Source organism: Halobacillus karajensis, assembly GCF_900108515.1.
Taxonomy (GTDB): domain Bacteria; phylum Bacillota; class Bacilli; order Bacillales; family Halobacillaceae; genus Halobacillus; species Halobacillus karajensis.
Genome location: NZ_FNWW01000003.1, coordinates 287,349 through 345,019, shown reverse-complemented (window position 1 = coordinate 345,019; position 57,671 = coordinate 287,349). Strand labels below are relative to the sequence as shown.

The window sequence follows — 57,671 nt, the reverse complement described above, 5'->3', positions numbered from 1 at the left end:
TACTCTTTGTCACTGAGAGGATGACGTTAAGATGTTATTCATCCCCGTAAAATAAAAAAAGAGACTGGCAAGCCAGTATCTCTTCTTTAAATTACCTGATTAAGTTTGTTCCACATTTTCCTGTTTCTTCTTTTCTTCAAGAAGAATGGCTTTTCTTGAAAGGTTAATTCTACCCTGATTATCAATTTCTTTGACCTTAACTTTAATCGTATCCCCAATAGAAACAATGTCTTCCACTTTTCCGATACGTTCTTCCGCCATTTCAGAAATGTGGACAAGACCTTCTTTTCCTTTGAACAGTTCTACAAAGGCTCCAAATTTCTCAATACGCTTCACTTTACCATCGTAAACTTCGCCAACTTCCACTTCACGGACGATGTCTTCGATAATTTTCTGTGCGGTTGCGTTCATGCTTGCATCCGTAGAGGAAATGAAGACTGTACCATCTTGTTCAATATCAATTTTGACGCCAGTGTCATCAATGATTTGATTGATTTGTTTCCCGCTTGGTCCAATGACATCACGAATCTTGTCAGGATTAATCTTCATCGTCATAATTTTTGGAGCGTGTTGAGAAAGCTCATTACGCGTTTCTGGCATGGTTTCAAGCATATGACCAAGAATTTCCATACGGCCTTTTTTCGCTTGAGCTAGTGCTTCTTCAAGGATTTCTCGGGATAGTCCTTCAATCTTAATATCCATTTGTAAGGCCGTAACCCCTTTTTCTGTACCGGCAACTTTAAAGTCCATGTCGCCAAGGGCATCCTCCATACCTTGGATATCAGTCAGAATAGTATAATCATCACCTGATTTAACAAGGCCCATCGCAATCCCTGCTACGGGGGCTTTAATAGGTACACCCGCATCCATCATCGCAAGTGTACTTGCGCAAATACTTGCCTGTGAGGTGGAACCGTTCGACTCCAACACTTCAGAAACAAGTCGGATAGTGTAAGGGAAGTCTTTTTCGGAAGGAATAACAACTTCCAGAGCACGTTCGCCCAAAGCTCCATGACCAATTTCACGCCGACCTGGCCCACGGATTGGACCTGTTTCTCCAACAGAGAATTTCGGGAAATTATAATGGTGCATGAAACGCTTCGATTCCTCAAGATCCAGTCCATCAAGGATTTGAACATCTCCAAGTGCTCCAAGAGTACATACACTTAAGGCTTGAGTTTGTCCACGCGTGAACAAGCCAGAACCATGGGTACGCGGAAGCAACCCGACTCTTGAGCTTAAGGAACGGATTTCATCAACTCCACGACCATCAGGACGGATTTTGTCTTTCGTGATCAAACGACGCACTTCCGTTTTCACGATGTCTTCTAAAATCGAGCCCACTTGTTTCAATGTCTCTTCATCAGCTTCCTGTTCCTCATAAGAAGCAACAATATCTGATTTCACCTGGGCAATTGCTTCTTCGCGCGCCTTTTTCTCTTCGGTTTTAATAGCTTGGACTACGGCTTCCCTAGCTTCAGACTCTACTTTGTCTTTAAGCTCAGCATCCAAATCGAACAGTTGAACCTCCATTTTTTCACGGCCAACGGCTGCGATAATTTCCTCCTGGAAGGCAACGAGACGCTTGATTTCCTCATGTCCAAACATGATGGCTTCTAGCATGTCTTCTTCTGGTACTTCATTGGCACCAGCTTCAACCATATTGATGGCATCTTTTGTACCTGCAACAGTAAGGTCAATATCGCTTTTCTCTTGTTGCTCTACTGTAGGGTTAATGATGAATTCGCCATCGACACGTCCAACAATTACCCCTGCAATAGGTCCTTCAAAAGGAATGTTCGATATCCCTAAAGATATGGATGACCCGAGCATGGCTGCCATTTCAGATGAACAATCTTGATCCACACTCATAACGGAACTGATCACTTGTACATCATTTCGGAATCCCTCAGGAAACAACGGACGAATCGGACGGTCAATCAAACGTGAAGCAAGGACAGCTTTGTCACTAGGACGGCCTTCCCGTTTAATGAAGCCGCCAGGGATTTTACCTACCGCGTAAAGACGCTCCTCGTAGTTTACAGTCAATGGGAAAAACGGCAGGTCCTTCGGCTCTTTACTACCGGTAGCCGTAGAAAGGACAGTCGTATCTCCGTAATGGATGAGTGCTGCACCATTCGCTTGTTTCGCCAACTCTCCGATTTCAACGGAAAACGTACGACCAGCGACATCAATGGAAAACACTTGTTTTTCTTCTGCCATATAAAACTTAACTCCTCTCGATAACTCTTCATATTTCATTATAAGGGTTTATTGTCAGTTTACACCCTTCTGTATGTAAACATACAGAAAAAGCGGGAATAACTCCCGCTTTTTCCCATACATTAGCGACGCAAGCCTAGGCTCTTGATAAGCTCACGATAACGTGTAATGTCCTTATTACGAAGGTAGTTCAATAGGTTACGACGCTTACCTACCATTTTAAGCAATCCACGACGAGAGTGGTGGTCCTGCTTATGTGCACGCAGGTGCTCGTTTAAAGTAGTGATCTGCTCTGTAAGTACTGCAATTTGCACTTCAGGAGATCCTGTGTCATTTTCATGAGTCTTGTACTCATTGATTAGTTCTTGCTTACGTTCTTGTGTGATAGCCATTATAGCTACACCTCCTATAAAATTAAGAATTCCCTTTCCCCGAGCGGACGTCGGAGTTACGTGCCGCCAAGCGAAGGTTCCATATTAAAGGGTACATTTTTTTATAATAAAATGCAAGGGAAACCAACAAAATCTGCTGAAAAACTATGGGTTCCTTTTAAGATGACCACCAGTTGATTAGGAATAAGAGAAAATTTGTTAAAATACACGGACTGGCTTTACAAGTCCAGGCTTGTCAGGATGCTGCTGATAAATAGCCAGTACCTCTTCGGCATGTGTAACGGTAAATCGTGCAGCATCCAGCTCCGAAGGCTTTGGCCATACTTGCCCATGTTTAATCTTCTCTTTCATTTCCTCATTCACTTCCCAGGAATCCATATGGCCGAGTCCGCGGGAAAGGGGCAGTAATAATTCTTCGCCGCGCCCTTCATCTACAGCCCTTTGTAATTCCTCAAAGGAATAGCAATCATCTGTTGAAATATCGGCTGTTTTCGTCCGGATTAAGGCAGACATGTGAGAGGGATACCCGAGCGCTTTCCCAATATCTACACAAAGTGTCCTGATGTATGTTCCTTTAGAGCAAACCACGCGGAATGAAAACGAGAAGGTATCCTCATGTGGGTGTTCGTTTGAAGATATCCATTCAATCTGTTTAATGAGTACTTCTCTTGAAGGTCTATCCACTTCAATTCCTTCGCGGGCATACTCATAAAGTTTCTTTCCTTTTACCTTTACTGCCGAATACATAGGCGGTGTCTGTGTGATGTATCCTTTAAAAGAACTAAGCACACCCTGAAGCGTTTCATCTGAAAAGGCACCCTTTACAGCAGTCTTTTCAATAACCACACCTGTCGCGTCTTCCGTATCCGTCGCCGCCCCAAGGGTTATTTCAGCTTCATACACTTTATCTGTATCTGTTAAAAACGGAACAATCTTTGTTGCTTTCCCCACACAAAGCGGCAGCACCCCCTCTACTGCTGGGTCGAGCGTTCCTGTATGTCCTATTTTTTTAGTCTTCAACATACCACGTGCTTTACTTACACAATCATGTGACGTAAACCCTTTAGGTTTCCATAGCGGAAGAATACCATCCATATTACCCATCACCTCAAACCATTTATTCCTATATAAAATCCGTGCTGGATCAGCACGGATTTTAATCAGTCTTCTGTATCATTTAGGTCTCGAAGGATTGTTTCAATACGATTTCCTCTTTCAACAGCCTCATCAAACTCAAACATGATTTCCGGAGTTTTACGAAGGCGGATTCTCTGACCGATTTCGGATCGGATAAATCCTTTAGCCTTTGCTAGACCGACAAGGGTATCGTGTTTCTGTTTATCATCACCCAAGACAGAAATGTAAACTTTTGCTTGTTGCAAGTCTCCTGTCACTTTAACTTCCGTAACAGTGACGAACCCTACGCGTGGATCTTTGATTTTTTTACTGATGATATCGCTCATCTCTTTTTTCATTTGTTCTCCAACGCGGTTCGCTCTTAAATCGTTCATGTTTTATTCACCTCTTCTAAACAAACATCATAGCCATTCCAGGTGGGTTTCCGTACGTTCGATTTCAGGGAACGAATCGATGAAAGTCAAAGCTTGCTGCATAGTTTGTTCTGCTATGACTTTATTACTGGCGATCGTCACGAGACCCATGCGCGTCCGCTGCCATAAATCTTGAAATTCTAGTTCACTGACAGCAATATTGAACTCATTTTGCAGCCGAGTCATGACACGCTTCAATACAGCTCGCTTGTTTTTCAACGATTGCGCATCATAGATGATACAATCCACTTCTGCGCTTACAATCATGAACGCTCAATTTCCTGCATTTCGAATGGTTCGATAATGTCACCCACTTTAATATCATTGAAGTTCTTAATCGTGATTCCACATTCGTACCCTTGTTGAACTTCTTTAGCGTCATCTTTAAAACGTTTCAATGCGTCTACTTCGCCCTCATAAATGACAACTCCATCGCGAATGACACGAACACCCGAATGACGTCCGATCTTACCTTCCGTTACATAAGAACCGGCGATAGTACCGATCTTGGATACCTTGAAGATCTCACGCACTTCCACTTGACCGATAATTTTCTCTTCATATTCTGGATCGAGCATCCCTTTCATGGCTGCTTCAATTTCTTCCATCACTTTATAAATGATGTTATGAAGACGAATTTCTACATCTTCAGCCTCGGCTGCTTTTCTAGCATTCCCATCTGGACGGACATTGAAACCGATAACGATGGCATTAGATGCAGAAGCAAGTGTGATATCCGATTCAGTGATTGCACCGACACCTGTGTGAATGATTTTCACTTTCACACCTTCCACTTCAATTTTCTCAAGAGATCCAGCGAGAGCTTCAACAGAACCTTGAACATCTCCTTTAACAATCAAGTTAATGTCCTTAACCTCACCTTGTTTGATTTGATCAAACAAATCATCGAGGCTAACTTTCGCTGTGGAGCTTCGGTTTTCTTCCAGTTGTTTTTGCGCACGTGCTTCACCAACAGAGCGCGCTTTCTTCTCATCCTTAAAGACTAGGAAACGATCTCCTGCTTGCGGCACATTATTCAGACCGGTAATTTCCACTGGTGTGGATGGCCCTGCTACTTTAACACGACGTCCGATATCATTAACCATCGCACGTACACGTCCCCATGTATGACCAACTACGATCGAATCACTAACATTAAGCGTACCATTCTGGACAAGTAATGTCGCCACTGGTCCACGACCTTTATCAAGTTCTGCTTCAATAACTGTCCCATATGCCGCACGGTCTGGGTTGGCTTTTAATTCTTCCATTTCAGATACGAGACCGATCATTTCAACCAGCTCATCGATTCCTTCGCCCTTAACCGCAGACATTTTCACAAAAATGGTCTCTCCACCGTACTCTTCTGCTATTAACTCATATTCCATAAGTTCTTGCATGACACGGTCTGGATTGGCACCTTCTTTATCCATCTTATTAACAGCGACGATAATTGGTACTTCCGCAGCTTTAGCGTGGCTGATCGCTTCTTTTGTTTGAGGCATGACACCGTCATCTGCTGCAACAACTAGAATAGCAATATCCGTTACTTGTGCTCCTCTTGAACGCATGCTTGTAAAAGCAGCGTGACCAGGGGTATCTAAGAATGTAATTTTTTTATTATCATTCTCAATCTGATAAGCCCCGATATGCTGAGTGATTCCGCCAGCTTCGCCTTCGGTCACTTTGGTATGACGGATTTGGTCAAGAAGGGTTGTTTTACCGTGGTCAACGTGCCCCATGATTGTGACGACAGCAGGGCGCTCCTGCAAATCTTCTGGATCGTCTTCAAAAATCACATTTTCTATATCTGTTTCATCAACAACCACTTCTTCTTCTACTTCTACGCCGAACTCTTCACAAATTAATTCAATAGAATCTTTATCAAGCTCCTGGTTGATCGTTGCCATCACACCAAGGAACATGAGTTTCTTGATAATTTCAGATGAATCTTTGTTTAGTTTCTCTGCAAGATCACCAACAGTTAAACTGCCAGAGTAAGTAATTTTATCGGGCATCTGTTTTTTTCCTTTTTTCTGTCCTTGCTGGGGAGCAGTCTTTTGGTTTTTCTGATTGTTGCCTCTTTGATTGTTGTTTCGTTGATTTCTGTTCCCTGGCTTTTTACTGTTTTTCGGTTTTGAAGACTTTCCTTTTTCCTGGTTTTGTGCTTTGGGTTTGTCCCCTTTTCCAAATGCTTGATCCAATTTTTTTGCTGCCTCTTCTTCTATAGTGGACATATGATTGTTCACTTCAATATTTAGATTTTGTAGCTTTTGAATGACTTGTTTACTTGATAGTTCGTTCTTTTTCGCATATTCATATACACGCATTTTAGTCATAAAATCTTCACCCCCGAGTAGATTCATCGAGTAGCGATTGCAACTTTTTCGCAAATCCTTGGTCAAGAACTGCGATCGCGACTCTCCCTGCCTTTCCAATGGCTTGTGATAATGTGACTCTATCATCCACCACATAACAGGGTACTTCATAGAAGCTGCATTTATCCGTAAGCTTCTTTTTTGTTTGCTTTCCAGTGTCATTGGCCAATAGGACTACTTTGGCCTTTCTTTTTTGAATATCACGCACAATCGATTCCTCACCGAGTGTGCATTTTCCAGCCCTTACAGCTAGTCCTAACAGGTTTAAATAGCTGCCACTCATGATGTTTCTGCCTTCACTTTCGCCTTTAATTCCTCGTAGATGCTCGTATCGATTTTCGCTTTTAAGTGGCGGTTCAGGACTTGTTGCTTTTCAGCCTGTTCAATGACATGGATGTCTTTTGTGAGATAGGCTCCTCGCCCATTTTTCTTTCCTGTGTCGTCAACAAAAACCTCTCCCTCTTTGTTGCGGACCACACGTATAAGCTGCTGCTTAGGCACCATTTCCTGGGTGACGACACACTTTCTTAACGGCTGTTTCTTGGAACGGGTCATTTCTATCCCCCTCCTTATTCTTCAAACATCTCATCTTCAACGTCCACTTCTTCTTCCACATCGCTCTGTTCAGAAGAAAGAAGACCTTGCTCACGAGCTTCACTTTCACTCTTAATGTCAATTTTCCAGCCTGTCAGTTTGGCTGCCAGGCGTGCATTTTGTCCACGCTTACCGATCGCAAGGGATAATTGGTAATCGGGAACAATCACTGTTGTCGCTTTCTCATCTTCGTCAACAAGAACTTCCACAACTTTTGAAGGGCTTAAGGCATTCGATACATATTCCACTGGATCTTCAGACCATTGAACAATATCGATCTTTTCTCCCTTCAACTCATTGACAATCGCCTGGACACGCTGTCCTCTCTGACCTACACATGAACCGACCGGATCAATTTCCTGATCTTCTGCATAAACAGAAATTTTCGACCGATCGCCTGCTTCACGGGCAACGGAAATAACTTCTACAGTCCCGTCATAAATTTCCGGAACTTCCATTTCAAATAAACGTTTCAAAAGACCAGGATGTGTACGGGACACATAAATATGAGGGCCCTTATTACTGTTCTCGACTTTAGTAACAAACACTTTCAGCCGGTCATGGACTTCATAAGTCTCTGTGGGCATTTGTTCCCCTTCAGGAAGCCGTGCTTCAATTTTACCCAGATTCACGTAAACAAAACGCGGATCTTTCCTTTGGATAATTCCCGTCATGACATCTTCTTCTCGATCAACATATTCACCGTAGATGATGCCACGCTCTGCCTCACGAACACGCTGTGTGACGACCTGTTTAGCAGCCTGCGCTGCGATCCTACCGAAGTCCATTGGTGTAACTTCCACTTCAATTACATCTTCAAGCTCATAATTCGGATCAATATCTTTTGCTTCTTCTAAGGAAATCTCTTGCTGAGAGTCCATGACCTCTTCAACAATCTCTTTTCTAGCTAGAACCTTCATCGCACTCTCTTCTTCATTAATATCCACACGAACATTCGTTGCAGAATTGAAGTTTTTCTTATAAGCAGAAATGAGTGCTGCCTCAAGGGCTTCCAATAAAAGATTTTTGTCGATGCCTTTTTCCTTTTCTAAATAATCCATGGCATCAAATAATTCACTACTCAACAGTTTTCTCCCCCTTAATTGAACGTAACAGCTAAATTCGCTTTAGCTATCTTCTGATATGGAACTTCCAATTGTTTCTTACGGGTTTTGATTCTAATTTCAACCGTAGCCGTAGAATTTTCAAAGGATTTCAAAGTACCCTCGAATTCCTTTTCGCCATCGATTGGTTCGTAAAGTTTCATATATACGTATTCACCAACGAACTTCTCAAAATCTGCCTCCGTCTTAAGTGGACGTTCAGCACCTGGAGAGGCTACTTCAAGGAAATACGGAATTTCAATTGGATCTTCTTCGTCTAATTTTTCACTTAACTGTTCAGATACTTGCCCGCATTCTTCGATATCTACGCCGCCCTCCTTGTCGATAAAAACGCGAAGGTACCAATTCTGACCTTCTTTCTTATACTCAATATCGACAAGTTCCAGGTTCATATCCTCCAGAATAGGCTGGACAAGACGCTCTGCAACGGATGTAACATGATCACTCATGCGATCCCTCCTTCGAACACAATAGTATGGTTAGGTCTTATTAGTATGGAATGTATTCGCTTGTTTCATTTAAGTATCAGGGCTTTTTTTATATTCCATTCCCACGAGAAACCGCTATGAAATACATCATAGCGGTTCGTCTAACAGGATCCTGAAGCCCCTCATGCATCGAAGTTTCTCCACAAGCAAGAGGCTAAGAATATGACGAAAGAGTGGGTTTCCCCACTCTTTCGTCGTTCGTATCGCTCTTCTCACCATAAAAAATATACCATAGTTGCTTAATCTATGCAAATCAAGAAAGATTGAGCAACCCTACTTCGTTAAATCAGAAAAGGGAAAGCTGGTTTTCGTCAGGCATTCCTTCCAAACAGCCGAAGTTATGCAGGTATTCTAGAACAGTCTTGGATATACGGCTTCGCTCTCTCAAGTCCTGCTTAGATAAAAACTCCCCATCTTCCCTGGCATTTACAATATTGATCGCAGCATTCGTACCAAGACCGTCGACCGCATTGAAAGGCGGAATCAGTACATTTCCATCTACAAGAAAGTCTGTGGCACTTGAGCGATAAAGGTCTACGTTCTTAAACCCATATCCTCTCTCGCACATTTCAAGGGACAGTTCAAGAACAGTCATCAAGCTTTTCTCCTTAGGTGTTGCATCCAGGCCTTTTTCCTGGATTTCTTTTAATCGTTTTCGGATCGCATCTGACCCTTTCACCATTGTTTCCAACTCAAAGTCACTGGCCCTTACCGTAAAGTAGGCGGCATAGAAATAAATCGGGTAATGGACTTTAAAATAAGCAATCCTTACAGCCATTAATACATAAGCAGCAGCGTGTGCTTTCGGGAACATATATTTGATTTTTTTACATGAATCAATATACCAGTCCGGAACCCCGTGTTTTTTCATTTCTTCAATCCATTCATCCTGCAGCCCACGACCTTTACGGACAAACTCCATTATTTTAAAGGCAAGAGAAGGCTCCAGGCCTTTGTGCATCAGGTAGACCATAATATCATCTCGGCAACCGATAACCTCTGGCAAAGTACAAATGCCATCATTAATTAACTGCTCAGCGTTTCCCAGCCAAACATCGGTACCATGGGATAAGCCAGATATGATGACAAGTTCAGCAAATGTTTTCGGTTTGGTATCCTCAAGCATTTGCCGAACAAACCTTGTACCGAATTCCGGCACCCCGAGAGTACCTGTTTTACACATAATCTGGTCTGCAGTCACTCCAAGTGCCTCAGGACCACTGAATATTTTCATAACCTCAGGGTCATCCACAGGAATTTCCTTCTGGTCAATGCCACTAAGATCCTGCAGCATGCGGATAACAGTCGGATCATCGTGTCCGAGAATATCTAATTTCAACAGATTATCATGAATGGAATGGAAATCAAAGTGGGTCGTTCGCCACTCAGACTTCGTATCATCCGCTGGGTATTGAATCGGCGAAAAGTCATAAATCTCCATATCATCAGGAACAACAATGATTCCCCCAGGGTGTTGGCCACTTGTTCGTTTCACACCTGTACACCCTTGGACTAAGCGATCGATTTCAGCATTTTTATAAATTAACTGGTGATCTCCTGCGTACCCTTTCACATAACCATAGGCAGTTTTCTCAGCAATGGTTCCAATCGTCCCCGCGCGATAGACACTGTCCTCACCGAAAAGTTCTTTCGTATAGTTATGGGCATGTGGCTGGTATTCACCAGAGAAGTTCAAATCAATATCCGGAACTTTATCTCCTTTGAAACCTAGAAAAGTTTCGAACGGGATATCTTGACCGTCCTTTGTTAGCGGGGTGCCGCATTCAGGACATTCTTTCTCTGGTAAGTCAAACCCACTACCAACAGAACCATCAGTGAAAAATTCATTATATTGGCAGTTGGGACATACATAGTGTGGAGGTAACGGGTTTACTTCTGTAATATCCGTCATAGTGGCCACAAAAGATGAACCTACAGAACCCCGTGAGCCAACTAAGTAACCATCCTCAAGGGACTTCGTTACAAGTTTTTGTGAAATCAGGTAAATAACCGCAAATCCATTTCCTATGATACTGTCCAGTTCTTTCTCCAGTCGTTTAACAATTAAATCCGGGATCGGCTCTCCATAAATACTTTTCGCTTTATTATAAGACATTTCACGAATTTCCTGATCGGCACCTTCGATATTCGGTGTATACAAATCATCTTTAACTGGGGAAACCTCTTCAATAAGAGCAGCTATTTTGTGGGTATTGGCAACGACAAGTTCCTTCGCTTTATCTTTTCCAAGGAAAGACAATTCTTCTATCATCTCATTTGTTGTCTTAAAATGAACTTCCGGAAGGGTCTGCCTATTAAGCGGATTTCCGTTCTGGGATGAGATAAGAATTTGCCTGTATTGCTTTTCGTGAGGCTCGACATAGTGTGTATTACCTGTAGCCACCACTGTTTTACCTAACCGCTCCGCCATAGCCACTAATCGTTTCAAGATATCAAGTATTTGTGCCTCTGTTTGTACTAAGTCTTTTTCAAGCAGGTGTCTATAATTTCCCGGCGGTTGTATCTCAATATAATCATAAAACTCTGCCACTTTTTCTGCTTCTTCTTCTGACTTTTGCATCATAGTCTCGAAAACTTCTCCTTTATCGCATCCGGAACCAACCAGAATCCCTTCCCTGTTCTTTGCAAGAACAGATCGTGGAACCCGAGGTACACGATAAAAGTAGTTGACATGAGCTTCGGAGACAAGTCGATAAATGTTTTTCAACCCTGTGCTGTTGGTCGCAAGCAGTGTGCAGTGGGACGGACGTGAACGTTGATAGGCCTTTCCTTCTCCCATGTAATCATTCAAGTTCTTATGATTAGTGATCCCCTTCTCCATCGCTCTTTTAATAAGTTTCCAAAGCAAATAGCCGGTAGCTTCCGCATCATAAATAGCCCTATGGTGTTGAGTTAATTCTATATCGAATTTTTTACAAAGGGTATTTAAACGGTGATTCTTTAATTCAGGCACTAGGAAACGCGCAAGTTCTAACGTGTCAATCACGGGATTTTTTGATTTACCAAGATCAATGGCCTGATATCCTGCATTTAAGAATCCCATATCAAAACTAGCGTTATGAGCGACTAGAATGCCATCCTCTGTCCATTCATGGAAATCTCTTAACACTTGTTCAATCTCTGGTGCATCTTTAACCATGTCATCCGTGATACCTGTGAGATCGATCGTCGTTTGAGATAATGGCTGATGAGGGTTTGCGAAAGACTCGAATCGATCGATGATCTCCCCTCCTTGAACTTTTACAGCTGCAAGTTCAATAATTTTATCGTAAACAGCTGAAAGGCCTGTCGTCTCCACGTCAAAAACGACATACACCGCATCCTCAAGTTCGCGGTCCTGTTCTTCATAAGCAATCGGGACCCCGTCATCAACAAGATTGGCTTCCACACCGTATATAACTTTTACTCCATTTTTTTCGCCAGCTGCATGGGCATCTGGATAGGCTTGAACAACTGCATGGTCTGTGATGGCGATCGCCTCATGCCCCCAATCAGCTGCTTTTTGAATTAAACGGGCCGGGGAGACAGGGGCATCCATCGCACTCATCGTTGTATGGGCATGCAGTTCTATTCTTTTCTCACCTTCAGGCGCTGCATCTTCTCTTAATTTAGGCTTAATTTCATTAATATCGTTGGCCATCATCGTCAATTCATTTGTGAAATTGTCTGTCTGAATTCCCCCACGCGCTTTGATCCACATGCCTTCACTGACATGTTTGAACAGCTCAGCGTGATCGTCTCCACGGGAAAACATTTTGATAGAGAAAGAATCGGTATAATCCGTAACCTTTAATAAAAGTAAATGCCTTCCAGAACGAAGTTCCTTGATTTCAACATCAAACACATATCCTTGAACAGCGAGCTTTTTCTCTTCTTCTTTAATCTCTTCCATGGGCACAATGTCATCTTGAATTTTATAGCCAATTTCTAGTGGACCTTTTGGTTTCGTTTCATCTTTATCCTTCACTCTTTCCTCTTGTTCTTTGACAGCTTGTTGAACAAGGATTTTATCTTCTTTCTGTCGCTCTTCTTGAAAACGTTTTATTTCTTCCCTTTCTTCTTTTACTCTGGTTGAAAGCATGAAGGAAGGAATCCCGCACTGGGTGCAGTACATCTTTAACGGTTCTTCCAATTTTTTTTGGATCGCATGGCTTTCAGCAAGGTTCCTGCAAGTTAACATAATCTTATTTCCGTTCACTTCGGGTTGTTGTTCTAATAGTAAATCTTTGTACCCCGGAGTAAGATTACTCATAGACTTAATAAAACTTTGCCAGTATTCCAGTACATCAGATACAGCCACTTCTTTTTCAGTTGTATCAATGGTCCAGGTCACATCTGCTATGGAACGGAATGTGGATACAAGTTTACTCGTAAAAAGTTCATAAACAGATGGAGGCAATGGTTTCGGCATTAGAAAATGAAAATGCCACAATTTCTTTTCACGATAAACCACTAGTTTTTGCATACTGCTGTCTTTAAAGTGAGGTTCGATTAGATCATGTGGAAACTGGATTTGTTCCAGTAGATAATGCATTTTCTCTTTATTGCTCACACTCAACGAAATTCCTCCTCTTTCCAAACCGACACCTGACATGGAAAATACCCTTGCTATTATGAAAAAGCAAGGGTATGTTTTTCCTTCAAGGTATTAGGCTTTGTACCAGTTCTTTATATAGTCAACGATTTCCTTTACTTCTAGTTCCGTTTGATCTCCAGTTGCACGTTCTTTAACTTCTACAACACCTTCTGAAGCGCGTTTTCCAACGGTAATTCTTACAGGAATCCCAAACAGATCACTGTCTGCAAACTTAACTCCTGCTCGTTCTTTACGATCATCATATAAGACATCGATGCCAGCTTCAAGCAGTGAATCATATAATTGATCTGCCAATTCTTTCTGTTCTTCCTTTTTAGGATTCATGGAGAGCAAATGGACTTGATATGGAGCCATATTTTTTGGCCATGTGATCCCACGATCATCATGGTGTTGTTCTACGATCGCCGCAAGCGTCCTGGAAACACCGATCCCATATGATCCCATAATCATTGTTTTTGCCTTTCCTTGATCGTTCAAGAAAGTCGCATTCATTCGCTCTGAATAAAATTCTCCTAATTTAAAGACATGTCCGACTTCAATGCCCCGGGCGAATTTAATCGTTCCTTCTCCATCCGGAGAGGGATCTCCTTCTTGAATGAATCTTAAATCTGCATATTGAGTGACCTCAAAATCCTTCCCAGGTGTAGCATTTTTAAAATGAATGCCTTCTTCATTTGCTCCACAAGACACGTTCACAAGGGCTTCTACAGCAAAGTCAGCGACAACCTCCACTTCTTCTGGAACATTTACAGGTCCTAATGAACCAAAGCCAGCCCCCAGAAGACGCTTGGTATCTTCTTCTGATGCCAATTCTACCATATCCGCATCATAGAGATTTTTCAATTTCACATCATTTACTTCGTGGTCCCCGCGTGTAAGTGCAAGGACAAATTGGTCATCCACTTGGAAAAGGATAGACTTAATTCCTTGATGTACCTCATGTCCTAAGAAATCAGCCACATCTTTCATTGTTTTTTGACCTGGTGTTTCAACTTTCTCCATAGTACCTGGAGCTTCCGTAGACTTTTCATAGGTTGTAACTACTGGAGCCATTTCAATATTTGCCGCATAACGAGATGTATCTGAGTAAGCAATGACATCTTCACCAACCTCAGAAAGAACCATAAACTCATGCGTATCTTTTCCACCCATCGCTCCTGAATCAGCAATGACTGCTCTGAAATTCAACCCGCATCGTCTGAATACATTTGAATAAGCTTCAAACATCTTCTCATACGTTTCATCAAGGCTTTCATATGATTCATTAAATGAATAGGCATCTTTCATAAGGAACTCACGGCCACGAAGAAGACCAAAACGGGGGCGCGCTTCATCACGGAATTTATTTTGTATTTGGAAAACAGTCAAAGGAAGCTGTTTATAACTTTTCACTTCATTGCGGACAAGACTTGTAATTACTTCTTCATGCGTCGCACCTAAAGCGAATTCCCTATTGTGACGATCATTTATTCGCATTAATTCTGAACCGAATGTTGTCCATCGACCTGTTTCCTTCCATAGTTCCGATGGTTCAAGAGCCGGCATCGCCATCTCATGAGCGCCGATCTTTTCCATCTCTTCACGGACAATATTCTCTACTTTACTTAGGACTCGTCGTCCGATCGGAAGAAAGCTGTAAATACCTGAAGCAACTTGACGTATGTAACCAGCACGAACGAGTAGCTGGTGGCTCTTTATTTCAGCATCGGCAGGGTTTTCTTTAAGGGTTGGAATTAACATATGACTTTGTCTCATAACATGCACCTCAGTTCTATTTTAATATAAACTTTTTTGGTTTACCTTTATTTTACTTAAATAAAGAAGCCAGAAGCCAAGGAATCACCGATCACCTCAGGGCTTCCAGCTATTAACAATCATAAGAATAAACGCTGAATATCATTCCATGTGACCACAAGCATTAATAGCATGAGTAAAGCGAATCCAATGAAATGGACAATTCCTTCTTTTTGGGGATCAATCGGTTTCCCTCGTAATCCCTCTAGTCCGACAAATAATAATCGGCCGCCATCAAGGGCAGGTAGCGGGAGTAAGTTTACAATACCCAGGTTAATACTTAAAATAGATGTCCACATGACAAAGTTTGTAAAACCAGTACGGACAACTTGATCTGTAGCATCATATATACCTACAGGTCCTGACAACATATCAAGGGAGAATTGACCAGTTACCAATTTACCTAAATTCGTTAAAATTAGGGATGACCATTCATAGGTTTGTGTAAATCCGAAGGTGATTTTCTTAGCAAACGATTCTTCGAAAGCTCGGGCAACCCCCACTTGACCGATGGTTACCTCCCGGTCTTCAATTGCATCTGGAGTTACATTCAATTGTTGACTGGTCCCATCTCTATTAACAGTTAGCGTAACCTCTTCCTCAGGGTGAGCACGGATAATCGTCGTAAACTCTTCCCACGTACTCACGGATTCCCCGTCCACTGCAGTCACTTCATCACCAGCCTGAAGACCAGCTTGTTCGGCTGGTGAGTTTTGTTGAATGTCCCCAAGTTTCGCTTCATTCGAAGGGACTCCTTGGATAAATCCTAAAATCATGAACAGGATGATAGCTAATACAAAGTTCATCATAGGTCCTGCAAAAAGCTGCATCGCTCGTTGTGGTACTGTTTTAGATGCGAATTGACGATTATATGGGGCAATTTGTGTTTCTTTTTCGTCCATAACGAACATGGCTTTTGGCTCTACTTCAAAGAAAAGCTTTTCATCTTCATCCATCTCATAACCTTCAATGACAAGTCGATGGTCGAGATCCGCTCGTTCGACTTCAATGACCCTTGCCTGGGGGTGTTTATCTTTATTGTTGACGATAATCCTGTTTACTTTACCTTCTTCATTAAACTCAAGGCCGATATGGTGGCCCGCTTTTAATTCAACTATTTCAGGATCTTCTCCTGCAACCCGGACATACCCGCCAATTGGCAAAAGACGGATGGTATAAAGAGTTTCATTCCGAGTAAATGCAAAAATTTTCGGTCCAAATCCGATCGCAAATTCCCTTGCAAGCATTCCAGCCCGCTTAGCAAAAATGAGATGCCCCCACTCATGGACGAACACTAAAAGTCCGAACATAAGTATAAATGCAATCACTGTAGTCAAATGAAGCACCTTCCTTTAGTTTCGCTCTGGTTTGGTTGTTGGATTATGAGAGCATCATCCCTTATCAATATAAATAAGAAAGCTTCTCACAAAGAAAATAGACAGAGCTTTTAATTTATTTGGAAACGGACATTTCTCCTAGTTTCCTCATCAATAGAAATTATGGTAGACAAGTCGGGGTTATGAATCTTGTCATGCTTTTCTAATGCCAGTTCGATGTATTTCTCGATATCTAGGAAGGAAATTTTCCCTTCCAAAAACTGCTGAACAGCTTCTTCGTTAGCTGCGTTTAATACCGCAGGCATCGAACCACCTTCTTTACCAGCTTCAAAGGCCATTCTCAAACATGGAAAACGTTCCATGTCCATCTTTTGAAAGTTCAATGTTGCCACCTCTTCTAGATCCAGGTGTTGAGTTATGGAGAGATCTTTACGCACCGGATAAGTTAAGGCGTATTGAATCGGCACTTTCATATCAGGTGTTCCCAATTGGGCAATGACATTCCGGTCTACAAATTCGACCATTGAATGAATAACACTTTCTCTATGAAGAATAACATGAATTTGCTCATAAGGTACATCAAAAAGCCAGTGAGCCTCAATCACTTCTAAGCCTTTGTTCATCATCGATGCAGAATCAATGGTGATCTTGGCCCCCATGCTCCAATTTGGATGGTTTAATGCATCATCTACGGTCACACCGATGAGTTCTTCTCTTGTTTTATCACGAAAACTTCCTCCCGATGCGGTAATGATAAGTTTATGAATATCCTTTCTTTGCTCTCCGTTCAACGCTTGAAATATAGCCGAATGTTCACTATCAACAGGGAGAAGAGCCACGTTATGCTTCTTGGCTTCAGCCATAACCAAGTGCCCCGCAGTAACAAGCGTTTCCTTGTTGGCAATGGCGATTTGCTTTTTCGCTTGGATAGCTTTGAGAGTAGCTGGCAATCCTACACTTCCCATTACCGCATTCACCACTACATCAACAGGGTCGGCTACACTAGCCTCTATTAAACCTTCTCCTCCACAAAGAATTTGTGTATGGTCAATTTCCTGCTGGAGTTTTTTCTTGGTATCCTCATCTTGAACAACAACCAATGAAGGTTTAAATTCCTGTATAAGCGGAAGAGCTTTGTCTATATTCTTTCCAAAGGCCATTGCATATAAAGAAAATTGGTGAGGGTGCAGGCGTATCACATCCAGAGTCTGGATGCCTATCGAACCCGTAGCACCCAATAAGGAGATGTATTTCATCATGTATAACTCCTCTCACTTAAGAAATAAAATTGATCAAATGTAAGATCGGCAGGATGAAAATCAGGCTGTCAAACCGATCAAGGACCCCTCCATGACCTGGCAAGATCTTTCCGGAGTCTTTCACAGCATAATGTCGCTTAAAAGCAGATTCGACCAAGTCGCCGATCTGGCCAGCGATAGATACTAGCACGGTGACTAATAAGACGATGATAAGAGAATGGTCAAGCGGATGAACGATCTGGAAAACCAAAGCTACTGCGCACGCCAGGATAATTCCTCCAACTGAACCCTCAATCGTTTTCTTCGGACTGATTTGCGGCCACAGTTTATGTTTGCCTAATGCCCTCCCGAATAAATAGGCACCAGTGTCTGTCGCCCAGACAACAAATAATGCGAAGAAAATATATTCAATGTCTGCTTCTCGGGTTTCTATCAAATAATTGAACCCCATTCCGATATAAATAGCCGATAATAAAAGAAAACCAGCATCATCAAAAGTAAAACGGTTCTTCACAAGCACGGTATAACTGAGTAAGATTAGCACGGCAAGTAAAGTAATTTCAGACTTAGTAATGATGTCCTGTGAAGTAATCGACTCATCCAACACTTCATATGGAAACATGAGCGCCCACATCAAAACCAGCCCTAAGCCGGCTGCCACAGAATAACGCGCAATTTTTTTCATTCTTACGAGTTCAAGTAGCGCAATACTAGCAATGAAATAAACAAAAATTTTAAAAGGCCATCCTCCCAGCATAACAATGGGCAGGAAGATGAGTGCTGCAACGATTGCTGTAATTGTTCTTTGCTTCATAACACTTTTTCACACCTTATACTCCGCCGAAACGACGTTTGCGATTTTGAAAATCATAGAGAGCCTTCTCAAAATGGCTTTCATTGAAATCAGGCCAATAAACTTCAGTAAACCAAAATTCAGCATAGGCCAACTGCCACAATAAAAAATTACTCAGCCTCTGCTCTCCGCTTGTCCTTATGAGGAGGTCTGGATCAATCAGTTCAGACGTGTACAGTTCAGAAGAAAACATCGATTCATCGATATCTGATACATTCACTTCCCCTTCTTGTACTTTAGAGGCGATTTGCTTGACTGCATGTACCATTTCAAAACGGCTGCCGTAGTTCAGGGCAAAATTGAGGATAAGTCCATCATTATCTTTCGTTTTCGCGATCGCTTCTTTTACAGCCTTTTGGGTATGAGCCGGCAAGACATCAAAGTCACCGATCGTCCGGACCTGGACATTTCGCTCGATCAGTTCAGGCAAATATGTACTAAGAAAATCAACAGGAAGCTTCATTAGGAATTCTACCTCATTTTTAGGACGTTTCCAATTTTCTGTCGAAAAAGCATAAAGGGTAAGAACTTTAATGCCGATATCTGAAGCATATCGGACAATTCTCTTGACGACTCCCATGCCTTCCTTATGACCAGCAATCCGAGGCATCCCTCTATTTTTTGCCCATCGGCCATTTCCGTCCATTATGATAGCGACATGTTTGGGCAGGTGATGAACCTCCAACTCTAACGACATAGGTTCCGGCTGCTTTTTGTTATTAGTGAATGGAAACTTGATAGGCATGTTCAATCCTCCAGTCCGATTGTTCCATCTTTCTATTATATACTAAACTCAATAAAAATGCTGAGACCTGCCTTATGACAGTGTACAAAATAAAAGCCACGCTGCCAAACATCAACAGCGCGGCTTGATATACCTTATGGCATATATAGGCAGGAAATCATACTTCCATGATTTCCTCTTCTTTCGTTTTTGCCAGTTGGTCGATCTTTTCGACATTCTGGTCTGTTACTTTTTGGACATCATCCTGATAAGAACGAAGGTCATCTTCCGTAAGTTCCCCATCTTTTTCAAGTTTTTTCAAACGATCATTTGCCTCACGACGAATGTTTCGAACTTGAACTTTTGCTTCTTCGGAATATTTACCGACCACTTTGGCAAGATCCTTACGACGTTCTTCTGTAAGGGCAGGGATGTTGATCCGCACTACATTCCCATCACTGGATGGAGATAGACCAAGATCCGCTTTCTGAATGGCTTTCTCAACTTCAGCAATAGCACTCTTATCATATGGTGTAATGACAAGAAGCCGCGGCTCTGGTGCAGACACTTGAGCTAATTGATTGAGTGGTGTTGCGGCACCATAGTAATCCACATAGACATTATCTAAAATTGAAGGATTCGCACGCCCCGCACGAACCGTAGCAAGCTGACGAGAGAACGCTTGAGTTGCTTGCTCCATTTGTTGCTTCGTTTCATTAATTACAGCATCAGACATTGTTTATTTCCCCCTCACGATTGTTCCAATATTTTCGCCCATTACAGCTTTTTTAATGTTACCATCCTCTGTTATTGAGAATACCAATAAATCGATATCGTTGTCCATACATAATGATGAAGCTGTCGAATCCATAACGCCCAGCCCTTCATTCAGGACATCCATATAAGAGAGCTGATCGTATTTCACAGCGTCTTCATTTAGTTTAGGGTCATCATTGTAGACTCCATCCACATTGTTTTTGGCCATGAGAATGACATCTGCTTCGACCTCTGCAGCTCTGAGAGCCGCCGTGGTGTCTGTAGAAAAGTAAGGATTTCCTGTACCAGCAGCAAAAATAACAACACGCTTCTTCTCTAAATGACGAATGGCTTTTCTTCGAATGTAAGGTTCTGCCACTTGTCTCATTTCAATCGATGTTTGGACACGGGTTGGAATCCCTAAGTTTTCTAGACTGTCCTGAAGGGCCAGTGAATTCATAACGGTTGCAAGCATCCCCATGTAATCAGCGTTCGCACGGTCCATTCCCATTTCAGCGCCGACCTTTCCACGCCAGATGTTGCCACCTCCGACGACGACTGCAACCTCGACACCTAGTTCAGCCACTTCTTTTACTTGACGGGAGACTGATTTGATAATACTAGGTTCTAAGCCGAACCCTGCCTCTCCACTTAAAGCCTCTCCACTTAGTTTTAATACAATACGACGATAGCGAGCAGTAGTCATAGTTACCTCCCGTGTTTTCACTGATTTCCTCTACATTCTTTTGCATATATCTGCAATTATGTAGCCGTTTGAAAATAGGGAACACCGACAGTGTCCCCTATTTTTCATTCTCATTATTTTTTAACCTGGTTCATTACTTCATCTGCGAAGTTTTCTTCACGTTTTTCCATACCTTCACCAACTTCGAAGCGATTAAAACCAGTGATTTGACCACCAGTAGATGCTACGAATTGTTTAACTTTCTGGTCTGGATCTTTAACGAAGCTTTGATCAAGCAGGCAGATTTCTTCGAAGAATTTGTTCAAACGGCCTTCCACCATTTTTTCAACGATGTTTTCAGGCTTTCCTTCATTCATCGCTTGCGTTTTAAGCATTTCACGCTCTTGATCTGCTTCCTCTTGTGGAATTTCTTCACGGGATACATAACGAGGGTTAACCGCTGCCACGTGCATCGCTACATCTTTTGCAGCAGACTCGTCCGTAGAACCTTCAAGGACAGTTAATACGCCGATGTTCCCGCCCATATGAAGGTAAGCACCGAATGCGTCATCTTCCGTTTTTTCTTTGATGACAAAGCGACGAAGGGAAATTTTTTCCCCGATTTTCGCTACACGATCTGTAATATAGCTGCTTAGTACTTCTCCGTCACCGTGAAGCTTTTGTTCAAGTGCTTCTTCAACAGTTGCCGGTTTTTGAGAGAGCAAGTGCTGTCCAAGCTCTTTAAGTAAATCTTTGAAATGGTCGTTCTTCGTTACAAAGTCTGTTTCACAGTTCACTTCTAGAAGAACAGCTGTGTTACCGGAAATCTCAATTGCCGCAGAACCTTCTGCAGCGATACGGTCAGCTTTTTTAGCCGCTTTGGAAATTCCTTTTTCACGAAGCCATTCCATCGCTTTATCCATGTTACCATCTGTTTCAGTTAGTGCTTTTTTACAATCCATCATACCAGCACCAGTTTTTTCACGAAGTTCTTTTACCATTTTAGCGTTTACTGCCATTGTAAAGCCTCCTTAATAGTTACATATAAGTATAGCCCACGCGGCCCATCGGGAAACGCGGAGCTGTTATGGATTCTTTAAAAAAGGTGATAAAGGTATACCCCCTTATCACCTTTTGACCCTTCTTACTCTTGCGCAGCTTCTACTGCAGCTTCAGTTTCTTCTGTTGTCTCTGTTTCTTCCCCTTGTTTAGCTTCAAGGACAGCGTCAGCCATCTTAGAAGTCAACAATTTAACGGCACGGATTGCATCATCGTTTGCAGGGATGACATAATCGATTTCGTCTGGGTCACAGTTTGTATCAACGATACCTACAACTGGAATATTCAATTTGTGAGCTTCAGCAATGGCGATACGCTCTTTACGAGGATCGATTACGAACATTGCGTCTGGAAGGCTCTTCATTTCCTTAATACCGCCTAGGAATTTAACAAGACGATCTTTTTCTTTAAGCATATCGACCACTTCTTTTTTAGGAAGTACGTCGAATGTACCGTCTTCTTCCATGCGCTCAATGTCTTTAAGACGGTTGATACGCTTGCGGATAGTTTCAAAGTTCGTTAGTGTACCACCCAACCAACGTTGGTTAATGTAATACATGCCACAACGAGTAGCTTCGTCACGAACTGTATCCTGAGCTTGTTTTTTTGTACCTACGAAAAGGATATTACCGCCATCAGCAGCGACCTCTTTTACGTAGTTAAATGCTTCATCAACCTTCTTCACTGTTTTTTGCAGGTCGATGATGTAGATCCCGTTACGCTCCGTGAAGATATATTTCTTCATCTTCGGGTTCCAGCGACGAGTTTGGTGTCCGAAATGAACACCAGCTTCAAGTAGCTGTTTCATAGAAATTACAGACATGATAGTTCCTCCTGTTTGGTTTTTTTAGTATCCTCCGCCTCTTTCATTTCCTCTAGTGAACTCTATTAAAAGAGCAACCTCACTTGAGAATCCAAAGGCGTGCGTATTGACACCGTCAGTAAATATACCATAAGAGATCAGTCCGTTCAAGTTTTTTTATTAGTTTTTATGGAATTTGTAGAGAAGTTCGATTTCCGTCTTTCCTTTATGAAGTTTTCTTGCAATTTCTTCGATGCTGCAGCCTTTTTCTTTCATATCAAAGACCTTTGCATGAAGTGACGGCTCATAGTTCTCTACAATATCGGGTTCTGGTGGAGCGTAGGAAGTTACCGACTCCTGTTCAGTGGAAACTTCACTTCCTGCGTTTTTCGTCTCTTCTGGGGACGGGGCAGCCTTACTCATTGTAAACCATTCTTCCATCCTCTTGTTCTCTTCTTTGATTTCCATTAAGTATGAAGTGAATAAATCTTCAATTTCAGAAGCGACTTGTTTTTGTCTGCGTTCTAGTTCCTCGGTAAGACGAATTTTTTTCATCATCGTCCCTAGGGCTAAAATCAGTAGCCCATCAATAATAAAACTGACTATCAATAAAAATACGATCATTCATTTCCCTCGCCCATCTTTTTTTGTTGCGGGTCTGTATTCTCATGCTATTTCTTTGTTATGGCAGACATACCCCTTTCCCCAGCCCCTAACCATTGACCTTACTGTACATCCATTTTGATCTGCAAGAAGTATGATCACTAGTTCAGTCCGTGTAAGTTTAAAATCAAAGGGAAGTCATCTGTTACTTGAAAAGAGAAGGGAAATGCCTATTGCCATGGATACAAGCGTCTTCCTCGCTATACCGATATAAGATCCTGCAAGGAATGTCTAAGCTTATAGATCGCTTTCGCGTGAATTTGAGAAATCCTTGATGTGGTCAGATCTAGCACCTGTCCAATTTCAGTCAGCGTTAATTCTTCATGATAAAAAAGGCTAATGACCAGTTTTTCTTTCTCATTCAGTTTCTCAATTTCATTGGCAAGTTCTTCGTAATTTTCTTTTTTTATCACTGATTCATAGGGGGAAAAAGTATGATGATCAGGGATGGAGTATCCAATGCCTTCTTTATGATCTTCCTTTCCGTCTTTGAGTTTTTCTTCCATAGATAAAACATTTGAAAAGAGAGAATCTTTAACCGTTTCCTCTACTTCTTCCTGAGTAAGTTTTAACATATCCGCTATTTCCTGTGAGGTGGCAGGCCGCTGCAAGTCCTGCTCTAATTTCTCAGCCGTCTGTTCGATTTTTTTTGCACGATCGCGGACAGACCGCGGAAGCCAGTCCTCTTTTCTTAACCCATCCATAATCGATCCTCTAATCCGAAAGGAAGCATATGTATCAAACTTAAGATCCCTGGACCGGTCAAACTTTTTCAAAGCATCGTACAACCCCAGCATGCCAAGACTTCTTACATCATCTTTACTCACACTTTTCGGTAAATGAGCTGATATTCTCTGGACATGATAGCTTACTAGATAATCATATTGCTGAACTAAGCGATTTGCCGCCTCTCCATCATGCTCCTTTGTCCATAAACTCCACCACTGCTGTTCTTGTGAAGATATACAGCTGGTCATTCCAATCCTCCCCGTCCTTAAATGTTATTAATATTGAACCATCGGATTCTTCATATAAGCGATCATGACCTCTTCCAAGGATCATCCCGTATCAAAGTCTCCAGAAAGATCCATACGCACTAAAAAAGTTTCTCTTGTTATGGATTATTTCCTCCCTTTCATACACTCCCTTTGTATAAGAGAAATAGAGAAAAAGACGCTGATCAAATCACGCATTTTCCCAGATTCACTGTTCTTATGTGAAGAGCACTTGTGTTAGGATCAAATTCAATTGTCCGGCCACTGTTCCCGCCAACATCTTCTGCTATGACAGGGATACGATACAAAGAAAGGTTTTCCTTTACAGCTTCAATATTCCTCGGCCCAATCCGCATCATGTCATGAGAAGAGCTGAATTGGAACATCTGTGCCCCTCCTGCAAGTTTGGCTTTTAAACGATGGGGAGAGGAACCTGCCCCTTTCAATGCAACAATTAGATCATCAATCGCCGTATCAGCATATTTAGCCCTGTTCAATCCTTCTTTCATTGCAAGTTTAGCCTCAGGTAACATGATGTGGGCCATTCCGGCCGTTTTTCTACCTTCATCATACAAGACGATGCCGACACAGGAACCTAAGCCTGAAGTTCGTATGGTATCAGGAGAATGAACCATTCCCATATCGCCAATTCCAACTTTTATTACATGTAGAGGAATACTCACATTACTGAACTCCTAAAGAAGTGAACATACGAGTCAGGATCAGGAAAAAGGAAGAAATGACCATCGATGTCTTCCTCTCTCCTCCCTTCTCCATCGGTAAAGGAAGTCTTAATAACAATAGCCTGATCACTTACTTGAGACATTTTAATAAGCCCCATGCTTAAGATCGCCCCAACCATATCCTGAGCAATCGAAGGGACTGTGGACGCAAGCTCGAGCGCTGCGAAATCTCCAAGCGCTGTCAGATAAGCACCTGATACTATATTCCCTAGCTCGTTTAAAGCGGATAAAGCCATATCATCTTCTTCATGCCCTAAAAAAACTGGAGTGGATACACACATTCTTTGAACAAAATGAGCGGCTTTATTTGGTGATAGCACAAAAAACATCGTTCCTGGGGCGTCCCCTTCAATTCTTTGACAAATGCTGACCACTTCTTTATCAGCCCCACCAGCAAGCTCCATAACTGTGTCAAAACCGACAACTTCTACACCAGGAACGCGCATGTCTATTTTTTTATTTAATAGCTTTGATAAAGATGTGGCTGCATGGCCGGCGCCAATGTTTCCAACTTCTTTCAACACATTCAACTGAACAGGTCCGAACCATTCGGTGAATGCTTTTGGATTACGCATGGATCTGGTTCAACTCAAGAACATCCTCTTTTGACAGGACTTTTTCCAAGTTTAATAGAATAAACAGACGCTGATCCATTTTTGAGACACCTTGAATATAGTCCGCTTCCACAGTACCCGTGACTTCTGGCGGGGGTTCGATATTCTCTTCATCAAGATCTAATACGTCTTTCGCTGCATCCACGATTAACCCTACATTCCGTTCCTTAATTTTAACAGTGACGATCCTTGTCCGCTCCGTTTCCTCTATTTTATCCATTCCAAATCTCTCCCTTAAGTCGATGACAGGAGTAACCACTCCTCTCAAATTTAATACTCCTTTTACAAATGGTTTGGTACCAGGCACCCGTGTAATAGGCATCATTCGTTCAATCGATCCAACCAACTCCACAGGAATGGTATACTCTTCTTCATGAATTTGGAAAACAATGACTTTCCGTTGTGTCGTTTCTTCTGTCACCTTTGTCCCTCCTCTCTTTATTTGACCAATGCATGACTATCTAAAATTAAAGCAACCTGACCATCTCCAAGGATCGTCGCCCCAGAAATTGCGAACGCACCAGATAGGTAATCACCGAGTGATTTTAATACAACCTCTTGTTGACCAATAAATGAATTGACAACGAGAGCGGCCATCTTTTCCCCTTTACGGACAACGACGACAGAGTAATCCCCCTCTTCATCCCATTTCTCTGGAACTTGAAGAACATCTTTTAAAAACACCAGGGGGACAATCTTACCTCTGAAGTCGATCACTTTTTTGTTATGAGCGTGCATAATATCTTCCTTTTTCACAATCGCTGTCTCGATAATAGAAGATAAAGGAATGGCGTATTTCTCTTTTTGAACGTCGACAAGCATGACGGAAAGGATTGAAAGAGTCAGAGGCAGCTGGATAGAAAAGATACTCCCCTCATCCGGGATGGAGTCGACAGATATATTCCCTCCGAGAGATTCAATTGTGCTTTTCACAACATCCAAACCGACCCCTCTGCCTGATACATCAGAGATCTCATCGGCTGTTGAGAAACCACTTTCCATAATCAACTCATAGACCTGTGAATTCGGCATCGCTTCGGCCTGTTCTTTTGTAACGACTCTATTTCCAATCGCTTTTTGAATTACTTTGTCCCGATCTATACCCCCACCATCATCTGAAATTTCAATGAAGACGTGATTTCCACTATGGTAGGCCTTTAACTCCAGCTTCCCTGTTGCAGACTTGCCTTTGGATATCCTTTGGTCCGGGCTCTCAATCCCATGGTCAAGAGCATTGCGAATGAGGTGAACGAGCGGATCACCAATTTCATCAATTACAGTCCGGTCCAGTTCCGTTTCTGCTCCTACAATACTCAAGTCAATGCTCTTATTTAAATCTTTAGAAAGTTGACGTACCATTCTGGGAAATCTGTTGAACACTTGTTCGACAGGTACCATACGCATATGTAAAATAATATTTTGCATATCATTGGAAATCCTTGTCATTCTTTCGACCGTTTCTCGAAGTTCATGGTGCTTCAAATCATTTGAAATCTGTTCCAGACGACCACGATCAATGACTAACTCTTCAAACAGATTCATAAGAGCGTCAAGACGATCAATATTTATGCGGATCGTTTTGCCAGCCACCTGTTTCGACTCTCTATCTTTTTTACTTTCCTTCATTTTTTTCGAAACATTACCAGTTACTGATGATTCCTGTTCAGAAGTTTCTTGTTTTCTTACTGGAATGACATAGTTCTGTACCCTTACATGTTCAATTTCGGATACTTTCCTCACCTGATTCTCAATTTCATCAGGGTCCTCATCTGTGATCAGCAACACTTGGAAGGTTGTTCCAAACTCTTCCTTCTCTAATTTTTCCACTGAGGGCGATGACAGAATGACGTCGCCAGCTTGTTCTAAAACTTCAAAAACCATATACACTCGCGCCGCTTTTAAAAGACAGTCTTCTCTCAGTGATACGTCGATCTGAAAATTGCTTTTTCCCTGTTCACTAGATTGTTGGAGCGCTGTTTTAGTAAACTCATCTACATAAAACTCACCTGCTCCATGGGCATCTCCAGTTCCTATGGTTTCTTTTTGATCGACCGAAGAAACACTTCCACCATTTTCAATGGTTTGTAAAAGTTCGACGACCTTCTCCACATTTCTTTCTCCTGTCCCCCCTTTGGAAATATCAAGGACCATAGATTCAAGGTCATCGACTGAATCAAAGACAACATCCAGCATATTTTCATCGACGCGGATTTTTTCATTACGGACGGCATCCAGCACATTTTCCATTTTGTGAGTCAAATTGGAAAGATCTTGGTACCCCATTGTTGCTGACATTCCTTTGAGGGTGTGGGCAGACCTGAAGATTTCATTTACGATTGTCAGGTCCCCTGGATTTTTTTCCAGGCTTAACAGTTGATCATTGATCGACTGCAAATGTTCGTTGCTTTCATCAATGAATACTTCTAAATACTGTTTTGTCTCCATATGTTTACCTCCTTTTTCGCTGGAGAGATTGCACAATTCTTTGGCTGATATTAGTCAATGGCTGGACTTCATCAGCAAGTCCTGACTGATGAATTGCTTTTGGCATCCCATACACGATGCAAGTACTCTCATCCTCTGCTATGCTAAACGTGGCTTTTCTCATTTCTTTTAATTCCAACAATCCAGTGAGACCATCTGTCCCCATGCCAGTCATCACAACAGCCGTTGTTGTCACCTTTTCTAATCTTGCTAAAGAAGAAAACATAACGTTCACAGATGGCCGGTGCCCGTTCACTGGAGGATTTTGATTCAAATGGATTTTTAGAACCTTGTTTTCTTGAACAATTTCCATATGGTACCCGCCCGGAGCCACATAAGCGACCCCATTATGTAATTCCTCCATATGTCCTGCTTCCTTCACTGAAATCTCAGATATTTTGTCGAGCCGTTCTGCCAATGATTTGGTAAACCCACTCGGCATATGCTGGACAACCACAATAGGAGCAGGGAGGTTGCATGGTAATGTACGTAACACTTGCTGTAAAGCTCTTGGACCGCCGGTCGACGTCCCGATCGCAATAATATTCCCTTGCGTCTGTATATCCTCTGGTAAGTCGACTTGTCTATTTAAACGGTCATTGAAGGGGGATACTCTTGCCTTCCCTGCGGTGAGGATTTTTTTAATAATCTCTTTATCCATGCTTTTCATATCAATCGAAATGGCTCCGGATGGTTTGTGAATAAAATCCACAGCACCGAGGTGGATTGCTTCTAGAGTACGTGCTGCCCCCTCTTTCGTTAAGCTAGATACCATCACTACTGGAATAGGGGCCTGTTTCATGATATACGTCAGGGCCTCTAATCCACCCATAACCGGCATCTCAATGTCCAACGTAACGACGTCAGGGGTTAACCCCTTTATTTTTTCCACCCCCTCTTTTCCGTTCCGTGCTGTACTTACGACATCAATACGTGGCTCTTTCTTTAAAATATCGCTTAATATTCGTCTCATAAAAGCTGAATCATCAACAACTAAAACCTTAACCCTCTTCATTTCCAACCCTCGCAAACACAAATCTTTTCAGTTTATCCATGAATGATGTGGAAAGCTCAACTTTTTTACTGTCTTCTACATACTCAACAACAATACGAGATAACGATTGACTCACTTTACTATTGGGTTGATGAAGGACAAATGGTTTATGGTGATGCAGCGCCTGCAGGACCGCCCTATCATCAGGTAATATTCCTAACAAAGATACATCTACATGAAGAAACTTCTTCGCAACGAACGAAAGCCGGGAATACGTAGTCTTTCCAAGACTTTCACTCCGTGCGCGATTCACCAATATTTTGATGGGAACATCCCTACCTTTATCTACCAGTTGTTTTATCATAGCGTAGCTATCAGTCAAAGATGTTGGGTCTGGTGTTGTCACTACGATAGCCTCATGGGCAGATGAAATAAAATTCAAACGATCCTGAGATGTCCCTGCCCCCATATCAAAAAGGATGTAATCGAAAGGTCTGGTTATTTTTTCAAACTCTCTTTGAAAGGATGCGAACTTAAAATAATCGGATGTGAAAATTTGCGAAAGCCCGGATCCAGCTGCAATATAAGACAAGGATTCCGGACCTAATTCAATGATATCGGGAATGGACAAACGTCCCCGAAACAAGTCAACAATTCTATGTTTCGCGGTTTTTCCCATTAAAAGATCACTATTTCCCATCCCAATGTCCAAATCGAAGAGGAGTACTTTCTTATTTCTCTTGATTAATTCCAACGCAAAATTCATACAGAAAGCTGATTTTCCTACTCTGCCTTTTCCACTTACAATGGCGATTGTTTTTGCCTCTGTTTGAGACTCCTTTTCTTTCATTCGTCTGCGGAGCAAATCAGCTTGATCTTTCATGTGCAAACCCCTCCACAGACCTGCCCGCCAATTCCATGGCAGAAACGGTTCGAATGTCATCGGGGACATTTTGGCCATCTGTCATAAAAGCGACTCCCAATTGATGCTGGATTGTCATATTAACTGCACTGCCTATGCTGGATGTTTCATCAGCCTTAGTGAAAATCAATTGATGGATGGGGATTTCTGCAAATTGAGCATAAATATCTTTCATGTCCGAATATTTACTTGTTAAGGCGAGTACAAGAAAGTTATCGGATTCCTGGTCAAAATGGACCATTTGTTGTAACTCTTTTACGAAGGAGGCATCCCTGAAGTTCCTCCCGGGTGTATCGACAAGCACAAGGTCAAAATCACTGTAACGCGCCTTTGCTTTCTTATAATCTTCTAAGCTGTAAGCGACTTCCAAAGGTACATCCAGAATATTGGCATACGTCTTCAATTGATCAATAGCAGCCATTCGATAAGTATCTGTTGTAATGAAACCTACTTTCCATTGATAATTCAGGACTGCCTCAGCAGCTAGTTTTGCTAATGTAGTTGTTTTTCCAACCCCTGTCGGTCCAAACAAGTGAATAAACTTCTTATCAAATACGGGATCACCAAAATTTCCAGCCTTCATTTGTTCAGATAATTGAACACTTATCCGTTGTTCTAACTCTTCATAATCGGATATTGCCTTTTCATGTTGCAGCAATTTCTCTATGACTGTATGTGCATATTCTTGCGAAATTTCTTGGCTGATTAAGAACTCAAAAGCCTCCTGATACATACCTGGGTACTTTTGTTCCCGCTCCTGGATCAAAGACCTCAGCTCTTTTAATTCTTTCATAATTTCATCGTCGTTTTGATTAGTCAGTGGCGACGTTCGTTGTTTTTCCGCTTTCTTTCTTGCTCCATTGTTTTCATCCTCATCTGCAGGGTCTATAGCCGCGATAACCTCTGTCATATTTTTCTTGAACAGGCCGAGAAAACCTCCTGTCTTCCTCACTTTCGAGTTCAAGATTACGGCATCTGTTCCTAATTCACTTCTTACTTTTCTCATGGCGTCAGGCAGGGTTTCTGCCTGAAATTTCTTCACTCTCATGCCACGTTCACCACCCCTACACTTTGCACTTCAACCGTCGGTTCCAGCTCATTATAAGATAAAACAACCACCTGAGGTAAAAAGCGATCCAGCAGCTGCTTCACATACATCCGTACGGCCGGCGAACATAAGAGGATAGCTGTTTCCTCTTGTAAAGTCATTTGTTCTACTTGTTCTGCAATAGTGGTCATAATGGTTTGCTGGCGCTCCGGATCTAGAGCCAGATAGCTGCCATGCTCGGTCTGTTGAATATGGTCGGCAATGTTTTTTTCCACTTTCCCGGAAACCGTAATTACTTTTACTAACTGGTCTTCTTTTTTATACTGATTGGTAATTTGAGCCGATAAGGATTGTCTGGCATATTCTGCCAGCAATTCGGTGTCATTCGTCATTTTTGCAAAGTCAGCCAGCGTTTCGAAAATAACAGGTAAATTTTTCACGGATACATTCTCACGTAATAATTTGGCCAAAACCTTTTGTACATCTCCGACACGGAGTGGTTCAGGTGTTACTTCCTCTACAAGAATGGGATAGGACTCTTTCAAATGATCAATCAGCTGCTGTGTCTCTTGGCGACCGAGCAATGCGTGAGCTTGTTGTTTTATGACTTCCGTAATATGTGTCGATACAACCGATGGAGGGTCCACAACCGTATAACCGGATAGTTCCGCTTCATCCTTCTGTGCTTCTGTAATCCATTTTGCGGGAAGACCGAAAGCGGGTTCTTGTGTATCGATTCCTTCCATCTCGTCATCCTCACCGCCAGGACTCATAGCTAAATAATGGTCCAGCAACAATTCTCCCTGAGCAACCTCGTTCCCTTTTACTTTCAAGCGATATTCATTAGGGCCAAGCTGAATATTGTCCCTTATACGAACCACCGGTATCACAATTCCAAGCTCGATTGCCAATTGTCTGCGGATCATCACAATGCGGTCCAATAAGTCTCCGCCCTGGTTCGTATCAGCAATGGGGATTAAGGCATAACCAAACTCAAATTCAATAGGATCCATACTTATCAAGTTGACTACACTCTCCGGTGATTTCATTTGGTCGCTTTCCGCCTCATCCATCTCTTCTGGTTCTTCGAATGCGGGTTCCTGCTCTTGACGAGAAAGCCAATATCCGCCAAAAGCCAGTACAGAGGAAATCAGCGTTGTGAGCAAGATTGGAATGGGGGTCAAGCCTAGTAAAAAAATAGTAGCGGCCGCAATGTATAGCAGTTTCGGATATCGCAGCAATTGACGTGTTACATCTGTGCTCAAATTCCCTTCAGACGCTACTCTTGTTACGACAATCCCTGTCGCTGTAGAAATAAGCAGGGCCGGGATTTGACTTACAAGCCCATCCCCAACTGTCAAACGCATGTATGTATCGATAGCCTCACTGAAAGACATTCCCATTTGTACCATACCGATAATTAATCCGAAGATGATATTGATCAGCACGATAATTATTCCAGCAATGGCATCTCCTTTAACGAATTTACTCGCCCCATCCATAGCGCCGTAGAAGTCAGATTCATTCTCGATTTTTTCTCTACGTTCCTTCGCCTGATGTTCATGGATCAATCCTGCATTCAAATCTGCATCAATACTCATCTGCTTCCCTGGCATCGCATCTAAAGTAAAACGAGCAGCTACTTCAGAAACCCTCTCTGCACCTTTGGTAATAACTAAAAATTGAATAATAACAAGGATGACAAAGACTACAAATCCAACCAGTGGATTTCCACCAATCACGAATGTCCCGAACGTTGCGATTACTCCTCCGGCTTCTGCTTCGGACAAGATGGAGCGGGTAGTAGATACATTCAACCCAAGACGAAACAAAGTAAGCAATAATAACAATGTTGGAAAAACCGCGAACTGCAATGCTTCATCCATATTCATTGAAACAAGGATAACGAGGAGCGCAAGCGTTATATTTACAAGAATAAAAAAACTAAGGAGCCACCCCGGCAATGGGATCACAAGCATGACAATGATCAGGATCACGCCGATAAGTACTGATAAATCTCTCGCTGACATGTGGGAGTACTCCTTTCTTTAGATCTTCTTTTCTAATTGATAGACATAAGCCAATACCTCTGCAACAGCCTTATAAAATTGTTCATCGATGGGCTGATCAACTTCAGAATGCTGATAAAGGGCTCTTGCTAGAGAGCGGTTTTCCACTATAATCACATGGTGTGATTGGGCGACTTCTTTAATTTTTAATGCCAAAAAATCCACTCCCATCGCAACAACAAAAGGCGCGTCCGATTTCGTTTCCTCATATTTAATCGCAATGGCATAGTGTGTCGGGTTCGTGATGACAACATCCGCCTCGGGAACTTCACTCATCATTCTTGAAGCAGACATCTGGCGCTGCTTCTCTTTAATCTTTGCTTTAATTTGGGGGTCCCCTTCGATATTTTTATGTTCATCTTTGATGTCTTTTTTTGACATTCGAATGTTTTTCTCATGGTCGTACTTTTGATAGGTATAATCAAGAACGGATAAAAGCAATAAAGCAAGCGCGGAAGCCACTCCCATTAAAATGGTAATCGTCCCAAAGAAAGCGAGCGCTCCTTCAACGGATTTCTGAGACATCATCATCATCTGGTCTTTATTGATCCAAATAATAGAAAATGTGATGACCCCAACTAAACTGATTTTCAGTAAAGATTTCATTAATTCCACCAGAGCTCTTGCCGAAAATATCCGCTTCGCTCCTTTGATAGGATCCAGCTTCTTCAGGTCCAATTTCAGCGGTTCTCCTGTAAACATGATCCCAACTTGCAAAAGATTCGATGCTATTCCCGCTACAATGGCCACACCCATGATCGGAGCCATAATTTTGGAAATTTCCATAGTCATTTCCACAAACATGGAGTGGGTTTGTTCCTCTGTTAATTCTCGATGTATATACTCATTGAAAGCCACCTTATACATCCCCGTCAGTGTACCTTCCATATAAGGACCCAGTATGAACAGCGCTCCAAACACTAGTAGCAATAGGAAGCCTGTATTAACATCTTGACTTTTTGGGACTTGCCCTTTTTTTCTTGTATCCTGCCGCTTTTTAGGTGTTGCTTTTTCTGTCTTCTCATCTGCAGCAAAATACTGGAGATCAAGTTTTAACCACACCATTATCTTCAACCTCCGAATAATTGCATAAGCTCACGCATTGTCATCAGCATAGTCTCAAATAAATTTCTTATTAACATGACGTAAAAGGTCATAGCAATCACCAGTACAGAAAGGGCGACAAAAATTTTCAAGGGTAAACCAACGACAAAGACATTTAATTGAGGGACTGTTCTTGCAATAATCCCCAGGGCAATATCTACTAGAAACAAGCACCCCACGATCGGAACAGCCATTAAGAAAGCAATCACGAACATCTGATTAAATGACTGTATGACAAACACTATCCATCTCTCATCTCTCAAAGGTAAAAACTGATCCACCGCGATCCATTCATAACTGTAAAAAACCCCGTCAATCATGAGGTGATGGCCATCGACAGCTAATATAAATAATAGAGTCATCATATATAAATACTGTCCAATTAAAGGACTTTGGGCTCCAGTTTGTGGATCAATCACATTCGCAATGGCAAACCCCATCTGAAAATCTATAAATCCACCTGCGATTTGTATGGCTGCCAAAATAATATAAGCTAACAACCCAACCGCAATGCCGACCCCCATTTCTTTAAGCAGTAACAGAAAGTACTCGCTGTCTATCGGTAGAGACGGAGTGGGGACCGTAAAGTACATCATCACAGCCAAGAAAAAACTGAAGGCTATTTTATGTCGAGTGGGGACCGTCCGATATGAAAACAAAGGCAACGTAACAAAAAAGGAAGTCACCCTTACCAAGATGAGCAAAAATGCTGGTATGTTCGTTAAATAAATAGCATCCAGCACTAAGCTATCCCACCAGGATGTTCAGGTTATTAAAAATATTAGCCGTAAACTCAACCATATTGGTGAGCATCCATGGGCCAAAGACGATTAATCCTATCATTACAGCTACGATCTTCGGGATAAAAGCAAGAGTTTGTTCTTGTATTTGTGTCGTAGCTTGAAAGATACTAACAAGCAGACCGATCGCAAGTGCTAAAATAAGCAGGGGACCAGATATAAGGAGGACCGTATAAATTCCTTCTTTAGCAAACGATATAACCATCTGGCTGTTCATGTGCAGACCTCCTGTCTAAAAACCTTCCAATAATGATTTAGTAATTAAAAACCAACCATCAACTAAAACAAACAATAGAATCTTAAACGGTAACGAAATCATAACGGGCGGAAGCATCATCATCCCCATCGACATAAGAACACTCGCAACGGCCATATCTATAACTAAGAACGGTACAAAAATCATAAATCCCATTTGAAAAGCCGTTTTCAATTCACTGATCGCAAAGGCCGGAACCAGAGTGGTTATAGGGACATCCTGTATGGTCTCAGGAGCTTCCAAATCAGCATAATTCATAAATAAAGCCAAATCTTTCTGTCTCGTATGTTTCCCCATAAATTCCTTCATTGGTATACTTGCTTCTTCATAGGCTTCGTCCAAGGTTATTTCCTCATTAAACAGCGGTGTCAACGCCTGTTCATTTACTTCTTCAAACGTCGGAGCCATAATAAAAAAAGTGAGGAATAGGGCAATACCGATGAGGATTTGGTTCGGAGGCATTTGCTGAGTAGCCAGAGAAGTTCTTACAAAAGACAAAACAATCAATATCCTAGTGAAACTCGTCATTAATATTAATATCCCAGGAGCTAGTGAAAGAATGGTCAATAATAATAGGAACTTGACTGAAGTGGCTACACTTTCCGGATCTGAACTGGAGAAGAGGTCTACGAATTCATTCATAATCCGCCCCCCTCCTCTTCTGATCCATCGCCTGTCTCCTCTTACCTTTCATATCATTCAGCTGTTTTTCAAATAAATGTTGAAATTGTGTAGAGGATGGATCCTCCTTCCGTTGATCTTCATTCCATTTATCCATCCATTTCTTAACATCTAACCGTGGCTGTGGTCCTCCGTTATTCTCTCGTCTCAACAATGCATTTCTCGTTTCTTCATCGGAGATTTCCGTAATCATCTGTACGGATTCACCAACCCCAAGGATAAGAATTTGCTCTCCTATCCGAACAGCTTGGATGGATCGATTCGGAGCGAGATTCATTCCACCCAGATTCTCCATTGTACGATTCTGATTGAAGACTTTGTTTTTTTGATTAAAAAATTTAAGGAGTCCGTAAATCAGAACCACCACAAAAATTAAGGCAAAGATTAACTTCACTATATTCCAAATCAGACTGCTGCCTGTACCCACCTCAACAGCTTTTTCCGTTGTTTGCTTTTCCACATCTTCTCCACCTTCCGATGAAGGGCAACCCTCTAATTGAGGATTGTCCAAACATTCAAAGGCGCTTGGCTCCGCCATAACAGTAAGCGAGGATAGGCTTATCAACAGTAGGAATAAAAAAACAGCGGCTGTCATTCTCGTTGTTGAAATCATGTCCATTCCTTCTTTAACTCAATGCTTTTTGAATAGCCTCAAGGACCCTGTCAGCCTGAAAAGGTTTCACGATAAAGTCTTTTGCTCCTGCTTGAATGGCATCGACGACCATGGCTTGCTGTCCCATAGCTGAACACATGATGATTTTGGCATCGGGGTATTGGCTTTTAATTTCTTTAAGTGCCGTAATGCCGTCCATTTCAGGCATCGTAATATCCATCGTTACCAAGTCGGGCCGCTCTTCTTTATAAAGCTCTATCGCTTTCTTTCCATCTTCCGCTTCTCCAGCAATTTCATAGCCATTCTTCGTTAAAATATCCTTCACCATCATTCTCATGAATGCGGCATCATCAACAATTAAAATTCTTTCTGCCATGCTTATTCCTCCTGAATTTCTTTTTTGATTAATTATCGTAATTTGGTCAGACGTTCCTTTGGGCTCACAATATCTGTCACCCGTACGCCAAAGTTTTCATCAATGACGACAACTTCTCCCTTTGCCATCAATTTTTCATTGACATGAATATCTACCGGTTCACCAGCTAATTTATCAAGTTCCAATACAGATCCTGAAGTTAATTCTAGAATCTCTCTTACCGTTCGTTTCGTACGCCCAAGTTCCACAGTTACCTTCAAAGGGATATCCATTAACATATCTAAATTCTTTTGCTCTGTTCCACTGAGTTGAACGGGATTGAAACTTTGGAACTCAGCAGCTTGAACATTCGCATCTTCTACCGTTTGACCAGCAGGGCCACCTACATACTGCGGTGATGAGGACACTTTTGTAGGATTAGGCGGCTTGGGGGATTCCAGTTCAGAAGTTGATTTCTCAGCTGGCCTTCCATCCAACTGCTTTGCCGTATCTTTCTTTGTCTCTTTTTCATAAGGCCAGGAGAGGGCTTCCACTTCCTCCCGTTCAGGGGTGATCAATTCCTCTACGAGCTCTTTTGCGAAGCTGATGGGGATCAGCTGCATAATATTCGAATCAATCAATGTTCCTACCTGTAGTTGGAAAGACACTTTTACAAGCACTTCTTCGTCAGGGATTTTGTTCTGATCTTCTTCTTCCTCCAAGTCCAGCACATCAATAGCAGGTGGTGAGATATCCACTTTTTTATTGAAAATGGTGGACATACTTGTAGCCGCAGATCCCATCATTTGATTCATAGCTTCCTGAACGGCACTTAATGCAATCTCGTTCAGATGGTCTTCAGGCACCATCCCGTCACCACCAAGCATTAAATCAGCAATAATAGCTGCCTCTTTCGTCCCGATCACAAGTACATTTTCACCAGAAAAACCATCGGTATAGGTGACTCCAATAGCTACGTGCGGCTTAGGAAATTCTCTTGGTAGATCAGCTCTTGAAACAACACAAATTTGTGGAGTTGTAATTTGGACTTTCTGATTCAAAAGGGAAGAGAGAGCCGTAGCAGAACTCCCGAATGAGATATTTCCGATTTCTCCTAAAGCATCTTCTTCCACGGAAGATAAGTGGTCTTCCATATCTGCTCCGTTTAAAGCCTCTTCACTGATGTCCTCCCCGCCGTTCAATAACGCATCAATTTCGTCCTGCGATAACATATCATCCCTCAACTTTTCCGGCACCCCCCTGGTACTCCTCTAATATTTGTACAGCCAACTTGTTTTTCGATTTGCCTGGTTGTATGTAAAATTTATCTTCCTCATCCACTTTCATTCGTATCGGTTGGTCAATGGGTTGTTCCAAGCGAATTACATCATCATTTTTCAACCCTAAAAATTGTTGTATGCTCATCTCCGCTTCACCCAAAATGGCCCGCACATCCAATTCAGTATCCTTGATTGTATGAGTGATGGCCTGGAATTCTTCCGGGTCCCGCTCTTTCGGCTGTTCTTTCTGCATCCAATAATGAACAGAAAGTTTGGGAATAATGGGTTCCAAGACAACATGAGGAATACAAATATTGATCATCCCACTTGTTTCCCCGATCGTAGTGTTTAAAGAGACCACGACAACGGTTTCATTAGGCGAAACCATCTGCAAAAATTGAGGATTGACTTCAAATTCTTCTAAGAATGGATCCATATCCACAATCGACCCCCAGGCCTCCTGGTAATTTTCAAGAGATCTTTCGAAGAGATGGGACATAATGGTTGTTTCAATCTCTGTTAAATTATCCACTTTGTTTACGCTGCTCCCTCTCCCTCCCAGCACACGGTCCATCATCGCATAAGAGACATTAGGGTTAGCTTCCAACAAAATACGTCCTTCAAGGGGAGGAACGCTAAAAATATTCAGAATCGTCATCGTCGGTATCGATCGGATAAATTCTTCATAAGGTAGCTGATCAACAGAGGCGACTTCTATGTTCACATAGGTCCTCAGCTGGGCTGAAAAATAGGTGGTCAGTAATCTCGAAAAATTTTCGTGGATTCTGGTTAAGCTGCGAATCTGGTCTTTGGAAAAACGGAGTGCTCGCTTAAAGTCATACACTCTCACCTTTTTTTCTTTGTCTTCATTCTTCAATTCTTCTGCATTCATTTCTCCAGTAGATAATGCAGACAATAATGAATCGATCTCATTCTGTGAGAGAACCTCTTCTGCCAAACCCTCACCCCCCTTTCTTCCTCTTTATTATTGAAGGACTTTGTTTACGGTGTAGACCTCGGTTACTTTGCCTTCAGACATGAATTCATTCAATTTTAATTTTACTTTTTCTTCAAGATCACCAAGTCCAGACTGAAAAGTTTCCGTATCCATAGGCGCTAATTCCTTTAAAAGCACGTTCTGCACCTGAAAATCTCTCTTCTTCAATTCTTCCATGGAAGCTTTGCTATCTGTGACGATCCGAAAACTGATTCGGACATAATCCCCATTTTGCAAATCTGTAGTGATTTCCTCTGTCAGAAAGGACGCCTCTCGAATCTCATCTATAGTCCTTTCACTATCTGCTTCACTCTTCCCATCCAATTGAAAAACGAGAACCAAGGCGACCATCCCGAGAATTGTCAATGTACTGAGAGTCATGGCCATCACTTTAAATAAATTCATAGATTATCTTCACCTGCCTTCTGACCCGCTGATCCTCCCTATTTTTTTATAGAAGCCAACCGCTTCATTTACTTCATCCTTCTTCCTTTCTTTCCCAATAAATCACCGGCCTGCAGGAGTAATGATCGTCGTATCAGGGGTTGGTTTTCTATGTATAAAACCATTAAATGTATAAAGGATTGACCGTTTAATGGTTTAAAATAATCATAGCTTGACTAGAGAAGGGGCCTATTTAACCCCTCAACTCTTTCTATCGTTTCAAATTAACAAGCTCTTGAAGAATTTCATCAGAGGTTGTGATGATTCTTGTGTTGGCCTGGAACCCACGCTGGGAGGTAATCATTTCAGTAAACGATTCAGCAAGATCTACGTTGGACATTTCCAAGGCTCCTGCAACCATTTGTCCCGTACCATCTTGGCCGGCAACTAATAGATCATCAAGACCATCGATAGCTTCCCCGGCATTTTCAGTATATTGGAATGTGTTCCCCCCAAGTTTTTCAAGGCCGCTCGGGTTTGAAAAGTTCGCTAGTCTCACTTGCCCGGCTACTTGCGGATCCCCATTCTCATCGACATAGTTAACTGTTCCATCCGTTTGAATACTGAAACTTTGGGCGCTGTCTGGTATGGTAAGGATACCTGAAACCTCCTCCCCATTTTCATTTACGAGTTGTCCTACTAAATATTTCCCTTCATTGTTTACAATGGCACCTTCTGAATCAAGATAGAAATTTCCTGCACGAGTGAAGCTCGTATTCACATTGCCTAACTCGATCTCTCGATCATCTGTATCAATCCCCGATTCTCCCGCTTCAGCTAAAACGAACATTCCATCGCCTTCAAGTGAAAGATCCAGCGGCCGGTTTGTAGTCTGTCGGTTTCCCTGAGTATGAATCGTATCAATCGAGCCCACCTGGGAGCCCAAACCAACTTGGGACGGGTTTAATCCCCCTCTTACATTCCCATTTTCACCAGCAATCGGGCCCTGGGCATTGGATATTGTCTGACTCATCATGTCCTGGAAAGTCACCCTCCCCTTTTTGTATCCATACGTGTTTACGTTAGCAATGTTATTGCCGATAGTGTCTAACTTTGTCTGAAATCCTTTCATTCCAGAAATTCCTGAGTACATTGAACGAAGCATGTTAAACCATTCCTTTCCTTCGAATCCTCTCACCTACATGAATCGATCTGCAGATCACCAAAGACCTCCCTAAAGTAAAGGTCCCGCCTATTTATCAGTTAAAAATCGTTCCATCTATTTTCCTGAAAATTCTGCGATTGTGATCCACACCCTCGCCATTTTTTGCGCTTCTATCTATAGAGCTAAACATTCGATCATACTCTCCTACTTCTGCCCTCTCCACGGTTATACGTTCCTTTGCATCCTTACTTGAACTTTTCTGATCCGGAATGGTTAAAAGTCCGGGGAGTCACTTCTGTCACTTACTTGAGTGATTTCCCTCACGGATACTTTCTGTCCAGATTTCAATTCTAAATAAGTCTCTCTATCTTTCCGGCTGACAGATTGGACGATGTCTTTTTCCATATGATCTAAAAACCCCGTCTCTTGATCGGACACAGGATAAGATACTTCTTTTCCGATCAATCCACTATACTGGATGAGCGGTGGCAGACTTTGGGTGTCCATGAATCTTTGAAAAGACTGGGACATATTTGTCATTTGCTCTAAGCTAGAGAATTCTGTCATCTGGGAAATAAATTCCTTATCCTCCATGGGATTCAACGGATTTTGGTTTTGTATTTGAGCCATCAAAATTTTCAAGAAGTCATCTTTTCCTAATGGGCTGGTTCCTGCTCCCTGTTTCTGCTGACTTTTTAGATAGAGTGAAGGGTCAATGCTTGTCATACGATCACCTAGGCTTTCTCATTCAATAATATGTCATGAAACGACAGTTCCTCTTCCTCATTCTCTTCTATACTTTCATGTTCATATGGTTGATTACGCTGTCCTTGTTCTTCCTCTTGATCACCACTTTCCAACTGCTCCTGCGTTTGCTGCTGTAACATTGAAGCATCTACTTTTTCGACGACTACCTGCTGGGGGGAGAACATATGCCTTAATTGACCCATATTGCCATCAAGCATTTCCTTAACAGCCTGGCTGGTTACTAGAATCTTCACCGCCATTTCACCATTCATTTGGGAGAATCGTACCGTCAAATCTCCGAAGTTTCCAGGCCTTAATTTAAGGAGTAATTCCGTAGTTCCTCTCGCATTTGAAAACATCCGACTTGATTGAATCATCCGTTTCATTTCCTGAACCAACAATACCTGTGAGGATGATGAATGTTGATTTTGGTTCAATTGGATGACATACTGCTCTACTTTAGTCATCGGCGTGGATGGTGAAAACGGAGAGTGTAGAAGACTTTGATGTTTTTGTTCTTGCTGAACACCTTCCCCAATCGATTGTTTAACTAATTTCGCTATATCTCTTCCGGTTATCGGAGTTTGTTGATGATAAGCTTTTGGAACGTCAACGCGATTTTGAAACACTGTTATGAGTTTATTGAAGAGTTGTTTTTCCTGTGGTGCCCCCTCTTTCCCCCCTTTTCCCATGATTGTTTGCCAATTATTTTTTTCTGTCTTTGGCAATGAATCTATAAGCTGCATCAGCTTTTCCATCGTTTGCTTCAGTTCTTTACCAGCTTTGAGATTCAACTCCTCTAGTTGATTACTTTTTGAAATAGATTGGACTATACTCTTGAATTCTTGCCATATCTTATGTAATTCGCTTTCTCTTCGGACAGAAGAAGGAGTGGAAAATCCATAGTGTTTTTCTTGAGTTTGTGGAGAGCCTATCTTTAGCTCATCCCCGGACAAACCCGATTCCTGGCTACTCCTCAGTTCTTGTCGAAAAAAGGATAGATCACGTTGCAACGATTCGGGATTAAAAGTGAATGGGAACAGCTTCATAGATTGTTCATTGTCTTTCATCATTTTTTGGTGGAGAATCTCTAAGGATTGAATCAATTTTGATAGATCTTCCTCATGTAAAGCTTCCTTACTAGGGCTTAAAAGATGAGCCCAATCCCCCGCTTCCTTTTCCGATATTTCACCCTCCAACCTCATTGTTGATATAAAAGATTCGATATCCTTAAGAAGCTGGCGCAAATTTTCACCTGAATCCTCAGAAGCATTCTTCTTTGAAAAATGAGGCTCCCTTGTCAGCTGGGATTTAGTCAAAAAGGATTGAAAACCAGTCCCGCTCCAAGATTCCTGCTCTTTCGCATTCCCATTCCGATTCACTGCAAGCTTCTGTATATGCCCTAAAAGGGGCTTTAACGCCATATTCATTTATACACCCCCTTTCAATAAAAGCCATTACTCTTCGATTAACCGGCTCGCTACACTTGCAGCCGTTTCTGTTTTCATCTGTCCAAGGATCTCTCCCTTTTCCTCACTTGAAACAAGATTTAATACCTGAACAGCTAAATCTTCATCCATATTCTCAATAATAGGGGCTGCCTCATCTGCGTCCATTTTCTGGAAGGATTGGGCCATTTCTTCTACCTTGCTATTTTCCGCACCTGTCTCTTCCTCAGATCTTGCTTCTTCCAAGTCAGCTTCCAGTTGAAGAATCTGCTGTTCTAATGCAGTGATTTGGTCTTGTTTGCTATCCGCTTCCCTTTGTAGATTTTCAATCTCAGTCTCTTTGTTGGCCAACATTTCCTGATAGTGTTCTTCCTCTTTACTCGATGCTCCTTCTTGGTTTAGTGAAACTATTTGCGACACTCCGGGGATGTGTCCCGCATACTTCTCTGCCTCTTCAAAAACGTTGAATCCTAGGAGCGTCAGGACAATCATGGTAAAAGTGATAAGAAAAATAAAAGGAATAAAAATGGCAAAAATAACCTTAGGAAATGTTTTCATTTTGTTCTGCTTCGCATATCCACTTTTCGCCATTCAATCACCTATTCTGAAAGTATAAGTATTGTTGCATGGAAAGCTCATCCATATCTTTGTTTTCTTCACTTTTTGTTAAAATGGTTTGCTCGCCTTGTCTGAGCTCCACTAGTTTATCGAATTTCTTCACTTCCATATGAGCAGCCGATAATTTTAATTGTTTCTGCAGCATATTCTGCCTCGCTTGTTGGACGGAAGGTTGAAGGCTTTCAATCCTCTCATCCAGACGTTGGATGTATTGTTGATGCTGTACAATGGCTGCGGCCTTCACCGTTTTCTGTGCCATCTCTTTTTCAAAGCTTGCTACAGCTTCTTCCTTTTTCTTAAGCCTTTCATATAATTGTTCGGCCTGGTTTTCAAAAGCGGTCACAGCCTCTTGATAAACTTTTTGTTTTTTTTGTTTTTCTCGATCACGTAAGTCTCTTATTCTTTGAAACGTTTGAATGTCAGCCATAATCGAAGGCCTCCTATTCGAACAGATTTTTTAAGTCTTCGACCGTTTTTTCAAAACTGGCCGGTTCATAAACCCCTTGCTTTAAGAATTGGGTAATAGAAGAATGGTGGTCGATCGCCTGATCAATTTTCCTATTTGAACCTTTTTTATACGCCCCTATTTGGATCAACTCCCTGTTTTCTTCATAAGTAGCTAAAAGGGATCTTATCTTTTCGGCCGACGCTTTATGCTCCTCAGACACTATTTGTTTCATGACCCTGCTGATGGACCTCAAAATATTAATAGCGGGAAAATGTCCTTGCTCTGCCAACTTCCGGTCTAATACAAAGTGGCCGTCGATGATCCCCCTTACTGTGTCGGAAATCGGTTCATTCAAATCATCCCCATCGACAAGCACCGTGTAAAAAGCTGTAATCGTGCCGCTCATGCTAGAACCGGTTCTTTCCAACAGTTTTGGTAATAAGGCAAATACGGACGGTGTATATCCTTTCGTGGTCGGAGGCTCACCAGTGGCCAAACCTATTTCACGCTGGGCCATAGCAAAACGCGTAACAGAATCCATCATTAAGTTCACGTTATACCCCCTATCGCGAAAGTATTCACTGACAGCAGTCGCTGTATAAGCTCCTTTCACTCTCATTAAAGCAGGCTGATCGGAAGTGGCTACAATGAGAATTGAATTTTTCAAACCTTCTTTTCCAAGGTCATTCTCGATGAACTCTCTAACTTCTCTCCCTCTTTCACCAATTAATGCGATGACATTAAGGTCTGCGGAACTGTTACGGGCGATCATGCCCATCAATGTACTTTTACCCACACCACTCCCAGCAAAAATACCGATCCTTTGGCCTTTTCCAACCGTTAATAGCGTATCGACCGCACGAACTCCTACTTGAATGGGTTCATGGATGGGGGGTCTCGATAATGGGTTCGGGGGTTCTTGATCTGTAGGATATCCTTTTAAGCCCTTAGGAAAAGCCCCCCCATCCAAAGGATGCCCCGTTGCATCGATGACCTTTCCGATCAACCCCATACCTACTTTGATTTTCAAGGGTTCTCCTGTGGCTTCAACAACGCTCCCCGGACTGACCTTTTTCACTTCTCGAAAAGGCATTAAAAGTACGTTTTCACTATGAAACCCTACTACTTCGGCAGCAATTTTTTCTTTATATTCAGAAGTATGGATATAACACAAATCTCCAACTGCGGCCTCAGGACCCTTCGATTCAATGATCAGACCAACAACTCTATGAATTTTTCCATATCTTTTCATAGTGTCAGCCTTTGTTATAGTCTCTAAATAACGGATATTATCCATTTCCCATCTCCTCATGAGCAATGGAAAGAAGTTGTTGCCTTAATTCGTTCAGTTGTGTGTCAATACTACCGTCGAGTTTTCCGAATGGAGATTCAACCACACAGCTAAAAGGATCCAAGTCACCCTTCGCATAGATAGTCAAGTGAGTGGATGGGGCAATCAGCCGTTCCAGTTCTTCTATCTGGGAGTGCACAAGACCATAGTAGGCGGGGTGTACATAGAGAGAGATTTCCGGCTGTCGTTTCACTTCTTCAATCACTCTTTGTACAACCGGTAAAAACAAATCGGAATCCTCTTTCAGCTTCGTGTTAAGGATTTTTTCAGCAGCTTTCATCGCTACTTCCACCATTGTTTCTTCATGTTTAATTACAATCCGATCATGGACACTTTTAGCCTTCTGAACTATATCATTGGCCTCCCTCCACCTATTTTCTAACGAGGCATGCCCCTCCTTATAGCCTTGCTGAAAACCCTGATCCATTCCTTTCTGGTACGCATCGTTCTCCATGACTTTCTTTTCTTCCATCCAGGCCGCTTTCATTTCTTCGATTTCTTTTTCAACTGTGAACATCATCTGGGCTTTTTCTTCCTTGACGTCATCTAAATCCTGGTAAGCTTTTTCAATTTGTTCTTTAAGGTCAGCCAGCTCTTTCTCCTTGTTTTGTTCCTCTCTTGGACTTACCTTTACATCGACAGGTTTAATCTGGATGACTCGACCACGAGACTGGGGAGAATGATTAAACAATGATGTCATCTCCCCCACCTCTTGCTATCACAATTTCACCTACATCCTCCAACCTACGGATGGTTGACACAACCCGTGTTTGAGCTTCTTCCACATCACGAAGTCTGACGGGTCCCATGAACTCCATCTCTTCTTTGAACGTAGTGGCCATACGATCTGACATATTACCGAAGACAATATCTTTGACTTCTTCACTAGATACCTTAAGCGACAAGCGAAGATCGTCATTATCTACATCACGAATGATTCTTTGAATGGCACGGTTATCCAAGGTAACAATATCTTCAAACACGAACATCCGCTTCTTAATTTCCTCAGCGAGTTCAGGATCTTGGATTTCAAGCGAATCCAAGATGGTTCTTTCTGTACTCCGATCCACTCCATTCAAAACTTCTACCACAGATTGTATACCGCCGGTTTCTGTGTAATCATGGGTTACCGTCGCAGATAACTTCCTTTCAAGGATTTGTTCAACTTGGTTAATCACTTCAGGTGAAGTGGATTCCATCGTTGCAATTCTGCGCGCTACATCAGCCTGTAACTCTTGAGGAAGCTCAGAGAGGATCTGGCCAGATTGCTCTGGATCCAGATAGGACAATACCAGAGCAATGGTTTGTGGATGTTCATTCTGAATAAAATTAAGAATTTGATGAGCATCTGCTTTCTTAGCAAAATCAAACGGTTTAACCTGCAGCGAAGAAGTCAACCGTCCAATAATAGTAGCTGCTTCATCAGAGCCTAGCGCTTTTTCCAGTATGGTTTTTGCATACCCAATCCCGCCCTGCGAAATATAATCTTGAGCCAGGGCAATTTGGTGAAATTGGTTCAAAATGTCGTCCCTTTCTTGACTATCGACTTTTTGGACCGATGATATTTCCAATGTCAATTGTTCAATTTCTTCCTCATCTAAATGCCTATATACTTGAGCAGCTACATCAGGCCCGAGGGAGATTAATAAGACGGCTGCTTTTTGTTTGCCTGTCAACTTTGATTTCCTTAAGGCCATACAACAACCTCCTTAATCTTCTGCAATCCATGATCGCAATAATTTCGCAAAATCTTCTGGTTTATCTCTTGCCATTTTTTCTAACTGTTTTCGTTTATGTGTTGCCTCATCTTCTTTTTCATCCATTCCTGGAACTTCCTGAGGTTTAGGTTTCTGAGCCTCTTCCTCTTTCTCAAACATCTGATCCTCTTCTTCTTCCGTGGTCTTCTTTCTACGACTTAACATAAAGAGAAGAACGATTATAATGAACACAAGTATCCCACCAAGGATGTAAACCCACGAAGGGATTACCTGATTGTTATCCGGATATTCCGGATCACCGCCGAATTCCTGGAAGACAATTGAAGTTTTTTCTTCTGTATCCACCTGACCATACTCACCATCGATCGAAGTCGTAATCATAGAATCAACGATAGATTGTACACTTTCCTCAACCGTTTGTTGTTCCGACGCTGTTAAGTACTCCACCTCTCCCTCTGGTGTCGTTCCTTTTGTATTATCAATAGCAACTTGGATCCCTATATCCCGTACCTTATAAGGACTTTCTTCAATATTTTTCTTAATACGATTAAATTCATTGTTGATCGTTTCTCGACTCATTTCATAGTCACCGTTAGAACTGTCGTCGTCTGCTGGATACCCAATCGTATCTTCGTCTCCTACCCCAGGAACTCCACCCTCAGGCACGCCGCCTTCATAAGCTTCTTCAATTTTTTCTACACTTACTGGCAAGCCTTCCATTGTATCGGGGTCGACCGGTTCGACAAGTTCCTCCACACGATTTTCTTTGGTGAAGTCAATGTCTGCGGTGACAGTGGCAATCACTTTATGTCGGCCGATCATCATCCCAAGCATTCGTTGCACTCTCTGCTTAATATCTCTTTCAATATCTTTCTTCACATTTTGTTGATATGTATAAGCATTTTCAGACTCAGCGACCTTCGAATCATTTCTGTCAAAGTAATTGAAATTTTGATCCATCTTAATTTGACCGACCTCCTGTAAGGTCAGATCTCTGTAAAGAGGAACCATTTTTGTATGGGAAGCAAAAATGGCCACTAAAATGATGATGAATAAGAATACAGACCCAACACCTATAATCGTTCCTTTCTGAGATTTCTTACGCTCTTTCCAAAAGGTTGCGAGACTTTCTTTATAAATTTTTATATTTTCTTTCATAATTGCCCCCAAAAAAAGCACGACCTAAGCGAATAGTTTAGTGCGAATTAAATATAGTAGATTCAAATTTGCATACGCATGACTTCTTTATAGGCATCAATCACTTTACTTTGCATTTCTATAGCCGTTTTCAACGTGATACTTGCTTTCTGTGAAGTGATCATGACATCATGCAGGTCATCTATTTTTCCATGGGCAAGGGCTTTTGTTTTTTGATCCGATAAAACTTGTGCCTCGTTCACCCTTTCCACAGCACTCTTCAGTTGCTTAGCAAAACTAACTTGAGCTTCTCCTGGTGCTACGTTTTGCTTCGACTGGGAATGAAGAACCTGGGATACGGGCATGGGGTTTGTTATGAAATTTGGCATGACAAATTCTCCTTCCCTTATCTACCGATTTCTAACGCTTTTGTTAACATACTTTTAGACGCGTTCACAGAAGTAACATTAGCTTCATAGCTACGTGTAGCACTCATCATATCGACCATTTCTTTAAGTGGGTCAACATTCGGTAACTTTACATAGCCGTTTGGATTGGAATCGGGATGATTGGGATTATAGACAAGTTTAAAGGGTTCCTTATCTTCTTTAATATCTGTCGCTTTAACTCCGCTCCCTTGAGATGGGTGATGAGCAGCTTTATGTAGGAAGTGACTGAATTTATTTTCAGAAGGCTGAAAAACAACCATTTTACGACGGTAAGGTTCCCATTCTCCATTTTCATTTAACGTGGCTCTTGTTGTATTAGCATTCGCCATATTAGAAGATGCAACATCCATACGCAGACGTTGAGCCGTCAATGCACTTGCACTATTATTCATGGCATGAAAAATACTCATTTGTTTAATTCCCTCCATTTATGACGGATTCCAAGCTTCTGAACTTTCCACTCATCCGATTAATGAGGGCTTGGTATTGAATTTGGTTTTGGGCCAGATGGTTCATCTCTTTATCGATGTCTACATTATTACCATTATGATTATATGTAGTAGAAGTTCTTGTAAAGGACCGATAAGGTTTTGTAACATCACTCGAAAAAGACAAATGTCTTTCATTAGTCCTTCTCGCCTTAAGCAAGGAACGTTCTTGATGCAATACGTCCTTAAAAACTACATCTTTAGCCTTATACCCAGGGGTATCTACATTAGCAATATTATTAGAAATGGCTTTGTTTTTTGCCGTAGAATAATCCAGAGCATTTTCTAAGCTCGTAAAAGTACTACTGAAAAGAGTCATAAAATTCACCTCTATTCGACATTTCTCATTTACTCACAGCCACAATTGTAAAAAAATTCACGTACTAATGTCTATACATAAATGCAGTTTTTTATGGGAGTCTCGCAAACACTCCTAAAGAACTAGATCCATTTTACCTATAAAATGTATTAATATTCCATTTACCGGAGCTCCCCCAAAAAGAATACGATTCAATAGCTTTACTTCGAACAGGCAAAACAATGGCTGATCATTCAAAATAATGCCTAATATATAGGGAAAATAGGGGGTATATCTTCATTTTTTTGTGCCTTTGAACCTTTTCTAATCAAAATGGACCAAAATAAAAACGCCACTTTTTTTAAAGTGGCGTTTTTATTACTTTTTGATTAGTTTGTACGAAGCTTTTGCAATTCTAGTAGGAAATTGTTATTTAAAACTTTAATGTATGTGCCTTTCATCCCAAGAGATCTGGATTCAATTACTCCAGCACTTTCCAGCTTTCTAAGAGCGTTGACAATCACTGATCTTGTAATACCTACCCGGTCAGCAATTTTACTTGCTACCAGTAAGCCTTCATTTCCTTCAAGTTCTTCAAAAATGTGTTCAATAGCTTCTAGTTCGCTATAGGAAAGGGAACTAATGGCCATTTGAACAACAGCTTTGCTTCTCGCTTCCTGCTCGATTTCTTCTGTTTTTTCATGAAGAATCTCCATTCCTACAACCGTTGCACCGTATTCAGCCAATAGAAGATCATCTTCATTAAAATTACTATTAAGACGGCTCAGAATCAAAGTACCTAAACGCTGACCGCCGCCGATGATCGGTACAATCGTCGTCAAACCACTCTCAAATAGTTCACGATTTTCTACAGGGAAAGCGGTGTATTCACTGTCGATATCGATATCCGGGGTCGTTTCTTCAATATTGAATAGGTTTTGTGTGTATTCTTGTGGGAATTGACGTTCAGAAAGCATGGCTTTCATACGCTCGTTTTCAATTTCCTGATTAATGGAAAAACCAAGAAGCTTTCCACGTCGGCTCAATACAAATGTATTCGCCTCAATAACATCTCGTAAGGTTGCAGACATATCGTTGAAGTCCACAGATTTTCCAGTTGTTTTTTGCAGCATCGCATTAATTTTGCGAGCACGGTCTAATAGTTTCATGTTCATTTCCTCCTTGTTATTTACCCTATAAAATAAATCGGCTCAAATCTTTGTTTTTTACAATAGATGATAGTTTGCTGTCTACATACTGCGGAGTAATCTCAATTTTTTCCATAGTTACATCTGGTGCTTCAAAGGATAGATCTTCAAGCAGTTTCTCCAAAATGGTGTGTAGCCTCCGCGCTCCGATATTGTCTGTTTCCTGATTCACTTCATGAGCGATTTCTGCGAGTCTAGTAATAGCATCGTCAGAAAATTCAACCTTTATACCTTCAATTTCAAGTAATGCCTTATATTGTTTCAAAAGAGCATTAGAAGGCTCAGTAAGAATACTCTTGAAGTCATCTACACTAAGCTTATTCAATTCCACACGTATCGGGAATCTGCCTTGTAGTTCAGGTATCAAGTCAGATGGCTTCGCCATATGAAAAGCTCCTGCAGCAATAAAAAGAATGTGGTTGGTATTCACAGGACCATATTTAGTGACCACCGTAGATCCTTCAACGATAGGCAGGATATCTCTTTGAACACCCTCACGAGATACATTTGCCTGATTATCACCTTTTGCGGCTACTTTATCGATTTCATCGATAAAGATCATTCCGGCCTGCTCAACCTTTACAACCGCTTCCTGACCAACTTCATCCATATCGACAAGTTTCCCTGCTTCTTCTTGTGTTAATACTTTCCGTGCTTCAGACACAGGGAGTTTCCGTTTCTTTTTCTTTTTCGGCATAAACTGACTGAAGGCATCCTGCATATTCATGCCCATCTGTTCCATACCAGAGCCCTGAAGCATATCAAACATGGAAGACTGGGATTCCTCTACTTCAATAGTGACCATCCGGTCTTCTAATTCCCCTAGATCCAGCTGATGCCGGATACGACTTCGTTTTGTTTCGATTTCTGCTTCTTCCTTCTTTTCATCTGTATCCGTTTCCTGTTGATTTCCTTGATTGAAAATCATTTCGAAAGGGTTTTTAAAGTTGTTCGCCTGTTTTTTCTTAGAAGGAACCAAAAGTTTTACAAGACGTTTGTTGGCTTGTTCTTCAGCCTTATCTTGGACAGCCTCCATCTTCTCTTCCCTCACCATACGAACGGCCATCTCTACAAGATCCCTCACCATGGATTCCACATCACGACCAACATAACCAACTTCGGTAAACTTAGTAGCCTCTACCTTAGCAAAGGGGGCCCCTACCAGTTTCGCCAGTCTTCTAGCAATTTCTGTCTTACCAACACCTGTTGGACCCATCATTAAAATATTTTTTGGTACGATTTCATCTTTCAGCTCATCTGTCAGCTGCATGCGGCGGTATCGATTTCGCAGAGCTATAGCCACTGAACGCTTTGCACTGTTTTGGCCAATAATATATTGATCAAGTTTTTCAACGATTTCTCTTGGCGTCAAATTTAAAGACATGAATGCCCCCCCTTAATCGAGAACTTCCAATATGATTTGGTCATTTGTAAACACACAGATTTCTCCCGCAATTTCCAGCGCAGCTTTTGCAATTTGAGAAGCGGACTGCTCCGGAGAGTATCTTTTCAATGCTCTTCCAGCACTAAGAGCAAAATTTCCTCCTGAACCGATTGCAAGAATACCGTCATCCGGTTCTATTACTTCCCCTGTACCGGAAACAAGAAACATGTTTTCTTTATCCATCACAATCAACATGGCTTCTAGTTTTCTTAAAACACGGTCACTGCGCCATTCTTTCGCTAACTCCACAGATGCACGGGCAAGGTTTCCATCATAGCTTTCCAGTTTCCCTTCAAACTTTTCAAAGAGTGTAAAAGCATCTGCGACAGAACCAGCGAAACCTGCGAGCACCTGATCGTTGAATAATCTGCGAACTTTTCTCGCTTTGTGTTTCATGACTACCTGATTCCCCAGTGTCACTTGTCCATCTCCGCTCATCGCACACTCTCCATTATGCTGGACAGCGAAGATTGTTGTGGCGTGAAATTGTTGATCCATCATATTCACCTCTTATTTGCTCTCGGATGGCTGTTCATGTAAACATTTTTCAGTCGATCTTTAGACACATGCGTATAGATTTGAGTGGAAGAAAGTCTTTCATGACCTAATAATTCCTGGACTGAACGTAAATCTGCACCTTCATTAAGAAGATGGGTAGCAAACGAATGCCTTAATTTATGAGGATGGATATCTACAGTTAACGAAGCTTTTTCCACCATTTTCTTCAAGATGAGCCTGATGCCATCTGCAGTTAAGGGACCACCTTTGGCGTTCAGAAAAATATTTTTCGATTCATCGCTTCTCTTAGAAGCTAACTCTCTTCTTCCATCTTCTATATAGGCTTGAAGCGCCTTTGCAGCGAATTGGCCATATGGAACGTACCGATCTTTGCTCCCTTTGCCGTGAACGAGGACCGTATTCAAGGAAAAATCAAGATCACTGACTTCTATTTTCGTGCACTCACTCACACGGATCCCTGTTCCATAAAGGAGTTCGATAAGAGCCTGGTTTCTCTGCCCCAAAGGTGTACTCAAATCACTCACAGTGAAAAGCTTCTCTAACTCTTCTTCATAAAAAAAATTGGGAATTGGATTGTCCCGCTTTGGTAACGTCACATTTAAAAAAGGATTTTGCTGGATGATTTCTTCCCGCTCAAGAAAACGAAAAAAACTCCTTAAGCTGGATATTTTTCGTGAAATCGTCCTCCTCGAATAATTCGCTTCATGTTGTCGTGATAGATAAACACGAATGACCGAGTATTCACATTCATGGAGTGTCACTCCCTCAGATTTAAGGAATGCATGAAATTCGTCTAAATCCCTTCCATAATGCTTTAAAGTCAAAGGGGAAGCGTTTTTTTCAATTTGAAGGTACTCCATAAATTGGTCTTTATATGATTGCATGATTCCTTCCACCTCTCCAAAGGCGTCTAAATTTTATCACAATATCGAATTGAACCACAATGGATTTAATAAAAATGTAACAAAATTCTGAATTGTTTCCAACTCTAAAGAATCAAGCTTTTGAGAATTCCTACTTTAGCCGGATTTCAGGTAGAGGTTCCGTTATGAAAGCCTGTCAAGTATGTAGACTTACCAAAGCGTAATTATAGCGTCCCTGAAGACGACTGTCAATCAAAAAAGAAAGAGAGTCTATAACTATAAGGATAGTCATAGACTCTTTAAATTATAACTGCTTTATGATTGTGGCTCTTCTTTATAATCACAATCCGTACATTGGATTTGTGTACCTTTTTTCGATTTCTTCTCGACAAGTAAGGACTCACACTTGGGACATGGACGGCTGATCGGCTTATCCCAGGAAATGAAATCACATTCCGGATAGTTTTCACATCCAAAGAATTTCCGATTCTTTTTACTTTTCCGCTCGACGACTTCTCCATCTTTACACTTCGGACATGTGACGCCGACTTTCTTAAGGATGGGTTTCGTGTTGCGACAGTCTGGAAAATTGGAACATGCAAGGAATTTACCATAGCGCCCCATTTTATAAACCATTTCATGGCCGCATTTCTCACAATCAATTCCTGCGGGTTCGTCTTTAATTTCCACTTCTTCCATTTCTTTTTCGGCTTTTTCCAAACGAGGGTGGAAGCCTTCATAAAATTCCTCAATGATGCTGACCCAGTCTTCTTTCCCCTCTTCTATAGCGTCCAGGTCATCCTCCATCCCTTTTGTAAAATCGACATCGATAATCTCCGGGAAATACTCCCTCAGCTGCTCTAAGACGATTTCACCAAGTTCTGTCGGTACAAAACGCTTATTATCAAGTGCTACGTAGCCGCGGCGTTGAATCGTATCAAGTGTTGGAGCGTACGTGGACGGTCGTCCTATTCCTAATTCCTCGAGGGTTCTCACAAGACGTGCTTCCGTATAACGGGGCGGCGGCTGAGTAAAATGCTGATTCGGTTTGATTTCTTCAGCTTTCACCGTCATCCCTTCTTCCAAATGAGGAAGAAGCTTGTCTTTTTCTTTCTTATTATCGTCCCGTCCTTCAATGTAAACCTTCATAAACCCTTTGAATTTAACTTTCGATCCTGTCGCTCTGAACTCCACCCCTTCATTATAAAGGTGGACAGTCATCGTATCAAGAACGGCAGGTGCCATCTGGCTGGCAATAAACCGGTCCCAGATCAATTTATAAAGTCGATACTGATCCCGTGATAAAATGCTCTTCACCGCTTTCGGATCCCTGTCAGCCCCTGTAGGACGGATCGCTTCGTGAGCATCCTGAGCGCCTTCCTGCTTTTTAGAACCTTTGTTATGACCTAAATACTCTTTTCCGAAGTTTTTTTCTACGTATTGTTTAGCATCCTCTTTTGCTGAATTGGACAAGCGAGTAGAGTCTGTACGCATATACGTAATCAAACCTGTTGTTCCTTGCTTTCCGCCCAAATCGATTCCTTCATAAAGCTGTTGAGCGATCATCATAGTCTTCTTCGCTCTAAAATTCAGTTTACGAGCAGCTTCCTGTTGAAGGGAAGAGGTCGTAAACGGTAAAGACGGGTTCCTTTTTCTCTCCCGTTTATTTACTTTGTCAACGGAAAAGTCTTTCCCTTTCATTCGTTGTTCAATTTTCTCCACATCTTGTTGTGTCTTTAAATCCAGCTTCTTTCCATCCATCCCATAAAAGGATCCTTCAAACGCCTCTTTATCTTTTAAGAAATCAGCTTCAATCGTCCAATATTCTTCAGGCTGAAAGTTTTTAATTTCGTTTTCGCGATCGATGATAATTTTGACAGCCACCGATTGAACTCGGCCTGCGCTCAACCCTTTCTTAACTTTTTTCCAAAGGATCGGGCTTATATTGTAACCCACAAGACGGTCTAATACCCTTCGTGCCTGTTGAGCATCGACCAAATCAGAATCTATGGAGCGTGGGTGTTTAAAAGAATCTTTAATCGCTTCTTTCGTGATCTCGTTGAAAACAACTCTGCATTCTGACTGCTCATCAATATCCAGACTGTGAGCCAGATGCCAAGCGATCGCTTCCCCTTCACGGTCGGGGTCGGCAGCAAGATAGACTTTTTTCGCCTTTTTTGCTGCCGCCTTCAATTCTTTTAAAACCGGTCCTTTACCACGGATTGTAATATATTTTAGAGAGAATTTATTTTCAACATCCACTCCCATTTGACTTTTTGGTAAGTCCCGGACATGTCCAAGGGATGCTTTTACTTTGTATTTTTTTCCAAGATAACGCTCAATTGTTTTCGCTTTCGCAGGTGATTCTACAATTACTAGATAATCTGCCATATAGGTTCCTCCCATAGAGGTGTTTTCTCTTTAGTTGTTTATACACATTGATTCATTTTATTATTCATTTATTAACTTTAGTAGAAAAAGCATAAAGGGGTTCTTCCTGCGGGCAATGTCCATATAGATCCCGATTGTCCCGACTCCCTCATCTTTCTGTTATGATTGGCAAGTTGATCTTTTTCATAAAATAAATCTTCCCTATTATTAAATACAATGAAACCGTTTGTCAAACATATATTTTTCAAAAAAGTTTTAAATTGGTCTTATTCTCCCCTTGACTGTACCACCTTTGTAACAAATTTTTCAAATTATTCTAACCAATCCTCTAAAATATCCTGGTACGTGTGTACTAATTTAGCTCCATCATTAATCATTTTATGACACCCTTCGCTCGTAGCACTCCCTGCAGGCCCAGGTAGAGCATAGACATCCTTCCCCTGCTCCAGTGCTTGGTCAACAGTAATGAGCGTACCGCTTTTCAAACGCGCCTCAATTACGAACGTAGAAGGCGTCAAACCTGAAATCAGACGATTCCGTTCTGGGAATTGATATCTTCTAGCCGGAACATCCGGAGGGTATTCACTGATAACAGTATGGTTTTCAACCATCTTCTTATAAAGATAAAGGTTGTTTTTAGGATAAATATGCTGAAATCCTGAACCAAGAACCGCTATTGTTTTTCCTTGATTCTCTAGAGCAAGACTATGTGCAAATTGGTCTATTCCTAGCGCCATCCCACTAACAATAGTGAAACCTGAGTGAATCAGTGGAAGAAGAACTTTCTTCATCGTGGGAAGAGCATAAGAGGAAGGGTTACGGGTTCCGATCACACTGATAGATAGAGGAGAAGTGAATAGGGTAGGGTCCCCTTGAACGTACAGGACATAAGGAGGATCCGGGATTAACCGCAGTTGCGGGGGATATTGGTTATCAAAACACGTGAGAATCGTAAAATATTGCTCGTAAATGTCGAGTTTCTTCATTATATTATGATTATTTACATGTTTAATAACCGCTTGAGCTCTAGAAAAGGGAATCGATAATTGCGTGGAAAAATCCAATGGAGTACAGGAAAAGGGATAAAGCAAGGAAGGGTCCATTTTCATTAACTTTTTAAGCAGGGGTCTTGTGACTTGAGGACATAAATGAAGGAGAATTAAACGTCTTCTGCGGTTTTCCATTAGGCACCTCAATTCCATAATTCAGAGGCCGTATCACTATCGATACGGCCTCTGTTATCATCTCATTTAATGTGTTTTGCATTTATCAAGGAGGTCCTGATCTTTCAGGACTTGAATGAGTGTTTCCCCCATTACAGATGGGGTTTCAGCTACCTGAATACCACATTCATTCATCACGCGGATTTTTTCATCAGCGGTCCCTTTCCCTCCGGAAATAATGGCACCGGCATGGCCCATTCGCTTTCCAGGAGGGGCTGTGCGTCCCCCAATGAAACCAACCACAGGTTTACTCATGTTCGCTTTCACCCATTCCGCGGCTTCCTCTTCTGCCGTTCCACCAATTTCACCAATCATAATAACAGCTTCTGTATCCGGGTCTTCATTGAACGCTTTCAGAACATCAATGAAATCGGTCCCATTCACAGGGTCTCCCCCAATACCTACAGCTGTTGACTGACCGATACCTGCTTCGGAAAGCTGGTGAACGGCTTCATATGTCAAGGTTCCAGAACGGGATACAACGCCTACATGGCCTTTTTTATGGATGTAACCAGGCA

Annotated in this window: 58 protein-coding genes (1 of these 58 only partly in view); all 58 read right to left on the bottom strand. The window is 41.8% G+C overall.

Translation table 11 applies throughout. The annotated features are described in order from the left end of the window. Nucleotides 1–99: 99 nt before the first annotated feature. On the bottom strand, nt 100–2,223 hold the full coding sequence (gene pnp, locus BLW54_RS08950) for a polyribonucleotide nucleotidyltransferase (protein ID WP_035518910.1): 2,124 nt from the start codon (nt 2,221–2,223) through the stop codon (nt 100–102). 122 nt (nt 2,224–2,345) lie between these two features. Beyond that, nucleotides 2,346–2,615 (bottom strand): 30S ribosomal protein S15, encoded by a 270-nt coding sequence (gene rpsO / locus BLW54_RS08945; RefSeq protein WP_027954250.1) that lies wholly within the window; start codon nt 2,613–2,615, stop codon nt 2,346–2,348. A gap of 198 nt (nt 2,616–2,813) precedes the next feature. Further along, complete coding sequence (gene truB, locus BLW54_RS08940) at nt 2,814–3,710, bottom strand: tRNA pseudouridine(55) synthase TruB (RefSeq protein WP_035505262.1); 897 nt, start codon at nt 3,708–3,710, stop codon at nt 2,814–2,816. A gap of 65 nt (nt 3,711–3,775) precedes the next feature. Next, nucleotides 3,776–4,126, bottom strand: a complete 351-nt coding sequence (gene rbfA, locus BLW54_RS08935; protein ID WP_035505264.1) for a 30S ribosome-binding factor RbfA — start codon at nt 4,124–4,126, stop codon at nt 3,776–3,778. 27 nt (nt 4,127–4,153) lie between these two features. Next, the gene (locus BLW54_RS08930) at nt 4,154–4,432 is read right to left on the bottom strand and encodes a DUF503 domain-containing protein (protein ID WP_035505266.1); all 279 of its coding nucleotides are present in this window, start codon (nt 4,430–4,432) and stop codon (nt 4,154–4,156) included. Further along, nucleotides 4,429–6,504 carry a translation initiation factor IF-2 gene (gene infB, locus BLW54_RS08925; RefSeq protein WP_074734080.1) on the bottom strand — a complete coding sequence of 692 codons (2,076 nt, stop codon included), beginning with the start codon at nt 6,502–6,504 and terminating at the stop codon, nt 4,429–4,431. The genes BLW54_RS08930 and infB overlap by 4 nt, the downstream gene beginning before the upstream one ends. A 7-nt stretch (nt 6,505–6,511) precedes the next feature. Next, on the bottom strand, nt 6,512–6,826 hold the full coding sequence (locus tag BLW54_RS08920) for a YlxQ family RNA-binding protein (RefSeq protein WP_035505271.1): 315 nt from the start codon (nt 6,824–6,826) through the stop codon (nt 6,512–6,514). After that, nucleotides 6,823–7,098 carry an RNase P modulator RnpM gene (rnpM, locus tag BLW54_RS08915; protein ID WP_035505273.1) on the bottom strand — a complete coding sequence of 92 codons (276 nt, stop codon included), beginning with the start codon at nt 7,096–7,098 and terminating at the stop codon, nt 6,823–6,825. The genes BLW54_RS08920 and rnpM overlap by 4 nt, the downstream gene beginning before the upstream one ends. A gap of 14 nt (nt 7,099–7,112) precedes the next feature. Beyond that, complete coding sequence (gene nusA, locus BLW54_RS08910; protein ID WP_035505276.1) at nt 7,113–8,222, bottom strand: transcription termination factor NusA; 1,110 nt, start codon at nt 8,220–8,222, stop codon at nt 7,113–7,115. Nucleotides 8,223–8,236: 14 nt separating this feature from the next. Then, entirely contained in the window at nt 8,237–8,710 is a 474-nt protein-coding gene (gene rimP / locus BLW54_RS08905; protein ID WP_035505278.1) for a ribosome maturation factor RimP, read from the bottom strand. Between the two features lie 325 nt (nt 8,711–9,035). After that, nucleotides 9,036–13,328, bottom strand: coding sequence for a PolC-type DNA polymerase III (locus BLW54_RS08900; protein ID WP_074734077.1), 4,293 nt, complete (start codon nt 13,326–13,328; stop codon nt 9,036–9,038). Nucleotides 13,329–13,418: 90 nt separating this feature from the next. Beyond that, nucleotides 13,419–15,122 (bottom strand): proline--tRNA ligase, encoded by a 1,704-nt coding sequence (locus BLW54_RS08895; RefSeq protein WP_035505282.1) that lies wholly within the window; start codon nt 15,120–15,122, stop codon nt 13,419–13,421. Nucleotides 15,123–15,241: 119 nt separating this feature from the next. Then, nucleotides 15,242–16,498 carry an RIP metalloprotease RseP gene (rseP, locus tag BLW54_RS08890; protein ID WP_074734072.1) on the bottom strand — a complete coding sequence of 419 codons (1,257 nt, stop codon included), beginning with the start codon at nt 16,496–16,498 and terminating at the stop codon, nt 15,242–15,244. A 110-nt stretch (nt 16,499–16,608) separates the two neighbouring features. Next, entirely contained in the window at nt 16,609–17,754 is a 1,146-nt protein-coding gene (gene dxr, locus BLW54_RS08885; protein WP_074734069.1) for a 1-deoxy-D-xylulose-5-phosphate reductoisomerase, read from the bottom strand. A 19-nt stretch (nt 17,755–17,773) separates the two neighbouring features. Further along, a complete protein-coding gene (locus BLW54_RS08880) occupies nt 17,774–18,571 on the bottom strand; it encodes a phosphatidate cytidylyltransferase (protein WP_035505289.1) in 798 nt (265 codons plus the stop codon). Between the two features lie 16 nt (nt 18,572–18,587). After that, nucleotides 18,588–19,355 carry an undecaprenyl pyrophosphate synthase gene (gene uppS / locus BLW54_RS08875; protein ID WP_035505291.1) on the bottom strand — a complete coding sequence of 256 codons (768 nt, stop codon included), beginning with the start codon at nt 19,353–19,355 and terminating at the stop codon, nt 18,588–18,590. Between the two features lie 157 nt (nt 19,356–19,512). Continuing rightward, a complete protein-coding gene (gene frr, locus BLW54_RS08870; RefSeq protein WP_035505294.1) occupies nt 19,513–20,070 on the bottom strand; it encodes a ribosome recycling factor in 558 nt (185 codons plus the stop codon). A 3-nt stretch (nt 20,071–20,073) separates the two neighbouring features. Continuing rightward, nucleotides 20,074–20,796: a UMP kinase gene (gene pyrH / locus BLW54_RS08865; RefSeq protein WP_035505295.1), complete on the bottom strand. Its 723-nt coding sequence runs from the start codon at nt 20,794–20,796 to the stop codon at nt 20,074–20,076. A 113-nt stretch (nt 20,797–20,909) separates the two neighbouring features. Further along, nucleotides 20,910–21,794 carry a translation elongation factor Ts gene (gene tsf, locus BLW54_RS08860; RefSeq protein ID WP_074734066.1) on the bottom strand — a complete coding sequence of 295 codons (885 nt, stop codon included), beginning with the start codon at nt 21,792–21,794 and terminating at the stop codon, nt 20,910–20,912. A gap of 125 nt (nt 21,795–21,919) precedes the next feature. Beyond that, nucleotides 21,920–22,657, bottom strand: a complete 738-nt coding sequence (gene rpsB / locus BLW54_RS08855) for a 30S ribosomal protein S2 (protein WP_074734064.1) — start codon at nt 22,655–22,657, stop codon at nt 21,920–21,922. A 159-nt stretch (nt 22,658–22,816) separates the two neighbouring features. Then, the gene (locus BLW54_RS08850) at nt 22,817–23,260 is read right to left on the bottom strand and encodes a DUF6115 domain-containing protein (RefSeq protein ID WP_074734062.1); all 444 of its coding nucleotides are present in this window, start codon (nt 23,258–23,260) and stop codon (nt 22,817–22,819) included. A gap of 239 nt (nt 23,261–23,499) precedes the next feature. After that, entirely contained in the window at nt 23,500–24,276 is a 777-nt protein-coding gene (locus tag BLW54_RS08845; RefSeq protein ID WP_074734060.1) for a FliA/WhiG family RNA polymerase sigma factor, read from the bottom strand. 203 nt (nt 24,277–24,479) lie between these two features. Beyond that, nucleotides 24,480–24,977, bottom strand: coding sequence for a chemotaxis protein CheD (locus BLW54_RS08840; protein ID WP_035505304.1), 498 nt, complete (start codon nt 24,975–24,977; stop codon nt 24,480–24,482). Then, entirely contained in the window at nt 24,974–25,612 is a 639-nt protein-coding gene (locus BLW54_RS08835; RefSeq protein WP_074734058.1) for a chemotaxis protein CheC, read from the bottom strand. The genes BLW54_RS08840 and BLW54_RS08835 overlap by 4 nt, the downstream gene beginning before the upstream one ends. Beyond that, the gene (locus tag BLW54_RS08830) at nt 25,605–26,072 is read right to left on the bottom strand and encodes a chemotaxis protein CheW (protein WP_035505307.1); all 468 of its coding nucleotides are present in this window, start codon (nt 26,070–26,072) and stop codon (nt 25,605–25,607) included. Before BLW54_RS08830 ends, BLW54_RS08835 begins: the two co-directional genes overlap by 8 nt. Nucleotides 26,073–26,089: 17 nt before the next feature. Continuing rightward, nucleotides 26,090–28,096 (bottom strand): chemotaxis protein CheA, encoded by a 2,007-nt coding sequence (locus BLW54_RS08825; RefSeq protein WP_074734056.1) that lies wholly within the window; start codon nt 28,094–28,096, stop codon nt 26,090–26,092. Nucleotides 28,097–28,100: 4 nt separating this feature from the next. Beyond that, nucleotides 28,101–29,150 carry a protein-glutamate methylesterase/protein-glutamine glutaminase gene (locus BLW54_RS08820; RefSeq protein WP_035505311.1) on the bottom strand — a complete coding sequence of 350 codons (1,050 nt, stop codon included), beginning with the start codon at nt 29,148–29,150 and terminating at the stop codon, nt 28,101–28,103. Beyond that, entirely contained in the window at nt 29,137–30,012 is an 876-nt protein-coding gene (locus BLW54_RS08815; RefSeq protein WP_074734054.1) for a MinD/ParA family protein, read from the bottom strand. The genes BLW54_RS08820 and BLW54_RS08815 overlap by 14 nt, the downstream gene beginning before the upstream one ends. Continuing rightward, nucleotides 29,996–31,099, bottom strand: coding sequence for a flagellar biosynthesis GTPase FlhF (flhF, locus tag BLW54_RS08810; protein ID WP_074734052.1), 1,104 nt, complete (start codon nt 31,097–31,099; stop codon nt 29,996–29,998). The genes BLW54_RS08815 and flhF overlap by 17 nt, the downstream gene beginning before the upstream one ends. Further along, nucleotides 31,096–33,129 carry a flagellar biosynthesis protein FlhA gene (gene flhA / locus BLW54_RS08805; RefSeq protein ID WP_074734050.1) on the bottom strand — a complete coding sequence of 678 codons (2,034 nt, stop codon included), beginning with the start codon at nt 33,127–33,129 and terminating at the stop codon, nt 31,096–31,098. Before flhA ends, flhF begins: the two co-directional genes overlap by 4 nt. An 18-nt stretch (nt 33,130–33,147) precedes the next feature. Next, nucleotides 33,148–34,233 carry a flagellar biosynthesis protein FlhB gene (flhB, locus tag BLW54_RS08800; RefSeq protein WP_074734048.1) on the bottom strand — a complete coding sequence of 362 codons (1,086 nt, stop codon included), beginning with the start codon at nt 34,231–34,233 and terminating at the stop codon, nt 33,148–33,150. A 5-nt stretch (nt 34,234–34,238) separates the two neighbouring features. Continuing rightward, on the bottom strand, nt 34,239–35,015 hold the full coding sequence (gene fliR / locus BLW54_RS08795; protein ID WP_074734046.1) for a flagellar biosynthetic protein FliR: 777 nt from the start codon (nt 35,013–35,015) through the stop codon (nt 34,239–34,241). Nucleotides 35,016–35,019: 4 nt separating this feature from the next. After that, the gene (gene fliQ, locus BLW54_RS08790) at nt 35,020–35,289 is read right to left on the bottom strand and encodes a flagellar biosynthesis protein FliQ (RefSeq protein ID WP_035505318.1); all 270 of its coding nucleotides are present in this window, start codon (nt 35,287–35,289) and stop codon (nt 35,020–35,022) included. A 15-nt stretch (nt 35,290–35,304) separates the two neighbouring features. After that, the gene (gene fliP, locus BLW54_RS08785; RefSeq protein ID WP_074734043.1) at nt 35,305–35,970 is read right to left on the bottom strand and encodes a flagellar type III secretion system pore protein FliP; all 666 of its coding nucleotides are present in this window, start codon (nt 35,968–35,970) and stop codon (nt 35,305–35,307) included. Then, a complete protein-coding gene (locus BLW54_RS08780) occupies nt 35,963–36,622 on the bottom strand; it encodes a flagellar biosynthetic protein FliO (protein WP_074734040.1) in 660 nt (219 codons plus the stop codon). The genes fliP and BLW54_RS08780 overlap by 8 nt, the downstream gene beginning before the upstream one ends. Nucleotides 36,623–36,635: 13 nt before the next feature. Continuing rightward, the gene (locus BLW54_RS08775; RefSeq protein WP_035505324.1) at nt 36,636–36,998 is read right to left on the bottom strand and encodes a response regulator; all 363 of its coding nucleotides are present in this window, start codon (nt 36,996–36,998) and stop codon (nt 36,636–36,638) included. Between the two features lie 32 nt (nt 36,999–37,030). Then, entirely contained in the window at nt 37,031–38,209 is a 1,179-nt protein-coding gene (gene fliY / locus BLW54_RS08770) for a flagellar motor switch phosphatase FliY (protein ID WP_074734147.1), read from the bottom strand. Between the two features lies 1 nt (nt 38,210). Then, nucleotides 38,211–39,215, bottom strand: coding sequence for a flagellar motor switch protein FliM (gene fliM, locus BLW54_RS08765; RefSeq protein ID WP_074734037.1), 1,005 nt, complete (start codon nt 39,213–39,215; stop codon nt 38,211–38,213). A gap of 27 nt (nt 39,216–39,242) precedes the next feature. Then, nucleotides 39,243–39,659, bottom strand: a complete 417-nt coding sequence (gene fliL / locus BLW54_RS08760) for a flagellar basal body-associated protein FliL (protein ID WP_035505331.1) — start codon at nt 39,657–39,659, stop codon at nt 39,243–39,245. 250 nt (nt 39,660–39,909) lie between these two features. Then, a complete protein-coding gene (gene flgG, locus BLW54_RS08755; RefSeq protein ID WP_074734144.1) occupies nt 39,910–40,803 on the bottom strand; it encodes a flagellar basal body rod protein FlgG in 894 nt (297 codons plus the stop codon). 273 nt (nt 40,804–41,076) lie between these two features. After that, complete coding sequence (gene flgD, locus BLW54_RS08750) at nt 41,077–41,529, bottom strand: flagellar hook assembly protein FlgD (RefSeq protein WP_074734035.1); 453 nt, start codon at nt 41,527–41,529, stop codon at nt 41,077–41,079. A gap of 8 nt (nt 41,530–41,537) precedes the next feature. Next, a complete protein-coding gene (locus BLW54_RS08745) occupies nt 41,538–42,980 on the bottom strand; it encodes a flagellar hook-length control protein FliK (protein ID WP_074734032.1) in 1,443 nt (480 codons plus the stop codon). A 27-nt stretch (nt 42,981–43,007) separates the two neighbouring features. Then, entirely contained in the window at nt 43,008–43,589 is a 582-nt protein-coding gene (locus BLW54_RS08740) for a MotE family protein (RefSeq protein WP_074734029.1), read from the bottom strand. A 4-nt stretch (nt 43,590–43,593) separates the two neighbouring features. Then, the gene (fliJ, locus tag BLW54_RS08735; RefSeq protein ID WP_035505338.1) at nt 43,594–44,043 is read right to left on the bottom strand and encodes a flagellar export protein FliJ; all 450 of its coding nucleotides are present in this window, start codon (nt 44,041–44,043) and stop codon (nt 43,594–43,596) included. Between the two features lie 13 nt (nt 44,044–44,056). Beyond that, complete coding sequence (gene fliI / locus BLW54_RS08730) at nt 44,057–45,361, bottom strand: flagellar protein export ATPase FliI (protein WP_074734026.1); 1,305 nt, start codon at nt 45,359–45,361, stop codon at nt 44,057–44,059. Continuing rightward, nucleotides 45,354–46,115, bottom strand: a complete 762-nt coding sequence (gene fliH, locus BLW54_RS08725) for a flagellar assembly protein FliH (protein WP_074734023.1) — start codon at nt 46,113–46,115, stop codon at nt 45,354–45,356. The genes fliI and fliH overlap by 8 nt, the downstream gene beginning before the upstream one ends. Further along, nucleotides 46,099–47,112 carry a flagellar motor switch protein FliG gene (fliG, locus tag BLW54_RS08720; RefSeq protein ID WP_035505343.1) on the bottom strand — a complete coding sequence of 338 codons (1,014 nt, stop codon included), beginning with the start codon at nt 47,110–47,112 and terminating at the stop codon, nt 46,099–46,101. The genes fliH and fliG overlap by 17 nt, the downstream gene beginning before the upstream one ends. A 12-nt stretch (nt 47,113–47,124) precedes the next feature. Then, nucleotides 47,125–48,291, bottom strand: coding sequence for a flagellar basal-body MS-ring/collar protein FliF (fliF, locus tag BLW54_RS08715; RefSeq protein WP_074734021.1), 1,167 nt, complete (start codon nt 48,289–48,291; stop codon nt 47,125–47,127). A gap of 62 nt (nt 48,292–48,353) precedes the next feature. Continuing rightward, nucleotides 48,354–48,635 (bottom strand): flagellar hook-basal body complex protein FliE, encoded by a 282-nt coding sequence (gene fliE, locus BLW54_RS08710; protein WP_483299608.1) that lies wholly within the window; start codon nt 48,633–48,635, stop codon nt 48,354–48,356. A gap of 41 nt (nt 48,636–48,676) precedes the next feature. Beyond that, nucleotides 48,677–49,129, bottom strand: coding sequence for a flagellar basal body rod protein FlgC (flgC, locus tag BLW54_RS08705; RefSeq protein WP_035505348.1), 453 nt, complete (start codon nt 49,127–49,129; stop codon nt 48,677–48,679). Between the two features lie 4 nt (nt 49,130–49,133). After that, entirely contained in the window at nt 49,134–49,526 is a 393-nt protein-coding gene (gene flgB / locus BLW54_RS08700) for a flagellar basal body rod protein FlgB (RefSeq protein WP_074734018.1), read from the bottom strand. A gap of 368 nt (nt 49,527–49,894) precedes the next feature. Then, nucleotides 49,895–50,674 carry a GTP-sensing pleiotropic transcriptional regulator CodY gene (gene codY / locus BLW54_RS08695; RefSeq protein ID WP_074734015.1) on the bottom strand — a complete coding sequence of 260 codons (780 nt, stop codon included), beginning with the start codon at nt 50,672–50,674 and terminating at the stop codon, nt 49,895–49,897. A gap of 25 nt (nt 50,675–50,699) precedes the next feature. After that, entirely contained in the window at nt 50,700–52,097 is a 1,398-nt protein-coding gene (gene hslU, locus BLW54_RS08690) for an ATP-dependent protease ATPase subunit HslU (RefSeq protein WP_035505352.1), read from the bottom strand. Between the two features lie 12 nt (nt 52,098–52,109). Continuing rightward, on the bottom strand, nt 52,110–52,655 hold the full coding sequence (gene hslV / locus BLW54_RS08685) for an ATP-dependent protease subunit HslV (protein WP_035507497.1): 546 nt from the start codon (nt 52,653–52,655) through the stop codon (nt 52,110–52,112). A gap of 5 nt (nt 52,656–52,660) precedes the next feature. Then, entirely contained in the window at nt 52,661–53,560 is a 900-nt protein-coding gene (gene xerC / locus BLW54_RS08680; RefSeq protein ID WP_035505354.1) for a tyrosine recombinase XerC, read from the bottom strand. Nucleotides 53,561–53,854: 294 nt separating this feature from the next. Beyond that, entirely contained in the window at nt 53,855–55,930 is a 2,076-nt protein-coding gene (gene topA / locus BLW54_RS08675; RefSeq protein WP_074734012.1) for a type I DNA topoisomerase, read from the bottom strand. Nucleotides 55,931–56,241: 311 nt separating this feature from the next. Continuing rightward, nucleotides 56,242–57,114 carry a DNA-processing protein DprA gene (dprA, locus tag BLW54_RS08670; RefSeq protein WP_074734009.1) on the bottom strand — a complete coding sequence of 291 codons (873 nt, stop codon included), beginning with the start codon at nt 57,112–57,114 and terminating at the stop codon, nt 56,242–56,244. Between the two features lie 66 nt (nt 57,115–57,180). Further along, nucleotides 57,181–57,671 carry the 3' portion of a succinate--CoA ligase subunit alpha gene (gene sucD / locus BLW54_RS08665; protein ID WP_035505362.1) on the bottom strand. The gene runs 412 nt beyond the window's last position, so 491 of the gene's 903 nt are visible here — the last part of the coding sequence; the start codon falls outside the window, past its right edge — the gene reads right to left on this strand; the stop codon is at nt 57,181–57,183.

Excerpts from the sequence above, each read along its gene's own strand:
- BLW54_RS08880 (WP_035505289.1), bottom strand. The coding sequence starts at position 18,571 with ATGAAGCAAAGAACAATTACAGCAATCGTTGCAGCACTCATCTTCCTG.
- BLW54_RS08835 (WP_074734058.1), bottom strand. The coding sequence starts at position 25,612 with ATGCGTAATCCAAAAGCATTCACCGAATGGTTCGGACCTGTTCAGTTG.
- fliQ (WP_035505318.1), bottom strand. The coding sequence starts at position 35,289 with ATGAACAGCCAGATGGTTATATCGTTTGCTAAAGAAGGAATTTATACG.
- fliY (WP_074734147.1), bottom strand. The coding sequence starts at position 38,209 with ATGTTATCGCAGGACGAAATTGATGCGTTATTGAACGGCGGGGAGGAC.
- rbfA (WP_035505264.1), bottom strand. The coding sequence starts at position 4,126 with ATGAACGATTTAAGAGCGAACCGCGTTGGAGAACAAATGAAAAAAGAG.
- fliI (WP_074734026.1), bottom strand. The coding sequence starts at position 45,361 with ATGGATAATATCCGTTATTTAGAGACTATAACAAAGGCTGACACTATG.
- codY (WP_074734015.1), bottom strand. The coding sequence starts at position 50,674 with ATGAAACTATTAGACCGTGCTCGCAAAATTAATGCGATGCTGCAAAAA.
- flgC (WP_035505348.1), bottom strand. The coding sequence starts at position 49,129 with ATGAGTATTTTTCATGCCATGAATAATAGTGCAAGTGCATTGACGGCT.
- flhB (WP_074734048.1), bottom strand. The coding sequence starts at position 34,233 with ATGGTGTGGTTAAAACTTGATCTCCAGTATTTTGCTGCAGATGAGAAG.
- flgG (WP_074734144.1), bottom strand. The coding sequence starts at position 40,803 with ATGCTTCGTTCAATGTACTCAGGAATTTCTGGAATGAAAGGATTTCAG.
- fliG (WP_035505343.1), bottom strand. The coding sequence starts at position 47,112 with ATGGCCTTAAGGAAATCAAAGTTGACAGGCAAACAAAAAGCAGCCGTC.
- fliE (WP_483299608.1), bottom strand. The coding sequence starts at position 48,635 with ATGCCCGTATCCCAGGTTCTTCATTCCCAGTCGAAGCAAAACGTAGCA.
- rimP (WP_035505278.1), bottom strand. The coding sequence starts at position 8,710 with ATGAGTGATCATGTTACATCCGTTGCAGAGCGTCTTGTCCAGCCTATT.
- BLW54_RS08850 (WP_074734062.1), bottom strand. The coding sequence starts at position 23,260 with ATGATCGTATTTTTATTGATAGTCAGTTTTATTATTGATGGGCTACTG.
- BLW54_RS08845 (WP_074734060.1), bottom strand. The coding sequence starts at position 24,276 with ATGACCAGCTGTATATCTTCACAAGAACAGCAGTGGTGGAGTTTATGG.
- flhA (WP_074734050.1), bottom strand. The coding sequence starts at position 33,129 with ATGTCAGCGAGAGATTTATCAGTACTTATCGGCGTGATCCTGATCATT.
- flgD (WP_074734035.1), bottom strand. The coding sequence starts at position 41,529 with ATGACAAGCATTGACCCTTCACTCTATCTAAAAAGTCAGCAGAAACAG.
- rnpM (WP_035505273.1), bottom strand. The coding sequence starts at position 7,098 with ATGACCCGTTCCAAGAAACAGCCGTTAAGAAAGTGTGTCGTCACCCAG.
- topA (WP_074734012.1), bottom strand. The coding sequence starts at position 55,930 with ATGGCAGATTATCTAGTAATTGTAGAATCACCTGCGAAAGCGAAAACA.
- fliF (WP_074734021.1), bottom strand. The coding sequence starts at position 48,291 with ATGAAAGAAAATATAAAAATTTATAAAGAAAGTCTCGCAACCTTTTGG.
- tsf (WP_074734066.1), bottom strand. The coding sequence starts at position 21,794 with ATGGCAGTAAACGCTAAAATGGTAAAAGAACTTCGTGAAAAAACTGGT.
- flgB (WP_074734018.1), bottom strand. The coding sequence starts at position 49,526 with ATGACTCTTTTCAGTAGTACTTTTACGAGCTTAGAAAATGCTCTGGAT.
- pnp (WP_035518910.1), bottom strand. The coding sequence starts at position 2,223 with ATGGCAGAAGAAAAACAAGTGTTTTCCATTGATGTCGCTGGTCGTACG.
- fliP (WP_074734043.1), bottom strand. The coding sequence starts at position 35,970 with ATGAATGAATTCGTAGACCTCTTCTCCAGTTCAGATCCGGAAAGTGTA.
- BLW54_RS08920 (WP_035505271.1), bottom strand. The coding sequence starts at position 6,826 with ATGAGTGGCAGCTATTTAAACCTGTTAGGACTAGCTGTAAGGGCTGGA.
- BLW54_RS08780 (WP_074734040.1), bottom strand. The coding sequence starts at position 36,622 with ATGATTTCAACAACGAGAATGACAGCCGCTGTTTTTTTATTCCTACTG.
- uppS (WP_035505291.1), bottom strand. The coding sequence starts at position 19,355 with ATGCCTATCAAGTTTCCATTCACTAATAACAAAAAGCAGCCGGAACCT.
- fliL (WP_035505331.1), bottom strand. The coding sequence starts at position 39,659 with ATGAATTTATTTAAAGTGATGGCCATGACTCTCAGTACATTGACAATT.
- dxr (WP_074734069.1), bottom strand. The coding sequence starts at position 17,754 with ATGAAATACATCTCCTTATTGGGTGCTACGGGTTCGATAGGCATCCAG.
- truB (WP_035505262.1), bottom strand. The coding sequence starts at position 3,710 with ATGGATGGTATTCTTCCGCTATGGAAACCTAAAGGGTTTACGTCACAT.
- infB (WP_074734080.1), bottom strand. The coding sequence starts at position 6,504 with ATGACTAAAATGCGTGTATATGAATATGCGAAAAAGAACGAACTATCA.
- BLW54_RS08815 (WP_074734054.1), bottom strand. The coding sequence starts at position 30,012 with ATGAAAGATCAAGCTGATTTGCTCCGCAGACGAATGAAAGAAAAGGAG.
- BLW54_RS08740 (WP_074734029.1), bottom strand. The coding sequence starts at position 43,589 with ATGGCGAAAAGTGGATATGCGAAGCAGAACAAAATGAAAACATTTCCT.
- BLW54_RS08930 (WP_035505266.1), bottom strand. The coding sequence starts at position 4,432 with ATGATTGTAAGCGCAGAAGTGGATTGTATCATCTATGATGCGCAATCG.
- rpsO (WP_027954250.1), bottom strand. The coding sequence starts at position 2,615 with ATGGCTATCACACAAGAACGTAAGCAAGAACTAATCAATGAGTACAAG.
- xerC (WP_035505354.1), bottom strand. The coding sequence starts at position 53,560 with ATGCAATCATATAAAGACCAATTTATGGAGTACCTTCAAATTGAAAAA.
- fliH (WP_074734023.1), bottom strand. The coding sequence starts at position 46,115 with ATGACATCATTGTTTAATCATTCTCCCCAGTCTCGTGGTCGAGTCATC.
- fliJ (WP_035505338.1), bottom strand. The coding sequence starts at position 44,043 with ATGGCTGACATTCAAACGTTTCAAAGAATAAGAGACTTACGTGATCGA.
- BLW54_RS08775 (WP_035505324.1), bottom strand. The coding sequence starts at position 36,998 with ATGGCAGAAAGAATTTTAATTGTTGATGATGCCGCATTCATGAGAATG.
- hslV (WP_035507497.1), bottom strand. The coding sequence starts at position 52,655 with ATGGATCAACAATTTCACGCCACAACAATCTTCGCTGTCCAGCATAAT.
- BLW54_RS08745 (WP_074734032.1), bottom strand. The coding sequence starts at position 42,980 with ATGAATATGGCGTTAAAGCCCCTTTTAGGGCATATACAGAAGCTTGCA.
- pyrH (WP_035505295.1), bottom strand. The coding sequence starts at position 20,796 with ATGACTACTGCTCGCTATCGTCGTATTGTATTAAAACTAAGTGGAGAG.
- BLW54_RS08825 (WP_074734056.1), bottom strand. The coding sequence starts at position 28,096 with ATGGAGACAAAACAGTATTTAGAAGTATTCATTGATGAAAGCAACGAA.
- BLW54_RS08895 (WP_035505282.1), bottom strand. The coding sequence starts at position 15,122 with ATGAGACAAAGTCATATGTTAATTCCAACCCTTAAAGAAAACCCTGCC.
- hslU (WP_035505352.1), bottom strand. The coding sequence starts at position 52,097 with ATGTCTTTAAATTTGACGCCAAGAGAAATCGTTGAAAAACTTGATCAA.
- dprA (WP_074734009.1), bottom strand. The coding sequence starts at position 57,114 with ATGGAAAACCGCAGAAGACGTTTAATTCTCCTTCATTTATGTCCTCAA.
- BLW54_RS08820 (WP_035505311.1), bottom strand. The coding sequence starts at position 29,150 with ATGAAGAGGGTTAAGGTTTTAGTTGTTGATGATTCAGCTTTTATGAGA.
- frr (WP_035505294.1), bottom strand. The coding sequence starts at position 20,070 with ATGTCTGATGCTGTAATTAATGAAACGAAGCAACAAATGGAGCAAGCA.
- rpsB (WP_074734064.1), bottom strand. The coding sequence starts at position 22,657 with ATGTCTGTAATTTCTATGAAACAGCTACTTGAAGCTGGTGTTCATTTC.
- flhF (WP_074734052.1), bottom strand. The coding sequence starts at position 31,099 with ATGAGAGTGAAGAAATTTCAGGCAGAAACCCTGCCTGACGCCATGAGA.